Below are 57671 nucleotides of genomic sequence, written 5' to 3' on the forward strand. Positions count from 1 at the left end.
CGTACGGCGCAACGTGCCGGAGAGCCCGCGCTGGCTGTTCATCCACGGCAGGGGCGAGGAGGCCGAGCGGATCGTCGATGACATCGAGCGCGGGATCGGCAGGGACGACCTCCCGGAGCCCGAGCGGTCGATCACCGTGCACACGCGAAAGTCGATCGGGTTCGTCCGGATCGCGCACACCATGGTCGCGCTCTATCCCAAGCGGACGGTGCTGGGGCTGTCGCTGTTCGTCGGGCAGGCGTTCCTGTACAACGCGATCACCTTCGGGTACGCGCAGATCCTGTCCACGTTCTTCGGGATCGACACGTACACGGGGTACTACTTCGCGGTCATCGCGGTCGGGAACTTCCTCGGGCCCCTGCTGCTCGGCCATCTCTTCGACACCGTGGGGCGGATCCCGATGATCTCGGCCACGTACATCGGGTCCGGGGTGCTCCTCCTGGGCACGGCCTGGCTGTTCGACCAGGGCGTGCTCACCGCGGTCACGCTGACGGCGTGCTGGTCGGCGGTGCTGTTCGTGGCCTCGGCGGGGGCCAGTTCCGCGTACCTGACGGTCAGCGAGATCTTCCCCATGGAGACCAGGGCCATGGCCATCGCGTTCTTCTTCGCGATCGGCACGGCGGCCGGCGGCATCGCGGGGCCGCTGGTGTTCTCGTCGCTGGTCTCGAGCGGGGTGCCGAGGGACACGGCGCTCGCGTTCGTCATCGGCGGCCTGGTGATGATCGCCGGTGGGCTGGTGGAACTGTTCCTCGGGGTCAAGGCCGAGCGCAGGGCGCTGGAGGACATCGCGGAGCCGCTCACGGCGGCCGGGGCGACGCGGGGCGCATGACCTCCAGCGCCTGCCTGGTGTCGGACAGGTAGAGGTGCGGCACGTCCACGAACACCCGCATCGGGCCCGGCTCCGTCCCGAGCTTGGCGGCCATGGCCGCGTGCACCTCCGAGAGCGGCAGGTAGTTGAGGTAGCTGGTGAAGGCGTTCTGGGAGCGGAAGGTCGCGGTCATGGCGAGCGCGCCCTCCCTGATCCGGAACGCCAGCCCGATCAGGCACGGCACCGCGTCGTACTCCTCGCCGGGAGCGGTCAGCGAGATCCACGCGCTCTTGCTGTACGGCTTGACCCGCAGCAGGTCGGCGGCCCACCCGAGCTGGCCCGCGAGCCTGGCCCCGTAGCTGTACTTGAACGGCGGCACCACCACCTCCTCGCTGAACTTCCTGCGGTAGAGCGCCAGCCGGTCCGGGTCGCCGTACCGCGCGATGATCGGGTCGTCCCCGCTCACGCGCGCGATGTCGAACAACACCGCCGGCCCTTCGATGACCGGTCCCCGATCGTCGTCGGCGGGTTTGCCCGCCGACCAGACATGGCGCATCAACCAGATCCACGCCTCCCCACATGACGCCCAATGTGCTGGGCTGGGCATTTATCCCTCCAAATTCGGAAATTGAGTCGGGTGGTGAGGGAGTCGGCGTCGCCTGGTGACGTTGCAGCGCACGTAGTAGACGGCGTAGTGGACCAGCGCCACGAGCAGGATGCCGGTCATGAGCAGGAGCAGGTTGGGCTCCTGGCCGCTCAGGCCGGTGACGCCGACGGTCAGGTAGGTCGAGTTGACCGTCGCGAGCACCATGACGTTGATGCCCGGCCAGGCCAGCGGCGCGTACGTCTCGGGGAAGCGCGGGTCGATCGGCAGATTGGGGCTCCAGCCGAGCTCGTCCCTGAGCTTCGTGGCGTACAGGAGGCGGAAGTTGTTGATCGCGCGGGCCGTCCTGGCGTGCGCGTCGACCGCCTCGATGAGGCGTAAGAACGGCAGCACGCTGAGCAGGCCGAACGCGGTGACCAGCGCGAACAGGTACCACGGCACGTGCTGCCACCTGGTCAGGGTCTGCGGGTCCACGACCTTGGCGCCGGCCAGGGCGACGGCCGCGAGGAACGGGCCCGACAGCAGGCTCAGCGCGAGCCTGGTCATCTTCAGCCGCTCGTCCTTGGCGGCGAGGTGGACCGCGTAGATTCCGGTGAAGTCCACGGTGGCAAGCTGGAGGAACTGGCTCGGCGCCAGGTCTTCCTCCTTGGCCATGCGAGGGGGGATCTTTCGCATGAGCGGGCTCCTGGTCTGTGTACCCCAAGTATGAGTACTCTTTCCAGGTTTTGCCGCTGATTATTACCAATTGTTCCAACAAATCTCAACCGACCGCGGTCAGCGCGGTCATGCGCTCCACGTGGTCGATGTAGGCGGACGGGAGCGTGTACAGCAGGCCCGCCATCTCCTCGTCGTGGATCACCGGCAGGGCGGCCAGCGCGTCGGCGGCCAGGCCCCGGCAGTACTCGATCGTGTTGGCCGTCATCCGGCTCGCCCGCAGCCTGCGCAGCACCTCCGCCACCTGCTCGTCACCCATGTCCCGGCCCAGCAGGCCGCCGAGGTCGGCGCCCGACATGAGCAGCGGCAGGCTGTAGACGCCCTGTCGCAGGTCGTGCCCGGCCGGCTTGCCGAGCTGCGCGCTGGAGGCGGTCAGGTCGAGCAGGTCGTCGAGCACCTGGAAGATCAGCCCGAACTTCTCCCCGTACGCCGCCACGCGCGCCCTGTCCTCGGACGTGGCGCGGGCGCACACCGCCGCCACCAGGCACCCGGCCCTGAACAGGGCGGCCGTCTTGCCGGTGATGGAACGCAGCGCGCTGTCCCTCGTACGGGCGGTGTTGAACAGCTCGGCCGTCTCCAGGTACTGGCCCTCGGCCAGCTCCACCACGGCGGCCGCGAGCACCTCGGCGACCGGCCTGGACACGCTGGTGATGGCCGCCAGCCCGGCCCTGGCCAGCATGAAGTCCCCGATGACCAGCGCCTTGCCGTCGCCCAGCTCGGCGTTGAGCGTCGGGGCGCCGCGGCGCTCGGTGGCGCCGTCCATGAGGTCGTCGTGGACGAGCGAGCCCGCGTGGACGAGCTCGACGCAGGCCGCCGCGGTGATCACGCGGCGGTCGGGGGCCTTGCCCAGCGCGAGCGACGTGGCCAGCGTCATCGCGGGGCGCAGCCGCTTGCCGCCCGCCGCGACGATGCGCCCGGCGCCGGCGTTGATGGCGGGCAGCGCGGAGGAGCCGCTCAGCCGCCGGATCCTGGCCTCCACCTTGGTCAGCCCCGCAGCGATGGCGGGGTTGCGCAGCAGTTGATCCATGTCTCCAGACTGCGTCGCGCTCGCTGTGCCCGGCCTGAGAGTCCCTGAGGAGCCTCTCAGCCGCCCTGCCCGCCCTTCTCGGTCGCCGCGCCGTCGGAGAATGGCGGGGAACGTCGTCGTGTCCCTGGGAGTGGATCGCGTGAACGCATCGCCGGGTCAGACCCTCTACGTCGTCGTCTGCGCGGCCGGGGCGGCGGCCGAGGTGGGCCGGTTGATCGACCTGGCGCAGGACGACGGGTGGGTCGTGCAGGTCGTGGCGACCCCCTCCGCGCTGGACTTCATCGACGTGGCCGAGTTGGAGAGGCGGACGGGACGGCCCGTGCGCAGCCGTTACCGCAAGCCGCACGAGCCCAAACCGCCCAGGGCCGACGCCATGATCGTGGCGCCGGCCACGTACAACACGATCAACAAGTTCGCCCTGGGCATCACCGACACCTATGCCCTGGGCGTGCTCGCGGAGGCGCCGGGGCTGGGCATTCCCGTGGTCGTGCTGCCGTTCGTCAACAGCGCGCTGGCCGGGCGCACGCCGTTCGTGCGCAGCGTCGAGGACCTGCGGGCGGACGGCGTGCGCGTGGTGCTGGAGCCGGGCGACGACCCCTGGGCGCGGGCGCTGGCCGAGCTGGGCGTCAAACCTTCGCGCGTCCCCGATCAGGGGTGAGCCTCTTTCAGAGGGTGAGCAGGACGCGGCCCGTCACGGCCCGGCTCTCCAGGAGGCGGTGCGCCTCGGCGGCCTTCTCCAGGGGCAGCGTGCGGGCGACGTACGCCTCGCTCCGCCCCGACGCCAGGCGGGCCAGCATCTCCGGGTAGTGCGTGCCGAACACCTCGGCGGCCCAGGCGGGGCCGCTGCAGCCGGTGATGGTCACCCCGCGTTCCATGAGGTCGGCGGCGGTGACGGCGGCGGGCTCGCCGCTCAGCAGGCCGTAGGAGAGCATGCGGCCGGTGCCCGGGGTGAGGTGGCCGAGCACCTGAGTGGCCGAAGCGCCGCCGATGGACTCGAAGGCCACGTCCACGTCGGGCAGGTCGCCGGGCCAGCCGGGCGTGCCGTGGTCGAGCACGGTGTCGGCGCCCAGCTCGGCGGCCCGGTCCCGCTTGTCGGGCGACCCGGCGGTGGCGATCACGTGGCCGGCGCCGAACTCCTTGGCGTGCTGGACGAGGTAGGTGCCGACGGAGCTGGTGCCCGCCTCCACCAGGATCGTCTCCCCGCCCGCGAACCTGGCCCGGTGGAGCAGGCCGAGCGCGATCGCGCCGGGCGTGGCCACCGCCAGGGCCTCCTCCGGGGTCACACCGTCCGGTACGGGGCAGGTCAGGGCGGCCGGGAGGAGCACGTACTCGGCGTACGCGCCCACCCCGCCCGTCATGCCCACCAGCATGCTGCCGATCGGCCGGTCCGTCACGCCCGGGCCCGCCTCGACGACCTCGCCGACCGCCTCGGCGCCGATCACGGCCGGCAGCTCCAGCGGGAACGGCAGCGTGCCCGCGCGGATCTGGGTCTCCGCGTAGCTGACGCCGACGGCCTGGGCCCGGATGAGGACCTGCCCCTCGCCCGGTTGGGGGCGCGGCAGCTCGGCGGGCTCCAGCCGCTCGGGCCCACCCGTGGCCGCCAGGACGATCGCGCGCATGATTTCCTCCAGATATCTGAACCAGTGGTCCTGTTAATATATGGACCAGCGGTCAAGTTTGTCTATGGGAAAGAATGACCGGATGGAACGTCGAGAGCGGGCCGACGCCGCGCGCAACCGGCAGGCGATCCTGCGGGCGGCCGAGGAACTGCTGCGGCGGCACCCGCCCGAGCAGGTATCCGTCGAGCGGGTGGCCGCGGCGGCGGGCGTGGGCAAGGGGACGGTCTTCCACCGGTTCGGCAGCCGTACGGGGCTCATGCTCGCACTCATGGCCGAGCGGGCCCGCGAGCTGGAGCAGGCCGTGGCAGAGGGGCCGCCGCCGCTCGGACCCGGCGCCGGGCCCGCCGAGCGGCTGGTCGCGTTCCTCGCGGAGGTGGCCGCGCTGGCGGCGCGCAACGGCAACCTCATGGCGGCGCACGAGCACGCGATCGTCACCAGCAAGAGCGCCGCGGAACAGCCCAGGGAGGCCAACCCGATCTACGTCTCCTGGCACCGGCACGTCTCCGGGCTGATCGCCGAGGGGCGGCCGGACGTGGACGCCGAGCAGATCGCCCACATGCTGCTCGGCACGCTGCACATGGAGCCGATCGCGGGCCAGTTGCGGGCGGGGAAGCCGGAACGACTCGCCGCGGGCTTCGCCGTCCTGATCAGAGGGTTGCTCGGGGAGGGGGGCCGGTGACGGTCCGTGCGGGTCGGAGCGCCGGAGCGCCGGTCGGGAGCGCACGGCGGGGGACGGCTGTGCCGGTCAGCGCGGGAGACCGGTGACGGCGGTGCTGGTCAGAGGGGGAGGTGGGTGATGGCGGCGCGGAAGGCGGTGATGGCGGCGCCGATCGCCGGGTGCTCGCCGTTCCCCCGCCGGAAGGCCGCCAGCGTGCGGCGGCTCAGTGGCAGGCGGGTCAGGCGTAGGCCCTCCGGTGGGCCGGTGGCCGCCAGGCGGGGCACGAGCGCGACCCCCTGACCGGCCGCGGCGAGGGCCAGGACGGTGTCGAAGTCGTCGATGTGGTGCCGTACGAGGGGCTCGAAACCGGCCGCCTGGCAGGCCCGGATCGCCATCGTGTGGCAGAGGGTGCCCGGTTTGCCGGTGATCCACGGGTCGGTGCGGGCGGCGGCGACGGAGGGGCGGCCGGTCAGGTACATCGCCTCGCTGAACAGCGGCTCGGTCTCGATGGAGGCGTCGGTGACGGGCGGGACGAAGTCGTACTCGTGCACGAGCGCCACGTCCAGCTCCCCGGCCCGCAGCGCGGCCGAGACGTCGGCGGGGTCGATCTCGAAGACCATCGGCTCCAGCCCCGGATGCGCGCCGGTCAGGTCGGCGAGGGCGGGCGTCAGGAGCACGCGGGCGGCCGTCGGGAAGGCGCCCACGCGCAGCGGCCCCGAGGGCCCGCCCCGGATCGCGGCCAGCGCCGCCGACGCGCGTTCGAGCTGCTCGAGTACGGCCTGCGCGTGCTCCGCCAGCAACCGCCCGGCGGGCGTCAGCGTCACCGTGCGCCCCGTGCGCTCCAGCAGCGGCACGCCCGCCTCCCGCTCCAGTGCGCTGAGCTGCTGTGAGACTGCCGACGGCGTGAACGTGACGGCCTGCGCGACCGCGGCGATCGTGCCGCGCCGGGCGAGTTCGCGGAGCAGGTGGAGCTTGCGCGGGTCGAGCATAAGTTCAGCTTAAGCTCAAACGAAGATATCCGCGCTGGACCTAACGTGTCCAGGGGCGGCAGGATCGGAGCATGCTGAAGGGAATCCACGTACCGCTGGTCACGCCGTTCGACTCCGCGGGCGAGGTGGCCGTGGACGCGATCGAGAAGCTCGGCCGGCACGTGCTCGACAACGGCGCGGACGGACTGGTCGCGCTGGGCACGACCGGCGAGGTGGCGGTGCTCGACCCCGAGGAGCGTTCGCGGGTGATCGAGGCGTGCGTGCGGGTCTGCGCGGGGCGGGCGGTGCTGACGGTGGGCGTGACGGGCAATGACACCCGTTCGACGGCCAGGGCGCTGCGCGAGCTGCCGGAGGGGGTGCACGCCGCGCTGGTGACGGTGCCGTACTTCCTGCGGCCCGGCGAGCGCGGGGTCGTCGCCCACTTCGAGGCGCTGGCGGAGGAGGCGCCGGTGCCGCTGGTGATCTACCACGTCCCCTACCGCACCGGCCAGACCCTGAGCATCGCCACATTGCGGCGACTGGCCGCCCATCCGAGGATCGTGGGGATGAAGTACGCGGTCGGCGGGATCGATCAGGACACGGTCGAGCTGCTCGGGGAGCCGATCGACGGGTTCGACGTGGTGGGCGGCGACGACGTCCTCATCTCGCCGATGCTCGGGCTGGGGGCGACGGGCGGCATCCTGGCCTCCGCGCACCTGAAGACCGAGATGTTCGCCAACCTGGTCTACTTCTGGCGCACCGGGGACGCCGAGGGAGCCAGGCTCTCCGGTCACACGCTGGCCCGGCTCTCGGCGGCGTTGTTCGCCGAGCCCAACCCGGCCGTGCTCAAGGGCGTGCTGCACGCCCAGGGCCTGATCCCGACCCCGGACGTACGCCTGCCGCTGCTCCCCGCGAGCGCCGAAGCGGTGGCCCGAGCCGTCGCCATCCACGACGACACCTGGTGACACGGGGCCCTTGTGGCGAATGTTTTACGTGAAACCTCGTCCACCCCGGGGACGCTTGACCTCAAGCACTCTTGAGGTGCCACGCTCGAAGGCATGACGGAGACGATGAGGGCCGCGGCGTTCGCCGAGCCGGGCGGCCCCGAGGTGCTGAAGGTGATGGAGCTGCCGGCCCCGCACGCCGGCCCAGGAGAGGTACGGGTCCGGGTGCGGGCGGCCGGCGTGCAGCCGTTCGACACGGCGGTACGCACCGGTTGGCTGCCTCCCTACATGGAGGAGGTCCCTTACCCGCGCATTCCGGGCAACGAGTTCGCGGGCGTGGTCGACCAGGTGGGCGCGGGCGTGACAGGGGCGGCGGTGGGCGACGAGGTGCTCGGGTTCTCCCGGCTGTTCTCGTACGCCGAGTGCATCGTGGTGCCCGGCACCGACGTGGCGCCCAAGCCCGCGGGGGTGCCGTGGGAGGTGGCCGGCGGGCTCACCTCGGGCGTGCAGACGGCCGAGCTGGCCATCGACACCATGGGGTTGGCGTCGGGCGAGACGCTGCTCGTGCACGGCGCGGCCGGGTCCGTGGGCACGGCGGCCGTGCAGATCGCCCGGCGGCGCGGGGCCACCGTGATCGGCACGGCGCGTGAGGTGAACCACGACCACCTGCGTGAGCTGGGCGCCGTACCGGTCGCGTACGGGGAGGGGCTGATCGACCGGGTGCGCGCACTGGCGCCCGGCGGGATCGACGCCTCGCTGGACGGCGCGGGCGGGCACGCGCTGGAGGTCTCGCTCGAACTCGTCCGCGACTCGGCGCGCATCGTCACCCTGGTCGAGCACGGCAGGGCGGCCGAACTCGGCGTGAAGTTGGTGCGGGGGGAGCGCACCGCCGAGCGGCTCGGGCGCTACGCCGCCCTGTACGCCGAGGGGGCCTTCGCCTTCCCGGTGCGGCGGGCGTACCGGCTGGAGGAGGCCGCGGACGCGCACCGCGAGATCGAGACCGGGCACGGCCGGGGCAAGGTCGTCCTCACCATCTGAGCCGCATGGCCTCGGCCACCGCGAGCTGGACCTCGCTGAGTGCGAGCGCGCCGTCCGCCGCGTCCCACAGGCAGTTCTGCAGGACGCGGCCGAACGTCCACCCGGCCGCCCGCCGCCGGTCGAGGCCGAGCCCGTCGACCATGAAGTCGAAGCGCCGCAGCACGGCCCGCGGCACGTCGCCGGTCGCGACCACCTCGTCCCACCGGTTGTGCAGGGCGGGCAGCAGGTCGAACCCCGGGTCGCCGACCAGCGGCTTGGGGTCGATGGCCAGCCACGGCTCCCGGTCGGCGGCCAGCACGTTCTCGTAGTGCAGGTCCCAGTGCAGCAACCGGTCGCCGGGGTCGGGGACCAACTCGGCGACCGCCCCGGCGCACCACCGCAGCCAGTGGCGGTCGCGGTCGCGCGGCAGCCGCTGGAGCGCGCCTTCCACGTCGTCCAGCATGCCCTGGGCGAGGTCGCCGAGCCTTCTGACGTCCGCGGGCCCGGGATGGGCGACCAGGCGGCGCAGCAGCGTGGTCAGCACGTCGAGTGCGGCCATCACGTCGGGCACGGTGGCCAGCGAGCGGTCCGCCTCCAGGCGTTCGAGCAACAGGGTGCCGGTCTCGGGATCGGAGTCGAGCAGCAGCACCGAGCCGTCGCCCGCCCAGGCCCGCAGGCTCGACGCCTCCCAGGCGGTCTCGTCGGTGACCGGCTGGAGCTTGAGCGCCGCCTTCGTGCCGTCGGCGCGGACCACGGGCAGCACGAGCGCGACGACTCCGTGCCTGGACTCGCCGTCCGGCCGCAGCTCCCACTCCGCCAGGAACCGCTCGGCCAGCGCGGGCAGCCCGGCCGACCAGGCGCGTCCGGCCGCACCGTCGTACTTCACGTGAGACTCGGTCAACGCCCGCGGCACCTTGATCCTCATGGCCCCAGTCTGCCGACGGCGCAGGTGGGGTCGGACGGAGGCGTCTCCAGGGCAGGCGGCTAGAAGTGCCAGGGGAACGGGGACCAGTCGGGCGCGCGCTTCTCCAGGAACGAGTCACGCCCCTCGGCCGCCTCGTCCGTCATGTACGCCAGTCGCGTCGCCTCACCCGCGAACACCTGCTGCCCCACCAGCCCGTCATCGATGGCGTTGAAGGCGAACTTGAGCATCCGCTGCGCCGTCGGCGACTTGCCGTTGACCTTGCGGGCCCACTCCAGGGCCGTCTTCTCCAGCTCCTCGTGCGGCACCACGGCGTTGACCATGCCCATGCGGTGGGCGTCGGCGGCGCTGTAGGTGTCGCCGAGGAAGAAGATCTCGCGGGCGAACTTCTGTCCGACCTGCCGCGCCAGGTACGCCGACCCGAACCCGGCGTCGAAGCTGGCCACGTCGGCGTCGGTCTGCTTGAAGCGGGCGTGCTCGGCGCCGGCCAGGGTGAGGTCGGCCACGACGTGCAGGCTGTGCCCGCCGCCCGCGGCCCAGCCCGGCACCACGCAGATCACGATCTTGGGCATGAAGCGGATCAGCCGCTGCACCTCCAGGATGTGCAGCCGGCCGGTCGAGGGGGTGCCGTCGGCGTACTGGTAGCCGTCTTTGCCCCTGATGCGCTGGTCGCCGCCGGAGCAGAACGCCCAGCCGCCGTCCTTCGGCGAGGGGCCGTTGCCGGTCAGCAACACACAGCCGACGTCGGTGGTCTGCCGGGCGTGGTCGAGCGCACGGTAGAGCTCGTCGACGGTCTGCGGGCGGAAGGCGTTGCGTACCTCCGGGCGGTTGAAGGCGACGCGTACGGTGCCCTGGTCGACCGCCCGGTGGTAGGTGATGTCGGTGAAGTCGAATCCCTCGACCGCCTGCCACGCCTTGGGATCGAACAGTTCGGAGACCATGGCCGAGAGCCTAACGGATCAGGCTTTCGGTCCCTTCGGCCCCACCGGCCTCCGCTAGGTGACCTCGGCCCGCAGCTCCGCGAGCAGTTCGCCTTGGTCGGCCAGCATGTCGGTGAGGATGCGCCGGGCGGCGCCCAGCAGATCGGCGAGTTCGGGCGTGGCCAGGGTGTAGACCACGGTGCTGCCCTCGCGGATCGCGCTCACGATTCCCGCTCTGCGCAGGACTGCGAGCTGCTGGGAGAGGCTCGATGCCTCGATGTCGATCTGGGCCAGCAGGTCCCTGACGGGTAGCGGCCCTTCCTGGAGTAGCTCCAACACTCGGATGCGAGCGGGGTGGCCGAGCGTTCGGAAGAAGTCGGCCTTGGCCTGGTAGACCTCCACGTGCATATTGCCAGACTAATCCAGTGCAGTTGCATAATTCTTCAAGTCGTAACGTTGTTGGATAGCATGACAGCGGGGACTAGGGAGTAGCCATGGGCCGAGGAAGAGCCAAGGCGAAGCAGACGAAGGTCGCTCGCCAACTGAAGTACACCAACCACAACATCGACTACGACCGGCTCCGCGAGGAGTTGGGCGCCGACACGCGGAGCGAGGAGATCTACCCGCCCACGCCGTCCGAGCAGGAGTCCGAACGCGGGCGGTGACGCGGGTCGGTTCGCGGGGATGAGGTTGACGTCCTTCGACCGCCCGGCCTCCGGCGCCTGACCGGGCGCCGCGAGTCCCGCGCGGTCGCGGCACCTCGCGAACGATGACGCGCAGCTCAGGGAGCGCGGCTCGCGCTCCCACGCAGAAGCGCCGCCCGCCGCCGAACGGCATCCAGCCCTGCTCTGGTGCCCTTCACCACGAAACGCTCAGGACCGAACTGTCCGGGCGCGGAGAAGGCGGCGGGATCACGGTGCCCCCAGCGCCCGGGGCCACGGGAGCGATCAGGTCGCGCACGTGTCGTGCGTGGCGTCGAAGCCCTTGATCGCCTCTGTGTCGTCCGTACGCAGGGGCTTGAGGCCCTGCCAGTCGTTCCCGATCACCAGCACCAGACGGCTCGTACGCGCGCCCGCCACCGCCCGCGACGTGGCCCGCAGCACGTCGCCGGAGAGCGTGGGCACCCGGGTCTCGCCGTTGGGCCCGTACAGGATCGTGGTCTTCGCCTGCGGCTTGCGCGCCGTATCGCCGATCTTGGCGATGTGGTAGCCGCGCTGCTCAAGGAACGCCGCCGCCTCGGTGGCCAGCCCGGAACGCCAGGTGCCGTTGCGCAGCTCGACCTGGATCTTCGACCGGCCCACCTTGGCCTGGCCGCCCTTGACCCCCTCGACGCTCTGGTCCTTGGCCACGATCTGGAACAGCCGTCCCGCCTGCGGCTGCACCCACTCCACCCGGCCGGGCTGGGTGAGCGAGTAGTGCCAGGGCGTGGTGATGAAGCGGATCCTGCCCGCGTCGATCCCCTGCAGGCTGGTCGCCAGGTCCTTCATGACGCCGAAGGTCAGCTCGCGGTCGGTGGTGACCGCCTGGGTGCCCGCGTCGAGGATGCCCAGGAGCTTGGCCGGGTCGGTGAGCGTCTCACCGCTCATCACCTTCTTGACCATCGAGGCGATGAACATCTGCTGTCGCTGGATGCGCCCGATGTCGGAGCCGTCGCCCAGGCTGTAGCGGGCGCGTACGTAGCCGAGCGCCTGCTCCCCGTTGAGCGTCTGGCGGCCCGCGGACAGGTGGAGCAGGGCCTTCTTGTCGTCGATCGGCTCGGGCAGGCAGACCTCGACGCCGCCGACGGCGTTCACGATGCCCTTGAAGCCGGTGAAGTCGACCTTCACGAAGTGGTCGATGTGGATGCGGGTGAGCGACTCGACGGTCTTCCAGGTGCAGCCGATGCCGCCGGAGTTGAACGACTCGTTGATCATGCCGAGGTGCGCCTGCTGTCCGGGCAGCGCGCCGGTGGCGCGGCAGGCGGGCAACTGGACCAGCGAGTCGCGCGGGAAGCTGATCACCATCGCGTTGTCCCGCTGCGACGACACGTGCACGAGCATGATCGTGTCGGTGCGCTCGCCCGCGAACTGGCCGTACTTGGCGTTCTTGCCGTCGCGCTGGTCGGAGCCGACGACCAGGACGTTCATCGCCGTGCCCGCCACCTTGGGCGGCCGGGTGGCGCCGAGGTCGTCGGCGGTGACGTCCTGGTGCTTGACGTTGCCGGTGAGGCGGGCGACCACGCCCACGGCCGTGCCCGCGCCGAGGAGCACGACGGCCGCGGTGATCGCGACCGTCCAGCGCAGCCAGCGGCGGCGGCGCCGCGGCGACTGCGCGCCAGGCCCGTCGGTCGGTTCGGTGGTCGGCGCGTCGACAACGCTGCTCACGTGACTCCAACAGGGACGGGGCCGAGGGCCGCCGCCCTGGCCAAGAGCCTCGCCGTACAGATCTCGGCCGTTGAACGTGCCCGATGGTACTCGTTCGGGCCTGATCGCGTGCCCCGTCCCGTCAGGTCGGTCCGGAAAGGGGGAAAAGGGAGGTCAGCGGCCCGTCCTCGGGGTGACCAGCCCCGACTCGTAGGCGAAGACCACGAGCTGGGCCCTGTCGCGGGCGCGCAGCTTGGTCATCGCCCTGCTGACGTGGGTCTTGGCGGTGGTCGGGCTGATCACCATGTGCGCGGCGATCTCGTCGTTGGACATGCCGCGGGCCACCAGGGCGGTCACCTCGCGCTCCCGGTTGGTGAGCACGTCCAGCCCCGCGGGCTCCGGCTCGGGGCGGCGGGCGACGTACTCGCCGATCAGGCGGCGGGTGATCGCGGGTGAGAGCAGGGCGTCGCCGCGGGCCGCCACCCGGACACCCTGCAGCAGGTCGGCGGGCTCGGTGTCCTTGACCAGGAATCCGCCGGCCCCGGCTCGCAGGGCGTTGAAGACGTACTCGTCGAGGCCGTAGTTGGTCAGGATCACCACGTGGACGCCGCTCAGCCGCTCGTCGGCGGCGATGCGCCGGGTGGCCTCGATGCCGTCCATCACGGGCATCTGGACGTCGATGAGCGCCACGTCGGGCAGGTGTTCGAGGGCGAGGGCGATGGCCTGCTCGCCGTTCGCGGCCTCGGCCACCACCTCGATGTCGTCCTCGGCCTCCAGCAGGGCGCGGAAGCCGCCGCGGATGAGCGCCTGGTCGTCCACGAGCAGCACGCGGATCACGATCGCTCCCCCTGTGGCAGCTCGGCGGGCGAGGGTTCGTCCGGGGGGAGCCCGGCGGGCGCGGGTTCGTCCGAGGGGGGTCCGGCGGGTGCGGGTTCGTCCGGGCGGGGTTCGGCGGGTGCGGGCTCGTGCAGGGGGAGTTCGGCGCGGACGGTGAAGCCGCCCTCGGCGCGGGGTTCGGCCCGCAGCCGGCCGCCGAGCGCCGCGACGCGCTCGCGCATGCCGAGCAGGCCCACGCCGGGCACGGGAGGCGCGTCCACCTGGGCCGGGCCGTCGTCGTCGACCTGCACGACCAGCTCCTGACCCGCGTAGTCGACGCGTACGCGGGCGGCGGCCCCGCCCGCGTGCCTGGAGACGTTGGTGAGCGCCTCCTGGACGATCCGGTACGCGGCCCGGTCCACCTCGGCGGGCAGCTCACGACGCCGCCCTGAGACGGTCACCGTGGCCGAAAGACCGGTCGAGCGGGCCCGCTCCACCAGGTCGCCGAGCCGGTCGAGGCCGCTGGCCGCCGGTCCGTCGTCGTCCCGCTCGCCCGCGTCGCGCAGCACCTCCAGCGTGGTACGCAGCTCGCGCATGGCGTCGCCGCTGGCCTCCTGGATGGCCAGCAGCGCCGCGGGCACCTCGTCGCCGCGCTTGCGCGCCAGATGGACGGCCACTCCTGCCTGCACCTTGATGATCGAGATGCTGTGGGTCAGCGAGTCGTGCAGCTCCCTGGCGATGCGCAGCCGTTCCTCGCCCGCGCGGCGGCGGGCGGCCTCCTCGCGGGTGCGCTCGGCGGCCAGCGCGCGCTGCTCCGCCTGCTCCAGGTACGCCTGCCGGTGCCGGCTCACCGTCCCCGCCACCCCGGCGGCCAGGAACCAGCCGAGCAGCAGCGTCGTCGCCTGGGCGATCTCCAGTGGCGGCCGCCCGCCCGCGTTGGCCAGGTTCACCGCCAGGCTGGAGCCCAGGAACACCGCCCCGGCCAGCGCGGGCAGCAGCCGGTGGCCGACCTGGACGCAGGCGTACACGGAGATCAGCACGGGGAAGGCGGCGGACGGGCCGGGCTGGGCGTGCGCCGCGTACACGAGCATGCAGACCGTGGTCACCGCCAGCGGCACCAGCGGCGCCCGGCGCAGGGCGAAGAGCGAGGCCGAGCCGATCAGGACCGCGACGAGGTCGAGGGCTCCCGCCGCCGGGGTGGTCAGCACGGTGGCGGACAGCATGACGGCCATTACGGCGGCCAGGGCGCCGTCCATGGCGATCGGGCGCCATGGACCGCCCGAATCCGGCCATCCGCGCCACCCGTGCCATCCGTGCGACGAGCTCATTCCTGCACATTAGAGCCTGTTCCTGGACACGGTCGTCGGCGTCGGGGCGGAATTTCGCACTACTTCCGGCGTGGTACTCGGCCCGGTCCTACTGTCCTGGTCGTAGCGGCAGGATTCGCCCGGCGCACGACGACCGGCGGCCGGTCCGGGGAGGACGATCCCAACATGCACACGATCCGTACGTCGGGAGACTCCTCATGACCGCGCAACACACGCTCGCCACCCGCCCCGCGCAGGCGTCCTGGACCATGCAGGCGCTCAGGGCCGTGGCCGTCCTGCACGTCGTCGCGCTGCTGTTCCAGGCGGTGACGGCGGGCATGCTGCTCTCCTCGCCGGGTGGACGGGCGCTGCACGCCACCTCCGGGATGGCCCTGGCCGTCATCGGGCTCCTGCACGTGGTCACGGCGATCCTGGTGCGGTGGCCGGGCGGCGGGTCCGCCAGGTTCATCGGCCCGGCGGCGGGGCTGCTGGTGTTCACGGTGGTGGCGATGGTTCTCGGCATGGCGCATGTGAAGGTCGTTCACCTGCCGCTCGGGGTCCTGCTGTTCGGCGGCGGTGTCGCCCAGCTCATCCGGGTCATGGCCCGGCCTGGAAAGGTATGAGCCCGACCCGGCGCGACGTGCTGCGGCTGCTCGGGCTCGGCGCCGTGGCGGCGGCCGGGGCGCAGGGGTGCTCGCTGATCGCCGGCACCCCGCAGCCGCAGCTCCTGACCAGCGCGGCACCGCTGCCCAAGCCGTACGCGGTGCCGCTGCCGGTCCCCGAGGTGGCCCAGCCGGTCCGCGACGCGGGCGGCGTGGACTACTACGAGCTGACCGAGCGGGTGGCGCAGGCGGAGCTGCTGCCGGGGCTGCGCACCCCGATCTGGGGGTACGGCGGCACCTTCCCCGGCCCCACCATCCGGGCCCGCAGCGGCCGGCGTACGGTCGTGAAGCTCGTCAACCAGCTCGGCGAGCCGACCGTGCTGCACCTGCACGGCGGGCACACCCCGCCCGAGTCCGACGGCTTCCCCACGGACCTGGTGGCCCCCGGGGCCTCTCGCGAGTACGCGTTCCCGCTGGAGCAGCGGGCCGCCACCCTCTGGTACCACGATCACCGCATGGACTACACGGGGCCGCAGGTGTGGCGGGGGCTGGCGGGGATGTTCCTGATCGGCGACGCCGAGGAGGAGGCGCTGCCGCTGCCGTCAGGGGAACGCGACCTGCCGCTGCTGATCTGCGACCGGTCGTTCGCGGCCGACGGCACCCTGTTGTACCCGGCGCTGGAGGGGCGGCCGGGGGTGCGGGAGGCGTACATGGGGGGTGTGCTGGGCGATGTGATCCTGGTGAACGGGGCGCCATGGCCGGAGCTGCGGGTGGCCAGGGCGCGTTACCGGCTGCGGTTGTGCAACGCGTCCAACGCGCGGGCGTACGAGCTGTCGACCGGTGGGCCGATGATCCGGATCGGGGGCGACGGCGGGCTGCTGGCCGCGCCGCGTACCGTGCGGCAGGTCAGGCTCGCGCCGGGCGAGCGGGCCGACGTGGTCGTGGACTTCTCGGCGTACCGGGTGGGGCAGCACGTCGAGCTGCGGAACCTGGCGGGGGAGGGCGCGCAGGCGCGGGTGATGCGGTTCGCGGTGGACCGCGACGAGGCCGACGACTCGGCCGTGCCGCAGCGGTTGTCCACGGTCGAGGCGCTCGACCCGGCCAAGGCGGTGGTGACGCGGGACTTCGAGTTCGCCAGTGGGAGCATGCACGGGGGCACCGGCTGGCTGGTCAACGGCCGGCCGTTCGACCCGAAGCGGATGGAGGCCAGACCCAAGCTCGGCGACATCGAGATCTGGCGGCTGACCAGCGACGTCGCCCATCCGGTGCACCTGCACCTCGACCACTTCCAGGTGCTGTCGGTCAACGGGGAGCGGCCGGAGGGGCCGCCGGAGTGGAAGGACACGGTCGAGCTGCGCGAGGCCCAGACCGTCGAGATCGTCACCCGCTTCACCGACTACCGGGGGCGTTACGTCCTGCACTGTCACAACCTCGAACATGAGGACATGGCGATGATGGCCGCCTTCGAGGTGGTCTGAGCCTCCCGGCCGGGCCTTCCCGCAGCCGCCCGGCTCCGGGTAGGCGCCTCTCCCTTATCCGCCCGGCTCCGGGTAGGTGCCTTCTCCCTCACCCGCCCGTCCGCGGGGGCGCGGGCGAGGGGTGGTCAGCCAGGCAGGCGGTCGGAGCGGGGCCAGACGTAGTCGAGGTCGTCCGGCTCGTCACCGAAGATCGGGCGGTAGTGGCCGGGGTCCTTGCGCAGCAGTGCCGAGCGGTGGCTGAGGTGCAGCTTCTCGTCGCCGAGCCAGGGCGGCAGCTCGCCGGCCGCCGCCAGCTCCGGTTGCGCGCGTACGCCCGGCGTGCCGCGGTGCCGGGCCAGCTCGCCGGTCATCGTGCCGGCGCAGGTGTCGGACCTGCCGATGGCGCACCAGCGGTGGCACACCTCCAGGCCATACCGTACGAGCGCCTCCTCGTACCCGGCCCACATCTTCACGACGGGGTGGTGGCGCCAGCCGTACCCGGGGACGGTGAGGGCGCGCAGGATCTGGAGGGTCTCGACGCGCTGCTTGCCCAGCCGCAGCGGGTCAAGGACCGCAGCCGTCGCGGTGAAGTCCGGATATGGCAGGAATGTTTGCATCGGTACCCCCGCTGACGTGCCCCTTCCCGCGGATCGTATAGACCGTCCGGCAGGCGGCGCTCACAATCAGGCCATGGGAGACGCCTATGTCGGCGCACGGACGCCGCGACGGGAAGACGCCAGGCTGCTGACCGGAAAGGGCAGGTACGTCGGCGGCGTGAGCCTGCCGGGCATGACCCACGCGTACGTGGTGCGCAGCCCCATCGCCCACGGCCACCTGCTGGGCTGCGACGCCAAGGCGGCCGAAGCCGTCGAAGGCGTCCTCGACGTCATCACCCACGCCGAGGCGGCCGGCCTCGCCCTGCCGTGCGTGAGCATGATGCCGGGCCAGCGGCTCACCTCCTACCCCGTGCTGGACGACACGATCCGGTACGCGGGCCAGCCGCTCGCCGTCGTCGTCGCCCGCACCGCCGCGACCGCCAGGGACGCCGCCGACCTGCTCGACCTCCAGCTCGACGAACTGCCCGCGGTGGTGGGGGCCGAGCGCGCGCTGACGGCCGACGCCCCGCTGCTCTATCCCGAGCTGGGCGGCAACGTGATCTCCGACTTCTCGATGGGGGACGACGACTGCCTGGCCGCCGTCGAAGGGGCCGAGCACCTGGTCGAGATGACGTTCAGGACGGGCCGGGTCTCGCCGTACCCGCTGGAGCCGCGCGGCGTGGTGGCGTCGTACGCCGACGAGGAGCTGACCGTGCACATCTCCTCCCAGGCGCCGCACCACGTGCGTGAGCACCTCGCGAACGTGTTCGGGCTCGTCCACGGCCGCGTACGCGTCATCAGCCGCGACACCGGCGGCGGGTTCGGCGGCAAGGAGCACGTCTACCCCGACGAGGCGCTCGTCTGCCTGGCCGCGATGCGCGCCGGGCGGCCGGTGTGCTGGTCGGAGTCGCCGGGCGACCGGGTGTTCGCCACACTGCCGGCGCGGCAGGCCGTGCACAGGGGGCGGCTGGCGCTGGACGGCGACGGACGGTTCGTGGCGATGTACGTGGACGTGCTCGGCGACCTCGGTGCCCATCCGTCGAACGTGGGCGGCTCGACGTTCGGGGTCACGGCCACACTGCTGCCGGGGCCGTATCGGTTCGAGCGGTTCGCCGCCCGGGTGCGCGGAGTCGTCACCACGACCACGCCCACCGGCTCCTACCGTGGCTTCGGCCAGCCCGAGGCCGCCCTGACCAGGGAGCGGCTGATCGACGAGGCGGCACGCAGGCTCGGCCTCGACCGGGTCGAGCTGCGGCTGCGTAACATGATCCGGCCCGAGGAACTGCCGTGCACGACGCGGGCGTTCCAGACGTACGACTCGGGGGACTACCCGAGGGCCCTGCGTACCGTGTGCGACCTGGCGCGGCCGGTCGCGAAGGACGACGGGCGCAGGCGCGGCGTGGGCTACTCCTGTCACGTCGAGAGCACCGGGCTGGGGCCCTCGATGGATCTCAAGGCGATCGGGATGCTGGTGGGCGGTTACGAGGCGGTGGTGCTGCGCATGGACCAGGACGCGTCCGTGGTGGTGTCCTCGGGTGTGGTCTCGATCGGGCAGGGCATCGAGACCGCGCTGGCCCAGCTCGCGGCCGACCGGGTGGGCGTGCCCATCGAGCGGGTACGGGTGGTGCTGGGTGACACGGCGGCGACGCCGTACTCGTCGGTCGGGTCGATCGCGAGCCGGTCGCTGGTGGTGGGCGGCGGGGCGCTCACCCGGGCGGCCGAGCGGCTGCGCGGCAAGCTTCTCGCCATCGCCGCGCACCGGCTGGAGGCGGCGGCGGACGACCTGGAACTCGCCGACGGCGCGGTACGGGTGAAGGGCGACCCGCGGGCGTTAGTGACCCTGCAGGAGCTGGCCATCTCGGCCTGGCGCGGCTGGGACCTGCCCGAGGGCATGGAGCCTGGCCTGGAGGAGCGGGTCAGCTACGACCCGAAGGGGTACACGTTCGCGTACGGGGCGCACGCGGCGGCCGTGGCCGTGGACACCGAGACCGGGGCCGTCGAGGTGGAGGGCTACTGGGTGGTCAACGACGCCGGAGTGCTGGTCAACCCCGCCGTGGTGGAGGGGCAGATCCGGGGCGGCGTGGCCCAGGGCATCGGCGAGGCGCTGACCGAGGAGATCGTATACACCGACGACGGCCAGCCGATCACCGACTACCTGCTGCCGACCACGCGGGAGGTGCCGGACATCGAGGTCGTGATGCTGGAGACGCCCTCGCCGCTCACACCCGGCGGCATGAAGGGCGCAGGAGAGGCGGGTACGATCGGCCCGCCCGCCGCCGTCGCCAACGCGGTCGCCGCAGCCCTGCCGGAGATCGCCGACCGGATCACCGACGTGCCGCTGACCCCGGCCGCGTTGTGGTCGCTGCTGCGCGACGGCGGGCTGTCGGCCACGTGACAGGCGCGGGCATCGGCCGCTCCTGACCTGCGCGGCCGGACATTGCGATCGGCGACGGTCCGGCCGCGGGGTTCAGGCCGCCCCTGGTCCGCGCGGCCGGGTGAGGTCTTCGAGGTCCTTGCCCGCCTCCAGCAGCGCCTGCTCCAGCGCCTTGCGCCCGGCGGGCTTGGGCTCCTGCGGCCGGGGCTCGTGCGGTCTGGGCTCGTGTGGTCTGGGGTCGTGCGGCCTGGGCTCCGCGGGCCGTCGCGGTCGCTCGCCCGGCAGGCCGGTCTTGCGCGCGGGCTTCTGGAGCGGCTCGGCGTCGGTCTTGGGTGCGTTCTCAGGACTGCTCATGCGGGTGTCCGTACCCGGCCTCGCCGTGGCCGTTTCGAGCGCCGGGCAAAACAATGGCGATTTCTCCCCGAAGTTTCCCCCGAAAGGCGTCCCCAGACCTACATGTTTCGAACAGCCGTGTACGTCGCCCGTGGGGCCGATCAGGGCGGGCGTATCACTTTTGTCGCCACCGTCCTCTACGCTCCCGGATCAATCGATCAAGCCAGGCGGATCTGGGAGAAACGCGGACATGACCTACCTCGAGCTGTCTGAGGACGGCGGCGGATCGCACAAGTTCTACGAGGTGACCGTGGCGGGCACGCAGGTCACGATCACGTACGGGCGCATCGGCGAGGCCGGCCAGACCAAGGTCACCGCCTTCCCCACGGAGGCCAAGGCCCAGACCGCGGCGGCCAAGAAGCTCGCGGAGAAGGCCCGCAAGGGCTACGCGCCCGCCGTGCGCGGCGTGCGTCAGCGCCGGGCCGTCACCCGCCGGGCCATCGCCAGCACCCGCTCGACCGCGCAGCAGGCGCCGGTCCTGTGGCGGTTCGACAGCGGCGCGTCGGCGTTCGGCATCTTCGTGGACGAGGAGCGCTGCTGGGTCGGCAACCAGCGCGGCGACGTCTACACCCTCGGCCACTCCGGCACCGTGACCGGCCGCTTCCGCCTGCCGGACGGCGTGAAGTGCATCGTGGCCGACGACTTCTGGATCTACGCCGGGTGCGACGACGGCCGCGTGTACGACCTGAGCGGCAAGGTCCCGAGGGCCGCGTACGAGATCGCCCACGACGTGGACATCTACTGGCTCGACATCCACGACGGCGTGCTCGGCGTCTCCGACCGGGCCGGGCGGGTCACCGCGATCGACTACGAGGACGAGTTCCAGTGGGCGCGCACCGCGGGCGGCGACTCGGCGTGGATGGTCAGGTGCGACCAGGACTCGGTCTACTTCGGCCACTCGGGCGGGGTGGCCCGCTACGACATCGCCGACGGCACGCCCGTATGGGAGACGAAGACGGTCGACCACGTGCTGTTCGGCTGGCAGGAGGAGCACTCGGTGTACGCGGGCACCGGCCGCCGCACCGTGCACCGGCTGGCCAAGGACGACGGCCGCGTCGAGGCCGTCTACCGGTGCGACGGCGCGGTCTACTCCTGCGCCACCTCGCCGGGCGGCCGCCACGTCTTCGCCGGTGACAACCACTCCTCCGTCTACTGCTTCGACGCCACCGGCCGTCGACTGTGGAAGCTCGGCACCGGCTGCGGTTCGGCGTTCTCCATGCAGTACCTGGACGAACGGCTCTACATCGTCACCACCGACGGCACCCTGGCCTGCATCGACGCCAGTGAGGCGGCGATCGCGGCGGCCCAGTCCGGCGACGTGCCGCAGCCGGTGGACGTCAAGGCGGCGGCCTCACTGGCGGTCGTCGAGCCCTCGGTCGTGCTGGAGACGACGAGCGAGGTGGGCGACGGCGTGGTGGTGGAGTGCGTCAGCGAGGGCGAGCGGCTGCGCGTGCGCGTGGTGACCCCGGGCTACGAGTCGTGGAACGTGCAGTTCCCGAAGGAGATCCGCGAGGCCGGGGCCCGCTACCTGGTCGACGGTGTGCGGTCGGCCGGTCGCGGCGGGTTCTACCGGGCCTACGGCGACATCCGGCGCCTGCTCTGACCGGCCCTCGCCGACGCCTACGGGGTGCGTGCCGCGCGCGCGACCGGCACGACGGCGACCAGGACGAGCACGCCCGCCGCGACGCCGATGACCCCGCCGGCCCGGTAGACGCCGTTGAGCGCGGCGTACCCGGTCTCGTCGCCCTGGTAGAGGAGGCCGAGCACGGCGACGCCCAGCGCGTAGCCGAGTTGCCGGACCGTGTTGACCGTCCCCGCGGCCATGCCGGCCCGCTCGTGCGGCGCGTACGCCATGGCGGCCGAGTTGAGCGCGGGCACGGCCAGCCCCACCCCGAGGCCGCTGACGACCAGCCCGGCCGTCAGCGCGGTCCAGCCGGAGTGCGCGTCCAGCAGCCCTTGCAGGAACGCGCCCGCCCCGATCAGCAGCAGCCCGCCGCCGAGCGCGGCGCGCGGCGACAGCCCGGGGAACAGCCGGGCCGACGCCACGGAGACCACCAGTGAGGTGGCGGCCATCGGCGACAGCGCCAGCCCCGCCATCACCGGCCCGAGCCCCAGGTCCCGCTGCAACCACAGCGAGGTGAAGGCCAGGCAGGCGAACGCGGCGGGCATCAGCAGCCCGGCCCCCGCCATGATGCCGCCGAACGACCGCCCGGCGAACAGCCGCAGGTCCAGCATGGGATTCGCGCCGCGCGTCTCCGCCACGAGAAACACGCAGAACGCCACCACCGCCACGGCCAGCGGCACCAGCGTGCGCGCCGCCGCCCAGCCGTGCTGTCCCGACTCGATGAGCCCGTACGTGAGCGCGCCCGCCGCCACCGTGAACGTGAGCATCCCGGCCCAGTCGAGCCGGGCTCCGCCGGGCAGGCGCGACTCCTCGACGTTCCGCAGCGTGAGCCAGGCGGCGACCAGGCTGATGGGCAGGTTCACCAGGAAGATGGCCCGCCAGTGCAGGTGCTCGGTGAGCAGGCCGCCCAGCACGGGCGCGATGGCCGCGGCCGCCCCGTTGACCCCGCCCCACACGCCGAACGCGATGCCGCGCCGCCTGCCTTGGTAGGTCGCGCTGAGCAGGGCGAGCGTGGTGGCCATCATGGCGGCGGCGGCCACGCCCTGGAGCACGCGGGCTCCCACCAGCAGCCCGCCGCTGGGCGCGAGCCCGCACGCCAGTGAGGCCAGGGCGAAGGCCGCCAGCCCCCACAGGTACACCTTGCGCCGCCCGGCGTGGTCGGCGAACGAGCCGGCGGCCAGCAGCAGGGCGGCCAGGGCCAGCGCGTAGCCGTCCAGCAGCCACTGCGCGCCGGTGAAGGACAGGGCCAGGTCCTCGGTGAGGTCCGGGAGGGCGACCATGACGATGGTGACGTCCACCAGGAGCATGAAGGCGCCCAGGCAGACGGCCACCAGGGGTGACCAGGAGAGGGTGGCCGTCTCGGGCGCTCGGGTTTGCGTCATGGCGACAACGGTGACGCCGGATGCGGGTTCTCGCCAGTTGGAGCGATAGTTCTGGCGGTTTTCCGTGCCGGTTAGCCTGTGGTGGTGAAAACCATCGAGCTGGACGACGTGGATCGCGGGCTGCTGCATGCGCTGCAGGTGGACGGGCGGGCCTCGTTCAGCCGCATCGGCGAGGTGCTCGGCGTGTCCGACCAGCGGGTGGCCCGCCGTTACCGGCGGCTGCGCTCCACCGGCCTGCTCCGGGTGGCCGGCGTGATCGACGGCAGGCGCCTCGGCTACGAGTCGTGGGCGATCAGGCTGCGCAGCACGCCCGACGCGGCGGTCGCGATCGCCGAGGCTCTGGGGAGGCGCTCCGACACGTTCTGGGTGCACCTGCTCTCGGGCGGCACGGAGATCTCCTGCGGCACGATGCAGCGTACGGCGCAGGAACGCGAGTCGCTGCTGCTGCACAAGCTCGCGCGCACCAACCGCGTGCTGTCGTTGTCCGCGCACCGGACGCTGCACCTGTTCGCGGGCGGGCGGCTCGGCTGGTCCGGGCTGGCCGTGCTCTCGTCCGAGCAGGTGGCCCACCTTGAGGCGGGACGGATCCCGCGCGCGCACGACACCGGCGAACCGATCACGCTGGGCCCCGGCGACCAGGCGCTGCTGGACCTGCTCTCCCGTGACGGCCGCGTCGGCTACGCGGAGATGGCGGCGGCGACGGGCTGGTCGGAGTCGACCGCCAGACGCCGGATGGAGCAGCTCTGCGCGGCAGGCGCGCTCTTCTTCGACACCGACGTGCTGCCCTGGCTGATCGGCTACCAGATCGAGGCACAGCTCTGGATGTCGGTGCCACCGGCCGAGCTGGACGCGACCGGTCGGGCGCTGATCCGGCACACGGAGGTGGCGTTCGCCGGAGCGACGACCGGGCCGACCAACCTGAGCGCCACCATCGTGTGCCGCGACGACGCCGCGCTCTACCGCTTCCTGACCGAGAGCGTGGGCGCGCTGCCCGCGATCAGGCACATCGAGACCGCGCCGATCATCAGGACCGTCAAGCGGGCGGGAGCCGCACTGTCACTCTGACCCCCGGCACAGTGCTGTAGCCCGTTCCGCCGCGGGCGTGATCGGCCCGTGGGGGTCTCGCGTGATAATCGAGGCGTGTCGTGGCCATCCAGGCGATTATTCCTCCGGCTCGGCGGCGCCGCCGTGGCCGGGACCGTGGGGGCGGTCGTGCCGATGGGGGTGGCGCACACGCCTGACGACACGTTCGTCCGGCTGCGCCGCCGCTGGCGGGAGGTGACCGCGGGACCGGTGTCCGGCCAGGGGCGGGATCCGGCGGCGGGACCGGCCGGGGCGCTGGGCCAGGCCGCCGCCCGCCACCACGCCACGATGGCGCCCGGCCCCTCCTCGCTCTGGCCCGACCAGCCCTTCCCGTCCTTCATGGCCACGCCGCGGCGGCTGCGTACGATGGCGCAGGCGTACGTGGTGGAGGGCACCGGGCTGACCGGCGACCCGGCGCTCGCCCGGGCCGTCGCCGAGGGCGTCGGCCACTACCGCCGCCACGTGTACGCCACGGGCGCGCAGGCGAGCGGCAACTGGTGGCACTGGGCGATCGGCGTGCCGAAGGCGCTGCTCGACGCGGCCGTGCTGACCGACATGCACACCCCGGCCCTGGCCGCCGCGGTCGACCACTTCGTGCCACCGAGCCGGCTCGCCCGCTACAGCGGCACCAGCACCGCCGCCAACCGGGTGGACCTGTGCCTGGTGACGCTGCTGCGGGCCATGCTCGACGACGACCACGGCCGCGCCGAACTGGCCGTCTCGGCGCTGTCGCCGGTGTTCCGCACGGTGTCCGAGGGCGACGGCTTCTACCGGGACGGCTCGTTCATCCAGCACTCGTACGTGCCCTACCAGGGCGCTTACGGGGTGACGCTGCTGTCCGGCCTGGCCACCCTGTACGCCGTGCTGCGCGGCTCGCCCTGGGAGATCGCCGACCGGAGCCTGTTCGCCATGGTCGAGCGCTCGTACGCCCCCTTCGTCCGCGACGGCGCCTGCATGGACCTCGTACGCGGCAGGGGAGTCGGCAGGAGGCCGTTCGGCGACCATGAGCGCGGGCGGGAGATCGCCGCCGCGGTGCTGCTGCTGGGCGAGAGCGCGCCGGCCGGGCAGCGGGCGCGCTGGCAGGCCATGGTCAAGGGGTGGGCCGAGCGCGAGACGTACCGGCCGATGCTGGAGCACGCCGAGCCCGCCTTCCACGCCCGCCTGTCGGCGGTCATGGCCGACGACGCCGTTCCCGCGGCGCCAGAGCCGGTCGGGCACCGGCTGCTGCCGATGAGCGCCCGGGCCGTGCACCGCGGGCCGGGCTGGTGCGCGGCGCTCAGCATGGCCTCGTACCGGATCGGTCACTACGAGCACGGCAACGGCGAGAACCAGCGCGGCTGGCACACCGGCTCCGGCCTGCTCTACTGGTGGGCCGAGGGGCACGGCGACCAGTACTCCGACTCGTTCTGGCCGACCGTCGACCCCTACCGGCTGCCGGGCACCACGGTCTCCACCCGGCGGCTGCCGGACGGGGCGGGCGCGGGCTGGGGCGACACGCGTACGCCGTGGCGGTGGGTGGGCGGCGCGACCGACGGCACGTACGCGGCCGTCGGCCAGCACCTCAGCGGGCTGGAGAGCACGATGGAGGCGTTCAAGTCGTGGTTCTTCCTCGACGACGCGGTCGTCTGCCTGGGCGCGGGCATCACCGGCCAGGACGGCACCCCCGTCGAGACCGTCGTGGACAACCGCAGGACCGCCGCCCGGCTGACCACCGGCGGCGACTGGGCGCACCTCGACGGGCACGGCGGCTACCTCGTGCCCGGCGGCCAGGCCCTGCGCACGCTGCGGGAGCGCCGCTCCGGCGACGAAGTGAGCCGCGACTACGTGACGCTCTGGCTGGACCACGGCGTCGATCCGCGCTCGGCCGCCTACGTCTACGCGCTCCTGCCCGGCGCGAGCCGGGAGCGGACGCGGGCCCGCGCCGCCGACCGAGGGTGGCTGCGGGTGCTCGCCAACACCGCGCGCCTACAGGCCGTTCACGTGCCCGCGCTGGGTCTCACGGCGGCCTGCTTCTGGAACGCCGGTACCGCCGGCGACCTGACGGCCTCCGCGCCGTGCGCGGTCCTGGTGCGCGGGCGGCCGGACGGGAGCGCCACGGTGAGCGTCGCCGACCCGCGGCGCGACCTGGACGAGCTGTCCCTGACCTGGGACCGGCCGGTGGCCGAGGTGCTGCACGGTGACGCGGTCCTGGCCGGTGGCGGGCTCGTGTTCGACCGGCTCGGCGTTCTGGAGGGGGCCTCGGTGACGGTCACCGTACGGTTCGGGCGGGAGTGACGGCTGCGACCGTCTCGCTGGTGTGTGGCTTTGCCCGAGAATGAGACCGGAGGATGAGATGGGCGTGGCCGGGTGTTGCCACACGTGAGACGCGTGCATGGAGGTGCGGGGATGAGTGGGAGCAGGCGGGCGCTGGTGCTGGGCGGCGGGGGAGTCGCCGGGATCGCGTGGGAGACGGGCGTGCTGGCCGCCCTCGCCGACGGCGGGGTCGACGTCACGACCGCGGACCGGATCGTCGGCACCTCCGCGGGCTCCACCGTGGCCGCCCAGGTGACGAGCGGGCTGCCGCTGCCCGACCTGCTGGCCCGCCAGGCCGATCCCGCGCTGCAGACGCCCGAGCTGGACAGCGGGGTGTCGCTGGAGGATCTGTGGGCCGAGTTCCAGCAGATCGCTGAGGGGGCGGCCGATCCCGTCGCGCAGCGGCGCGCGGTCGGCGCGATGGCGCTGGCCGCCGCCACGGTCGGCGAGGCCGAACGGCGCGCGGTGATCGAGGCCCGGCTGCCCGTGCACGAATGGCCGGAGCGCGACCTGGTGATCGTCACCGTGGACGCCGTCACGGGTGAGCCCCGCCTGTTCGGGCCGGGCTCCGGAGTGGAGATGGTGGACGCGGTGGCGGCGAGCTGCGCGGTGCCCGGCGTGTGGCCGTGCGTGACCATCGACGGGGCGCGCTACATGGACGGCGGCGTACGCACGGGCGCGAACGCCGACTACGCGGCCGGATTCGATCGCGTACTCGTGCTCGCGCCCATGGCCGAGCCGGAGGAGCCGTCGTGGGCGCGGCTGGCGGGCCCGGTCGAGGTGATCGAGCCGGACGCGGCCTCGCTGGCCGCCTTCGGCGTCAACCCGCTCTCCCCGGCGGTACGCACGCCGAGCGCCGAGGCCGGTTACGCCCAGGGCCGCGCCCTGGTCTCCAGCGTGGCCGCGATGTGGCACTAGCATCCCGTGACGACCCCTTCAGCGCTCGTGCGTGCCTGAGAACCTCGGCGCCGGTGGTGTTCAGTCCTCCAAAGTGAAGATCACCCACGACTGGCCCTGGGCCAGCCCGGCCAGCTCCCGTCCGCACTCGCGCAACACCTGCGGGCCCGACGTGATGTGCTGCGTGCCCGCGTGCACGTCCCTGAACAGCCGCTGCACCAGGCCGTCGCGCAGCGTCGAGGTGCCGCCCGACGCGTAGACGAACCTGGCCACCCCGGCCAGCGTCGAGGTGATGTGGTTGAGCGCGAGCCGCACCATCGTCTCCTGCCGCACGTCGAGCGTCCGGCCCGAGTCGAGGGTGCGTTCCACGTCGTCCCACGTCTCGCGCACCAGGGCCGCCGCCGCGCGGAACCCGGCCTCGGCGCGGGCGAAGTCGGCGTGGAAGGCGTCGCTGCCGGCGATCTGGCCCGGCCGTCCTGCGCGCGCGCCCGCGTGGCGGCTCAGCTCGTCGAGCAGCCGGCGGCCGACGCCGAGCGCCCACCCCGTGTGGCAGATCAGCGCCTGGTCCAGCAGGCCCAGGCGGTAGATCGCGCCGCCGCGCAGCGGCTCGTTCAGGTCGAAGACGTGCGACTGCGACGCCGGTACGAACGCGCCCTCGATGGCGTAGTCGATGCTGCCCGTCGCGCGCAGCCCCAGGACGTCCCAGTTGCCGAGCGGCTTGACGTCCTCGATCGGGGTGATGAAGATCCGTTCCTCGCCGGTGCCCTCGATGGCGCCGAGGCTGTGGGCGTACTGGGAGTGCAGCATGCCCGAGGCGAAGCTCCACCGGCCGCTGAGACGGAAACCCCCGTTCTCCGGCACGGCCACGCCTGGCCGCGTGCCCTGCCCCGCGATCAGCGGCATCCGGGGGCCGGTGAAGATGCGTTCGACGGCGTCGTCGCCCAGGTACGCGCCGGCCGTGCCGTTCTCCAGCGTGGTGGCCATGACCACCCAGCCCGTCGAGGGGTCGGCGTACGACAGCTCAGCGAAGACGTCGAGCAGCTCCCTCGGGGACGATTCGGCTCCCCCGAGCGGCTCCGGCACCCAGACGCCGAAGAGCCCGGCCTCGTGCAGGGCGTCCACCACGGGCGTGGTGAGCATGCCCTGCGCCTCGGCGGCGCCCGCCTCGCGCTCGATCAGCGGGCGCAGGTCGCGGGCGCGCTCAAGCAGCGTCGTACCGGCGGTGTGCAGTCGCGGCGATTCGCTCATGTCCCGGTGCTCCTGTTCCTGATCGTGGGCGCTCACTCCTCCGTCAGATCACGTCGGCGGCGCATTGTCCAGAGCCCGTCAAGGAAACCGCCCCGACGGGTCTCCGACGCGCCAAGGAGTGGGAAAGGTTGTCACACGAAGACCCGGCGGATGGCATCGGCGGCGGCGGGCCGGGCACGGTGACCGGGGTACGCAGCGCGACCGTCGGCGAGTCGCCGGCGGCGAGGACCTTGGGGGGACTCATGAACGTCGGCCTCGGCCTGCCCATCAGCGACCCTGTGGCCTTGCTGGAGTGGGCACGGCGCGCGGACGAGGGCCCGTTCAGCACGCTCGGCCTGCTGGACCGGCTCGTCTATGACAATCCAGAACCGCTGATCACCCTGGCCATGCTGGCGGGCGCGACCTCCAGGATCCGCCTGCAGACCGAGGTGCTGCTCGCCCCGCTCCGCGACCCGGCGCTGCTGGCCAAGCAGACCGCCACCCTGGACCGCATGTCGGGAGGACGCTTCACGCTCGGCATCGGGCTGGGCGCGCGCAGCGACGACTACGCGGCCGCGGGCGTCGACGTGCACACGCGCGGGGCGCGGATGGAAGAGACGATGACGGTGCTGCGCCGCCTGTGGTCGGGCGAGCCGTACGGTGACGGGGTCGGCCCGATCGGCCCGCACCCCGCGCGCAGGGGCGGTCCCGAGGTGCTGTTCGGCGCCTTCAGCCCGGTCGCGATCCGCCGTGCGGCCCGCCTGGGCGACGGCTTCCTGTGCTCGACCCACATCGCCGACACCGACACCCTGTTCCGGGCCATCGAGACGGAGTGGCGGGCGCAGGGCCGCGCGGGCCGTCCCCGGCTGGTCGCGCAGTTCAACGCCGCCCTGGGGCCGGACTACCTGATCAAGGAGGCCCACGACCGGCTGTACGAGTACTACAGCGCGCCCACCTTCATGAACATGCCCGCCGGGTTCGCCGAGGCCGCGGTGGCGAACATGCTCACCACGCCCGCCCAGATCCACGAGGCGACGGCCCGGATGACGGACCTCGGCGCGGACGAGGTCATGTTCTACTGCTGGGCCTCGGACGTGAGCCAGGTCGAGCAGTTCGCCGGGGCGCTCGCCGCCGCCTGAGGCACCCGCTCACGGGACGACTTCGAGGTTGCCCATCATGCCGCCGTCCTCGTGGCTGAGGATGTGGCAGTGGAAGGGGTACTTCCCGGTGAAGTTGCGGAACCGCATGCGGATGACGACCTCGCCCCGGGTGGGCAGCTGGACGGTGTCCTGCCACCCACGGAACGGGTACGGCCGGCCGTTGACGCTCATCACCTGGAAGTCGTTGACGTGCGCGTGGAAGGTGTGCTGCTCGTCGGAGGCGTTGCGGACGAGCCATTCCTCGGTGGTGTTGAGCTTGGCCCGCACGTCGATGCGGTTGGCGTCGAAGAGCTTGCCGTTGATGAAGAACTGGTTGGCCCCGCTGTTCTCGGAGAAGGTGATGGTACGTCGCTGGGCCAGCGGGTCGTGGCTCAGGTCGTCGATCGCGGCGAAGTCGGCGGGGATGGCGGCCGGACGCATGGGGGTGCCCGAGGAGATCAGGGTGGCGAGCGTCTTCTCCGGGTAGGAGTCGCCGGCCGGGCCGGTGGAGTAGGGCGTGGTGACCAGGTTGGTCCGGCCTTCTGGAGGGCCCTGCACGAGCACGTCGTAGCGGGCGCCCGGCGGCAGGAGCAGGGCTTCGGCGCTCCACGTGCGGTCGACGGGGTTGGCGTCCTGGGCCAGCACGGTGAAGCGGGTGCCCTTGAGTTGCACGTTGTAGGCGATGTTGGCGCCGATGTTGGCCAGCCGCCAGAGTTGGGTCTCGCCGGGGCGGATGCTGATGACGGGGTTGATGAGTCCGTTCACGGTCCGGTTGGTGGGGGCGTTGCTGTCGATTTTGGTGGTGGGGATGGCGCCGTTCCTGACCTGGAAGTCCTTGAGCGCGATCAGGCGCTCGGTGATGCCGCGCAGCTCCGGTGGGAGATAGCGGTCGAGGCCGTCGACGATGATCGCGCCCGACAGCCCGGAGAACACCTGCGCCTCCGTGTACCCGTGCGCGTGCGAGTGGTACCAGTAGGTGCCGGGGGCGAAGTCCTTGCCCAGGTGATAGCTGTGGTGGAAGCTCTCTCCCGGCTTGATGTGCAGGTAGATGTTGTCGGAGTTGCCGCTCGGGGAGACGTGCCAGCCGTGGGTGTGCAGGTTGGTGTCGTTGCCCAGCCGGTTGACCAGGGTCAGGTCCAGCCGGTCGCCGGGGCGCAGGCGGAGGGTCGGCGGCATGTAGTGGCCGTTGTACGTCATCGCCCGCACGTTCTGGCCCGCCAGCCGTACGGTGCGCTGCTCCACCAGCAGCCGCACGCGCAGCAGACCGTCGCTGCTCCTCAGCTCCGGCGGCTGGTGGAACGACGGCAGGGTCTCGGCGGTGGGGGAGGCCGGGCGGGCGGGGACGGCCCGCCTGGTCGTGCTGCCGCCGCAGCCGGTCGCCAACACCAGGGCCAGTCCCGATGCGGCGGCGAGGCGTGACAGGGACATGGCTCTCCTCGGGCATGAGGTGGGACGCCCGCCTCAATGCCCGCCTGCCCTCGACCAATACCGCCTCTGACGTGCATTTTCCGGAAGATTGACCGGGTACGGGGACGGTCGGCCAGGTTCTGAGGCCGGCCGTCCCCGGTTGAGTGGTGACCCTCGATCAGACGGCCCGGTACGTGAGGATGAGGCCCACGTTCACGAGTGCCGTACGGTCGCCGTCGGCCACCAGCGTCAACGGCGTGACGCCCACGCTCAGACCCGGCGTCCGCACCACCGTGCCCTGCTCCAGGGCCAGTCGCCGGTCACCGTTGAGCAGGAGGCGCGCGGCCCCCGGCCGGTCGGCCTCGTACGTGGCGTAGATGCCGGTGACCTGCCGCCCGTTCATGCGGGGGAACATCTCCGGGACGAGCGGCAGCGCGAGCACGCCGTCCTCGCCCTCCTGGAACTGTCGCCACTGCTCGGGGAACTCGCCGGCGACGTCGATGTAGCGGCCCGCCGGGTAGGGCTTGAGCATCCCCTTCACCGCGTTGGCGAAGACCGCGCCGCCCTGCTCGGCCGCGTACTTGACGGTGACGACCACGTCGAACAGCTCGGCCGGCGGCGGCCCGTTGGTTTCGAGCCGCCAGGTGGAGACCGCCCCGGTGCCCTCGAACGGCAGGTATCTGTCGTCGTCGAAACGCAGCTCGAACAGGCCGTTGTTATCGCGGCCCGGCTCCGGGTCGGACAGCGCGATCTGCTGGCCGGGCCGCCAGTCGGAGCGTACGGAGTCGGGTGGCGAGCCCTTGGCCTCCAGCAGGAACCGCACGGCCCGAGGGTCGGCGGACAGCACGGTCTTGTGCCCGAGCTGGGTGAGCGTGGCGTTGATCCCGATCTGGTCCTCGCCGCCCACGAAGGTGACCGACAGCGTCCTGATCCGGCGCCGGTAGTGGCCGGGGAAGTCGCGGTCGAACAGCGCCTCGGTCAGCGCGAACTCGCAGCGGCCCGTGCTCTTCAGCTTGAGCACGGCCAGCGGGTCGAGCTGCAGCAGCGACACCCGCTTGACGATCTCCAGGCCGCGCGCGTCGCCGTCCAGGTACGCCTTGCCGAGCCGGTCCAGGTCGACGGCGAGGGTCTCGCCGGCCAGCAGGCCCTTTCGCCGGCTCTCCCAGTAGACCGGCTGCAGGATCGTCTCGTCGACGCCGCGTTCGTACTGGTAGGCGCGTTCGGCGGCCTTGGCCGTCTCCAGGGCCAGGTGGTAGCTCTGGAAGTACAGGGCCGCCAGCCGCGCCGACATCCACTGGTACAGCTCGGCGCTGGTGAACTTCCCGGTGAGGAACGTGACGACCGCCTCCGCGTGGGCGATCTCCTGGTTGGTCAGCTCCAGCTCCCGCCGGGCGATGGCGAGCTGGAACCCGGCCCCCGCGACCTGGTGGCCGAGCTGGACGATGTCGGACCTGGCCGTCATCGACTGCAAGCGCCATTCCTCCATCTGGCGCTCCTGCTCGGCCCGCACGCCGAGCAGCTCGCCCATCACGCTGAGCGCCTCGCCCAGGGTCTCGGCCGTCTCGGCGCCCTTGTCGATCACCTGGCCGAGGTGCTGCCCGCCGTACTCGGTGCCCAGGATGAACGGGCCGAGGTACGTCTCAGGCACCGCGTACGCGATGGCCGAGGCGATCTTGAGCCCGCCCGAGTAGAAGTGGGCGGCGACGGCGCCCGACATCATGGTGATCTGCGCCAGTTGCAGAGGGCTGAGCCCGGAGCTGATCAGGTGGTCGTACCAGTCGCGGCGCTCGATCGCGGCGGCGAGCGAGGACTCCGCCTCCCGCAGGCCCTCGGTGGCCGCCTTGACCTGCGCCTCCTTGATCGCACGGGTCATGCTCAGGATCGTGCTCTCCTGACGCGACTGCAGCAGCGTCAGCTCCTCGCCGTCCCGCTTCTCCAGCGCGGCCAGCAGGTCGCCGCCGAACTGGCGCAGCCGGTCCACCAGCTCCTGCGCCTTGCGGAAGGTGGCGGCGAACCTCTGGTGCGGCACCCTGGCGGCCGGCCGGGCGGCCGACTGGTCCGGCGAGAGCCCGGCGGCGGCACCCCGTACCAGCGCCATCACGTCGACCGGCGGCTCGAACAGCGGCAGCGGGCGGCTGACGCCCATGAGGTCGAGCGAGGCCCTGATCTTGCGCAGCCGGTCCTCGACCCTGGTCCAGTAGTCGCCGAGGTTTGTGTTCCCCGGGATGAAGAAGTACGTGTCGGCGACGCTCTTGTGGACGACGCCCAGGCCGTCGAGCAGCGTGCCGCCCGCGGTCAGCCGCTCCGCGTACGGATCCGCCTCCCTCGCCGGCTCCAGCGCGCGGAGCTGGTCGTAGGTCCTGGCGGGGTCGAGCGTACGGGTGCCGACGCCTTCAGGACGGCGGCCCAGCAGGTCGTAGGCGAGGATGTAGAGCATCCGCGCCTCGTCGACGCTCTCCATCGTGTGCTGCCCGAACAGCAGGTCACCCCAGTCGAGCAGGTTGTCGACGTAGGCCATGACCACCGCCCTGCGGTAGGCGGACGGCCGTAGCTCGGCGATCGCGTGCGGGTCGAACGGGTCGTCCCGGTACGCCTTGAGCAGCGCCCGGTGGTCGCCCATCAGCTCGTACTGGCGGCGGAGCCGGGCGAGCAGGCCCACCCTCTCCCGCAGGGAGCGTGCGGTGTCGCCGGAGAGCCCGGAGAGCCCGTCGAGGATCGGCGGCAGCTTGCCGGTGGCGAGTGAGGTCAGCCAGGTCAGCTCGTCCTGGGTGGCTTCGCGGGCCTGCTCGAAGGCCGGGATCAGGTCCGCCACCCTGCCCAGGATCTCCCTGAGCGGCGTCTCCACGTCGGCGGGCTTGAGCGCGTCGAGGTCGGCCAGGCAGCCGTCCACCAGCGCCCGCAGGTCGACGGCGAGGAACGGCAGGAACCGCCAGTAGGTCTCCTCCGTGGGGTCGAAGACGTACTCGTACCAGCGCCTGGCGTCCTCGAAGCGCTGGGCGGCATTGAGCGCCTGCGCGATGAGCAGCGGCGCGTGGAAGAAGATCTCCCAGTAGTAGCGGCCGTTGGCGCTCTGGAAGTCCAGGTGCGAGCTGGCGGGGGTGCCCGCGACGTCGGACGTGACCTTGATCGTGGTAGGCCCCGACCCGGTCGTGCTGAACGCCGGCAGCTCGTCGGTCTCCTGGGTCTCCGGTGCCAGCAGTCCGGGCACCCCGCCGACCAGCAGCCGCCGGTTCAGCTCGAACGCCGTGCTCGACGTCAGCCGGATGATCTCGTGGGGCAGCGCCGCGAACTCGTACGGCCGCAGCAGCGTCGCGCCCTTGGGATAGGCGATGTACTCGGAACCGAGGAAGAGGAACAGCTTGTCGGCGGTGTCCATGGCCCCGGTGAAGACGTCGAGGAAGCCGGGCGGCAGCGAGCGCCAGCTCCCCTCGATGCCGTGGAACTCCTCGCGGCGCAGGTCGGCCAGTTCCTGCCCGTCCTGGAGCACGGCGTAGACGCGGTCGCCGAACACGTAGTGGCGCTCGCCGCGCGGGAAGACGGCCCGGACGCGGGTGGGGAGCGCCTTCGGGTAGCCGGGGTCGATGAGGTCGGGGACGGCCCCGTCCTTGATCGTGTAGCGGACGTACTCCTCGCCGCTGGTCAGGTAGAGGTGGTCGCCGTCCAGGTAGGCGGCGTCGACCCGGCCGGAGCGGGGGATCAGCGTGGGCACCCGCCCGAGGCCGGACGTCTGGTGGCCGGCCCCGATCTGGCCCTTGTTGCCGTGCACGACGTACGTGTGCGCGGTGTTGTCGAAGAAGTAGGACAGGTCCCCGTGGCGGTAGGCCGCGTGCACGTTCCCCGAGCGCGGCAGGTTGTCGTTGCCGCTGTCGGAGAGCGGCTTGGGAGCCTCGTCCGGCTGCTCGGCGCCGTCGGTGTAGCGGGCGTAGCGCTTGCCGGCGATGACGAACAGGACGTTCCTGTCGCGGCCGTCCTTGCGCAGCAGCAGCGCGTCGAGCTGCGGCACCTTGGGCAGCGGCTGCCTGTCCCGGTCCTTGTCCTTGTTGTCCTTCGGGGGCGACAGCCAGCTCAGGTCGATGCCAGGCGACCAGGAGGCAGCCGTGCCCTTGAGCACGTTCGAGCTGGTGAAGCCGTGTTCGGTGGAGTAGAAGTACTCGACGTCGGCGGCGGTGTACGCGGCGTCGATCCGCGACCACCTCGGCAGGGTGTCGTCGTTGGTCGCGATGGGCTTCGGGTAGCCGGGCGCCATCAGGCCGAAGGGCGCGCCCTCGTAGCAGTAGTAGTCGGCGCCGGAGAACACGTACGTGCGGTCGCCGCGGACCAGCATCGCGTCCACGGTGCCCGACTCGGTCAGCGGGCTGCGGGCGAAGCCCCACCGGTCCACGATCTTGTCGTTGGTGACGCGTAGCTTGCCCACCTGCTTGACCGGCAGGTACTCGTCCTGGGTGAAGAAGTACCGGGTGTCGCCCAGCTCGAAGCCCGCGTGTATCGCCGTCCAGGCGGGCAGCCGGTCGCCGTTGCCGGCCACCTCGCCCGGCCGCGGGTCGCCCTTGGGGTCGGGGATCATCGGACGGCACAGGAAGCTGCCGCCCTTGTGGTCCACGCTGAACCACGGGCCGTCCTGCGACCCGGCCGCGCTGTTGACCTGGACCACGCTCGCCGGGTCGATCGCCCCGGGCTCGGCGAAGATCTTCGACAGCTCCACGAGCCTGACCGGCTCGGCCGGGGTCGCGACCGGCACCGCGTACAGCTCGGGGGTGAGCGCGTACGCCATCGACAGCGGCACCTTCCTGGGCGGCCTGCCGGGCAGGTCGGGCACGGTGACGTGGTACGAGCACGACACGACGATCGAGTCGTGCTCGCCCGGGTCGCCGCCCGGCAGGACGGCCGACGCCTGGACGGACAGGCGGACGTCGCTGATCGGGAGGTTCACCGGCGGGCCGGGCGGCAGCTCCTGGGGGGTCACCCATTCCTGGTTGAGATTGCAGAACGAGTAGGAGATCCGCACCCGGTACGTGGGCGGCGGCGGCTCCACGTTCTGCTTGTCGCCGTCGCGGCGGGTGACGATCGTGGTCGTGCCGGACGTCTCCGGCGCCACGGTCTCCACGACCGGCCAGAACACGAAGACCCGGCCGAACGCGTGCACCGGGTCGACCCGGTCGCTGTCGATCTGGGCGTCGACCTTCAGCCACGGCTCCCAGGTGGCCGACAGCCTCTCGCCGTCGCGGAACTCGGCGGCGCGGTAGTAGTAGCGGCGCGGCTCGGTCCTGGTGCGGCCGAACAGCACCAGCCGGCGCACCCCCTCCTCCGCCCCGTCCTCGCGGTAGACGTACGCCCCGGCGATGGACAGCCGGGAGACCTCGGTGTACTCGTCGAGGTAGCGCTTGTAGGCGCGCTGCACGTTCTCGGTGGTGATCTCGCCCTGCAGCAGGTCGTTCTCCAGCTCGCGGAACGCCGGGGTCTTGGTGTCGCGCAGCTCGGGCCGCAGGTAGTTCTCCGGGTAGAGGAAGACCTTCCTGTTGGCCTCCCAGATCCGGTAGTTCTTCAGCCACGACCACCAGACCTTGACCCTGCGCCGCAGCTCCTCGTCGTCCGGGAGGACCTTCTCCAGGTCGAGCAGGTAGCGGTGCACGTAGAGCTGGACCGCCGCGATCGCCTCGCGCACGCGTGAGGTGTCGCCCTCCGCGCCCATCTCGACGTCTACGAGCAGGCGCTCGTAGAGCGCGCGCACGCCGTCGATGTCGGGGTGGAGGTGCAGCGCGGCGGGCACGAGAGCGTCCCGCCTGAGCACGTTGAGCTCGTTGCGCACGGTACGGGAGACGGCCTCCCACTCCTGCTCGCCGACCTTGCGGCGCAGCAGCAGGGCGAGGGCGGCGGCCGGGTCGGGCTTGGTCCAGACGTCCAGGTAGAGCCGCGAGGGCCCGGTGCCCGCCCGGTCGGCCAGCGCGAACACCTCGACGAGCTTGAGCACGAACTCGATCTCGAAGCGCTCCTCCTCCACCGGCAACTCGGTGATCAGCCCGGCGTTGCGCTTGAGCCAGCGCAGCTCGTCGGCGTCCCAGCCGAACAGCCCGGCCAGCCGCTCGTACGGATCGGCCGCGCCCATCCCGAGCAGTTCGGCGAGCCCGGGACGGGCATGGGCCAGCTCGGCGAAGCGGGTGATGGTGTGCACGTCGGTGAGCCGGTAGTCGGCCGTGTCGGACCACCGGTGCCGGATCGGCTGCGCGAAGGTCCAGTCGGGCTCGTCGTAGCGGCCCTGGTACCGCATGTACTGGTCGTTCTTGATCAGGTACGTGACGTCCTTCAGGACGCACGCGCCGGTGATCCCGGTTTCGAGGGACTCGGGCAGGTTGCCCCAGTCGTCGCGGATCGTCCGGGGAAAGCCCTCGTCCACGACGTCGAGGGCGGCCGAGTAACGCACGTACTGCTCGCCGCGGAACGCGTACAGCTCTCCGCCGGGGGCGACGAACGCGGCGTCGATGACGGGGCTGGCGGCGAACTGGTTGAGCACCTTGCCCCACCGCTCGGCGACGGGCCTGACCACGCCGTCGACCAGGAACCGCGTGCCCTTGAACAGGTAGACGCGGCGGTCGTGGGCGCGGAAGGCGGCGTCCACGCCGTCCTCGAACTCGGCCGGCAACGACCGCAGCTCCAGCTCGCGCTCCAGCGACCCGGCGATCGTGCGCGGGTAGCCGTCGTCGGCGTATTCGTAGTCGCCGCCGGTGTAGCGGACGTACTGGTCGCCGCAGAACAGGAACGTCTCCTGCTCGCGGACCAGCGCCGCGTCCACCCGCTGCCGTTCGGCGATGGTGTTGCGGACCCGTCCGAGCAGCCCGATCTCGTACGTGGCGGCCGGGGCGCGCGAGACGACGTGCAGGGCGCCGCCCACGACCAGGTAGGCGCTGCGGCCATTGGCCACCGCCGCGTCGATCCGCCGCCCCGCCACCGCGTCCTCGAACGACTCGGGCAGGCCGGCGAACTCCGGTTCGGCCCGCAGGTTGACCGCGACGGCCTTCGGGTAGCCGGGGTCTACGTAGCGGTACTCGGCGCCGGTGTAGCGGACGTACTGGGCGCCGGAGAACAGGAACGTCGCGTCGTCGCCGAACACGATCGCCGCGTCCACGGACCCGCCCTCGTCGGGCACGAACGGGTTGGCCGTCTTCCCCCAGCGCTCGCGGATCGGCCGCAGCGGGGAGAAGGCGCGGTCGGCGTAGCGGGTGTAGTGCTCGGTGAAGAAGAAGTAGGTCGAGCCGTCGGCGGCGGTGAACGCGGCGCGCAGCGTGTCGCCCGGCTCCACGCCGCGCCCGAAACCGCGCCAGATGCGCTCGATCGGCCTCGGGTAGGACCACTGGCCGCTCTCGTCGTTGAACGGTACGTACCGCTCACCGGCCAGCAGCAGCATGGTGTCGTTCTCGAACAGCACGGCCTGCGGCGTGGGGAAGAGGTCGGGGACCTTCCAGAAGGACTCGTCGGCCGACGCCGGATAGCCCTCGTCGGGCTCCCCGTAGGGCCCGCGCTCACCGGTGTAGACGACGTGCCGCATCGCGCCGGTCTCGTCGGGGTGCTCGAAGAGGTGGGTGACCCCGTGCCGGACGTAGGCGAGGGCGACGCTGGTCAGCCCGCCCCAGTGCGCGGCGATCGGCCTGGGGTCGCCCTCGATCGTGTCCAGCGACTCGCCGTACACCACGAACTGGTCGCCGCGGAACAGGTACGTCCTGCCGTCCCGGCCGACGAACGCCGCATCCACCGCGTTGTCCTGATAAATCGTGTTACGCGGGCGGCCCCACTCCTCGGCCAGCGGGTAGTCCCGGTTGACCGCCGTGTTGTGACAGGTGGCGCCCTTGAACAGGTACGTCGTGCCGTCACGGCCGGTCAGCACCGCGTCGAGTCCCGTACGGTACTCCGCGGGCACCGTACGCAGCGTGAGCGGCCTGGTCGGCACGCTCGACTCCGGCCCCTCCAGCGCCGCGTGCCGCCGCCACTCGCCCTCCCGCTCCACGAAGACCGCGCCGTGGTCCACGAACGCGCACGAGAGCCCGGTCAGGTGGAGGTCGTCGTACTTCCGGTAGACGGTGTCGGACACCACGTGCCACTCGCCGTCGCGGAACAGGTGGACGTTGCGCCGGTCGGCGAACGCCGCGTCCACACCGCTCAGCCGGACGCCGAGATTCGCCAGCCGGGGCTCCTCCGACAGGGCGGAGATCGCCCGCGGATACCCGTCCTGGACGGCCGAGTAGTCGTGGTCGCGGTAGCGGACGTACTGGTCGCCGGAGAACAGGTAGGTGTAGGTACGCGTCACCTCGACGCCGTCGACCTGCTCGACGGCGTCGAGGACGAGCGTGGCGTCGACCCGCCCGGTACGCGCGACGTTGTTGACCACCTTGCCCCAGAACCCGCTCACGCCTGCCGGGAACCGGTCGTCCACCTGGCTGAGGTCGGCCGTGGAATAGCGCACGTAGAGGTCGTCGGAGAAGACGTACGTCCGGCCGTCCTTGCCGACGAACGCGGCGTCGACATGGTCGAACGGCAGCAGGCTGTCCCACCGCTCGCGCAGCGTGCGGGGCTCCGACCACCAGCGGTGCCGGGCGTCGAAGACGACGAACCGGTCACCGGAGAACAGGTACGTCTGGTTGTCCTGGCCGGTGAACACGGCGTCGACGCGCGCGAAGCCGGGGTCGGCGGCCAGCGTCACCGGCAGGTTCCACCAGTTGTCGGCCAGCGGCCGCGGGTATCCGGCGTCGGGGACCGTGTAGTCCCTGGTCGAGTAGCGGACGTAGAAGGTCGTGTCGTCGCCGTACACCTTGATCCGCTCACCGGCGCGGCGGATCGTCAGGCGGATCCCGCCCTCGGCGGCGACGCTCCACTCCGGCGCCGCGCCGGTGACCCGCGCGTCGTCGGGCAGGGTGACGTGGTGCTCCTGCAGGCGGCGGCGCAGCGCCGGGGAGAGCCGCCCCGAGGCCAGCTCGGCCTCGTAGTCGGCCGGCAGGTCGAGTATCTGGCCGACCGGGCCGAACAGGTGGGTCGCGCCGTCCATGACGAACGCCGCGTCCACGCGGTCGAGGCCGCCCCAGTCGCCCGCGACGGCGCGCGGGTAGCCGAGATCGGCGAGCGAGTAGTCGGCCGTCGAGTACCGCACGTAGCGGTCGCCGCTGAACAGGTACGTCTTGCCGTCCAGCCCGACGAACGCCGCGTCCACCCGGCCGTCGCGCAGCACGGGCCGCATCAGCCCCCAGCGCTCCACGGTCGGCGTGACCGGGCCCGCGCCGGTACGGCCGAGCGCGACGGTCCTGCCGTCCCTGAACAGGTGGACCGTCCCCGTACCGTCCTGGAAGGCCGCCTCGACCGCGCCCTCGAACTCGGCGGGGACGTCCGCGCGCCACGACTCGATCCGGCGCGGGTAACCGTCGGCCACCCGCACGCCCTCGTTCTCCAGGCTGTCGGTGTAGCGCACCACCTGGTTGCCGGCGAACAGCAGGCAGCCCTCGCCGTCGGCGTACGCCGCGTCGATCCGCTCGGCGGCGGCGAACGTGTTGCGCACCCGGCCCCAGCGCTCGGCGAGCGGCGCCTCGGTGACGCCGTCGAACCACCGGTCGCCGCTGAAGACGTGGGTGCGCCCGTCATGCCCACGGAAGGCCGCGTCGACCGCGAAGCGGAACGCCTCGGGCAGCGGCGTGTCACGCCCCTCGCCCTCCCACCACTCGCCGATCGAGCGCGGGTAGCCCTCGTCGGCGTGGGTGTAGTCGTCGGTGGAGTAGCGCACGTACTGGTCGCCGCTGAAGACGTACGTCCGGCCGTCGCCGTCGGCGAACACGTTGTCGATCCGCTTGGGGTCGGTGAAGTTGTTCCTGACCTTGCCCCAGACCTGGTCCTTGGGGGCCCAGCGGGAGCCGCCGGGGTCGCGGGTGAAGGCGTGCGAGAGGCCGTCGACGCCCCGGCCGACGATCCATTCCACGCCGTCGGGCCGTACGAAGGCGGCGTCCACCCCGGCCAGGGCGGTGAAGTGCGCGGACAGCTCGCTCAGCGGCTTGGGCCGCGGATCGGTGAGCGCATGGGTGGCCGCCGAGTAGATCCAGTAGTCCGTGGCCTTGAACAGGTAGATCCTGCCGTCGCCGCCGGTGAGCAGCGCGTCGAAGCGGTCGATGCCGGGCGGCAGGGCGAGCGGCTCGGGGAACTTGCCGGCCAGGTCCTGATCGTGGAAGGCGACCGCGACCTCGGTGGCGTCCAGGCCGAGCTTGGCGGCCAGCCGGGCGAACCGCCGGATCCTGCGGTAGGTGCGCAGGAAGTGCGGATCGACGGTGATGTCGCTGCTGTCGCCGGCCAGCGCGGGCGTGACGAGGACGTCGGACGCGTCCGGGGTGACCGCCGCGCTGATGGCCTCGATCACCGGTGCGGCCACGCCGAAGGCGTCCTGCAACACGGCGGGCAACGCCTCGTACTGCGCCACGGCCAGCTCGTCGAGTTGCCCGGCCACCTCGTCCACGGCCGCCATGATCGCGGTGGCGACCGGGTGCAGCAGGAAGAAGACGTCCCTGCTGTAGTCCTCCGCGCCGGGCAGGGTGAAGTCCAGCGCGTTGGTGACCGTGCCGAAGTAGGCCAGCCGGTCCCACGGCACGCCCAGCGCGACGTCGAGGTGCCCGGCCTGGACGAGCAGCTCGACGAGCTGGGACCGTTCGTCCCCGTCGAAGCCCAGCTCGGCCACCGCGTCCAGGTCGAGCCGGTACGGCCGCCCCGCCGCCAGGATCGCCGCGATCCGCTGATGGACCAGGGCGCCGTCAGCGGCGGTGAACCCGGGTCCGAGATCCACCGCGCCCGCGGGGTCGTCGAAGAGCGCGCGGGCGGCCTCGCGTACGCGTCCTTCCTCGGTGATCCCGCCGTCGAGCCGGTCCGCGACCCGCCGCCCGATCGCCTGCTCGGCGACCGGCGCGAAGTCATCGGGCGTGAAGGTGTACAGCTCGGTCCGTACGGCGGCGATCTGGCCGCGCATCGCCTCCAGGACGGCGCGTCGGATCGGATAGAACTCCAGCATGAGCCCGAGGTCGTCGGGCAGCGCCTTGTCGACGTAGGCGTCGTGCGCGTCGATGACGCCGTTGAAGCGCAGGCTCTCCACCAGCGCCGCCGACTGCGTCTCGGTCAGCCGGAAGGCGGCGAAGACGCCGGGGTCGAGCGTGATCGTGGCCCGGCGGAACCGGTCGATCCGCGCGGTCAGCGCGGCGAAGACCCCCTCGGCCACGTCGCCGAGGTCCGCCGACGCGGTGAACGGCACGGCGCTCGCCGGGTCGGTGAATAGGCCGGGGTCGACGACCTGGCCCGTCTCGTCGAGGTAGCCGTTGTGGACGAGGTTGTCGTACAGCTCCTCGTGCTCGCTCGCGGTCAGCTCGGGGAAGCGCCCGGCCAGGTCGGAGGGGTAGAAGGCGCCGTCAAGACTCGCGATGGCGGTGAACAGGTCGTGGGCCAGCTCCTCGTAGTCGCCGGCCAGGATCGGCCGCGCGGGCAGGTCCTCGCTGGTGAGCCGGCCGTCGGGCTGCAGCACGCCGGACAGGACGAGGTTGGTGAAGATCTTCGTGATCAGCCGGTCGGCCAGGCCGAGGCCGTGGAAGTCCGCGCCGGTCAGCACGGCCAGACCGGTGACGGCGTCGTACGCGGCGAGCGGCATCACGTCCGGGTCGATGCGCAGCAGCCGCGGATCGCGCGGCGAGACCACGCCGTCCGCGTACGCGGTGAGCGTGCCGTGCACGACCCTGGCCGCCCGCTCGTCGAACCGGTCGGAGACGAATCGCCCGGCGTCGAGCGCGACGGTCTCGAATCTGTCCTTGATCGCGGCGAGCACCGCCTGCTGCTCCTCCTCCGACTCCGGCGTGGCCGGCTCGCCGAGGATCTCGGCCAGGTCCCGCGCGCCGAACCCGTGGTCGCGCATCCAGGCGGTGAGGGCCAGCAGCGTCTGGGTCAGCCACAGGCTCGACGGCGCGTTCGTGCCTTCGAGGATGCGGTAGCAGTCGGTCGTGCTCGGTTCGAGCACCGGCAGGACGGGGAAGGTGCTGTGGCGGCGCAGCGCCGGGTCGGCCTCCAGCGCCGACAGGAGCGTGAACAGCTCCTCCACCGACACGCCGAGCGCGGAGACCAGCCGCGCCACGCGGTGCAGCAGCGACAGCGCGGCCGTCCCGATCCCGCGGTCGAACGGGCCCGCCTCGGCCGGGGTGGCGTAGCGGTCGCGGAACCGCTGGACGACCGTCACGATGTCGGCCTCGGCCAGGTCGATGGAACGTGCCAAGTGCAGGCGGTAGTCACGGTTCTGCGGCGCGAGGAGGTCGCCCGGCGGCACCGGCACGTCGTCCACGGTGTCCGGCAGGGTCCGGCTCGTCAGCCCCGCGATCACGTCGTACGCGAGGTCGTACGTGCGGTGGAGGTGGACGGCGGCCGCCAGGATGCTCAGCGTGCGCAGGTCGATCACCCCCGAGCAGCACGAGCTGACCACGACGTCCAGCTCGGTGATCGGCAGGCCGGTGCGCCGCGAGAGCCGGACGAACCGGTTGACCCGGTCGAGCCAGCCGAGCGAGACCTGCCTGAGGGTCCTGTCGTCCGGCGCGACCGAGACGATGCCCTCGTTGTAGCCGCTTTCGAGTAGTTCGCCCAGCTCCGCGCCCGTCATCGAGGTGGCGGCCAGGAACGCCTCGACGTCCGACAGCTCGGACGACGGCCTGCCGTAGCGCTCGGCCACGCCGGCTTCGTCCGTGCGGACGACGGTGACGGCGTCGACGTCGTCGGTCGACAGGCCGAGGTACTCGCGGGCGACCCGGTCGCGGTCCAACCGGGAGGCGAACAGGCGGTAGAACTCGGCCGGGTCGATGCCGAGGTGGCGCAGGTGGACGCGGACCCGGGCGTCCGTGAACGAGAACGGCAGGGCGAAGGGGTGCTGGAGGTCGCGCAGTTTCGCGTAGGGGTTCGGGCCGACCAGCGTCTCCAGCACCTCGTTGACGATGTCGAGGTAGGGCGTGGGCGTGAAGGTGTGTTCCTCGTCGAGCGGGATGCCGCCGAGATCCGGCCTGCGCCGCTGAACGGCCGTCTCGTCGAATGATCCGCGCAGTAAATTCAGCAGATCAACTAAATAGGCGGCCGGCGAATAAACCGACCGGGCCTCGTCGCCCGCCCGTAGATCGAGGTCGCCGAAAAGAAGCTCATAACTGGGCAATGACGCATCGTCGCGCACGTGAAATTTCCCCCTCATGAATGCCCGAGCGACCCCCCGAATCGGGCCGCCTCATGCTCGCCCATCCCGTCGGCCACGGCTACCCACTGGCGAGGTGACACTCGTGTAGTCGGCCGTGGCCGGACGATCAGCCGAGACCGATGAGGCGGATGTCACCGAGGAAATAGGCGGCCCGGAATTTGTCCGGTCCGACTATTTCCAGAATTTCGGCGGCCGGGCCGGACGGCCGCGCCCGCGCCGGCGGCTCACCGGCCTCGCCGACGAGCGCCTGCCGGACGGCGGGGTGCGCGGCGGCCAGACCGTACGCGCCGGCCAGCGCCTCGGCGGTGAGCAACTCGGTGAAGCCCTCGGTGAGGACCAGCGGACGCGTGACGCCCCTGGCCGCGTCGACGAACGCGGGGTGCGCGAGCCGGTGCAGCAACTCGTGGATCACCACACGCACCAGCTCCCACCGCCACTCGCCGGGTGGCCCGGCGGGGACGTCGGTGGGCAGGTACACCTCGTCGAAGCGGACGCGGCGGCGGTAGCGGCCCGCCCCCTCCGCGGTGTCGGGCAGGCCGTGCAACGGCGTGAGCTTGATGAGGCGGGCGACCTCGGCGGCCGCCTCGGGGTCGTCCTCCAGCCATTCGCGCAGGCCCTGCCGCAGCTCGTCGGGGTCGCCCGGCCACTCCTGGGCGCGGGCCTCGTCGTAGAGGTAGGACACCTGCGCGTCGAGGTCGTCGGGCCGCTCCACCGAGCTGTGCACGTGGTCGGCGTAGTGGAACTCCTCGTTCAGCGGGCCGTCGAACCGCGCGCGCACGTACGGGGAGAAGGTGTCCACGACGACGGCCTCGACCTGCGCGGCCATGGCCGTGAGCCGCTGGAGGTCGTCGGACTCCAGCCCGCCTGCCCCGGGCGGGGCCCAGCGGGCCGCCCGCTCGGCCAGGGTCTGTGCCAGCGCGTCGCGGAGCCGGTCGGCCTTCCCGTCGGCCTTCTCGTCGAGGGCCGCGTCCGCGGGCGAGTTGTATACGGCCCGCAACCGCGCCTGCTCCTCCTGGACCGGGGCGGCCAGCCGCGCCCCGAGCACGGCGCCCGCCCAGCCGCTGACCGTCAGCACCTCCCGCTCGAACGAGCCGTCGTCGGCGTCGGGATCGCTGCCGCGCACGCGGGCCCAGCGCGCGAGCCGTGCGAGGGCCCCCTGGCGGCCGAAGTCTTCGGGAGCCGCCTCGTCGTTGAGCGTCAGCAGGTGCACCGCGCGCAGGAACCAGCGCCGATCGGCGTCGTCGAGCGCGGCCACGTCGGGCCACATCGACGGGAACCCCTCGGGCACCGTGCCGAGCAGGGCCTCCGCCTTCTCGAAGAAGCCCTGCTCGCCCGCGCTCAGCAGGGCCGCCAGGTCCTCGTGGCCGGTGACCACGAGCTGGGAGACGGGCCCCAGCCGCAGACCGGAATCGGCCGCGTTGATGTCATTGACGTCGCCGGATCGCTTGGTCTTGGCGAGTCCGCCGTCTGTCCGCCGGTTCTCGATCACGGCGATCACTTGAGCCCGGCGTGCTGGGTGGAGCCCAGGAAGAAGGCCGCGTACGCGCGGTCCTGGCCGACCACCTTCGTGATCTTGTCTGCCCCCTGGCCGGCCTCGCCGTACTGGGTTTTGAGCTGCCAGGTGGGTGGCGGGAGGATCGGACCCTGGAGGGGAAGGAAGCGCCCGGTCAGGTCGGGCTTCTTGGTGATCTCACCGACGAGCTGCCGGAAAACGATGGCCGTGATCATGTCAACGAACCCCTCATCGATGATCTGCCCGTGCCCGATCTTCTGGGCCTTCGCGTTGAAGCCCGGATGCGAGAGGTGGTGCAGGAACTCGTGGATCATCGTACGCAACATGTCCCACCGCCAGGTGTTCGTGCTCTGCGACGTGCTGGGAGGGATCACGGGGTTCAGGCGGATCGTGCCGTCGCCCGAGTGCGAACCCGTGAGCTGGATGCAGCGCCCCACCTTGCCGCGTATCCCGGGCCTGCCGAGGAACTGTTGCATCAGGTCGTACAGCGCGGAATCGTCGCGCGTGCCGTCGAAGTTGCTGCGGGTGAACAACTCGTTGTGCTCGGGCCCGTAGCCGACCCCGATCGCCCGGTTCATCACGTAGCTCATCAGGAAGTCGTCGGTGATCTGAACCGATTCGGTGCTCTCGATGCGCTTGGACAGGTCGTATCCGGTGAAGAGCGGGCTGTCGGGGTTGCCCATGGGAAAGGAGCCGCACTGGAACTTCATGTAGTCCTGCACGACGGTGGCCAGTTGCCTGAGCGAGTCCATCGGCACCCGCTGCAGCTTCTGCCCCTTGCCCGGCTGGAAGTAGTCGAGCTGCCCGTCGATGACCTGCTCGAGACCGCTGAACAGATCGGCCCGCAGTAAGTCGATCTTGAGCGGGGGGACCGTCCGCACGGTGCCGGTGCCCGTGGAGACCCGCGCGGGGTTGTAGATCTTGCCGACCTCCAGCACGTCCTTGCTGGACAGCGGTCGCAGGCCGTCGAGGAGCAGCACCTTCACCAGGCCGCTCACCGACAGCGCCTCCCGCTCGAACCGCTGGTCGGGATCGCCGGGTAACGCCTTCGACTTGAGGGTCCACCGCAGAAGCCGCTTGACGGCCTGCGCGTTGTCGAAGCCCGGCGGCAGGAGCCCGAGGTTGCGGTCGAAGAGCGTCAGCGCGAAGAGCAACCGGGTTTGGGCGTCGTCGTCGAGGTGGAGAAGGTCGGGGGCGATGTTCAGCCCAGGGGCCAGTTTGTCGCAGGTCTTCTTGGCGTGCGTCACGCCCTGTTCCTTGGACACGCCGGAGATCGGCGTGTAGTCGACCTTGAGCGGGCGATTCACACTGCTCAGTACGACGTCGCGCTGCGGGCCCACGGGTGCCGAGAGCCGCCGTGGCCGTGTCTCCGTCGTGGTCCGGACCGGTGAGGTCTGGCCTTCTGACTTGACCGTCGACGTCGAGAAGCGCCTGGTCCTGACCAACGGCTTCGTGACGGTCGTGTCCGTTTCCTGATCAGTCGTGGTGGCCGGGAACTGAATCACCGTGGACATGCCGCGCGTACGCGGGTGCCGGGTCAGCGAACTTCCGGTTTTCACTCCCTGGCTCGCGGTGTAACGACTGCCGATACGAGCTCCGCTTAACATTCATCAACCCCCCAGCTATGAGCCCCGGCTCATGGTTCCTCATCCGCCCCGCACCCCGAACTAACCGGAAAGCCACGCTCTGCTGTCACCGTTTTCCGGCGCAGGCCCGCGCGGAATGGTGACCGGTTTTTGACGCCCGTCATCGGGCGGCTCGCTCGACGCGTACGGCGTTTCATGCTGGTTCGGTCGTCCGCGTACGGCGGTTCGGGCCGGTTCTGGCGGGCGCGTGCGGTGGTTCAGGTCGGCTCGGTGACGCCGAGTTCGGCGAAGAGGGTCGCGGCCGCTCGCCGGTGCGGCCCGGCGGCCTCGCCGCCGTGCAGGGCGGACACCGCCTCGCCCAGGAGCCGCAGGGTGCGGGCCTCACCCAGGCGGTGGCCGGTCTCGCGATGGACGTTCAGCGCCGACTCCGCCCGACCGGCCGCCTCGGCGGGGTCACCGGCCCGGAGCGCGAGGTCGGCAAGCGCGGTCATCGCGAGCCCTTCCAGCAGCCGGAAGGACCGTTCGCGGGCGATCCGGAGTGCGCGCTCGGCGAGGGGCACGGCTTGGGCGTGCTCGGTGACCACGGCGGCCAGGCCGATGAGCCCGGCGGTCTCGGGGAAGAGATTGTCGTCGCCGGCCAGGTCCACGGCTCGCCGGTGCTGGTGCTCCGCCAGCGCGCGGCGGCCGGTCCGCGCGTAGGCCCGGCCGAGCGCGTTGAGCGCCAGCGACTCGGCGTGCTGGTCCTCGACGTCACGGCTGCGCGCCAGGGCCTGCTCGCCGAGGGCCACCGCCTCGTCGTACCGGCCGAGGTCGCAGTGGAGATCCGACAGCAGGACGAGGCAGTACGGTTCGACGGCGTGGTTCCCGCTCTCGCGCAGGATCGACCTGGCCGAGGTGAGGTGCCGCAGCGCCTGGTCGAAGTGCCCCTGCAGCAGTCGCACCTCGCCGAGATTGCATTCGACGAACCCGGACGGGCCGAACTCCAGCGCCACGGTGAGATGGCCCAGTGCCGATTCCAGGCGGCCGAGCTGTGTGTACACGGCGGCGAGGTTGTTGTGCTTCGAGCTCAACGCGCCTGCCCGGCCGAGTTGCCGGTCCAGCCGCATGGCCTCTTCGAGCGACTCGGCCGCGTCCGCCAGCCGGCCCAGACGCCAGTAGGTGTTGGCGCGGTTGCTCAGGATGCCGCTCTTGCCATGGAACCATCCGGCCTGGTCGGCGAAGGAGAGAGCGCGCGCGTACAGGGCGATGGCGTGATGTTGTTCCTGGTGCGAGTAGGCGTCCGCCAGGCCGCGCAGGGCCGCGGCGGTGGCCGCCGCGTCGCCTTCCTCCTCGGCGACGGCCACGGCCGCCTGCGCGCAGGAGAGCCAGTCGTTCATGCGCCGACCCGTCCAGAAATGGCAGCGCATCGCGTCGCCGAGCAGCCACACCGACTGTCTCGGGCCGGTCGAGACCGCCTGGTGGATGGCCGCGACCAGGTTGGCGTGCTCGACGGCCAGCCAGGTTCGCGCCGACGTGACGTCCTCGAAGGCGGCCGGGGTGACCGCGGTGAGCCCTTGTGGCACGGGCAGCATGGACCAGTACGGCTCGACGAGATCGGTGGCGGCCCGGACGCTCAGCAGGTACCAGTCGTAGAGGCGTTGCCTGGCCTCCCGCACGCTCTCGGGGCTCTCCTGCGCGTGGACGCGTTCGGTGGCGTACAGGCGCAGCAGGTCGTGGAAGCGGTAGCGGCCTGGGGCGTACTGGTCGATCAGGTGCGCCGTGGTCAGCCGGGTCAGCTCCTGCCGGGTCGCGGGCAGCGGAGAGCCGGTCAGGGCGGCGGCGGCCTCAGGCGTGAAGTCCGGCCCCGGCACCAGGCCGAGCAGCCGGAAGACCGCCCTGGTCCGTGGCGGCAGGGCGGCGTACGACAGGTCCAGCGTGCCGCGGATGGCGCTCTGCTGGTCGCCGTCGATCTGCAGAGCGCCCAGCCGGTCGTCCCCGCGCAGGTCGTCGACGTACTCGGACACGCTCCTGTAGCCGTCGATCGTGAGGTTGGCCACGGCGATGCGCAGCGCCAGCGGCAGGTGGGCGCACAGTTGTCCCAGCTCGGCGGTGGCGTGCGGCTCGGCCCGCGTACGGCCGGCCCCGAGGAGCGAGGTGAGCAGGGCCGCGGACTCCTCCGGCGCGAAGACGTTGAGGTCGACATGGCGGGTGTCGCCGTGCACCGACAGGCCGCGTAGCCGGTCGCGGCTGGTGACCAGCACCACGCAGGCCGAGCCGGGCAGCAAGGGCAGCACCTGCGCCACCGTACGCGCGTTGTCCAGCAGCAGGAGCACCCGGCGGTCCGACAGCACGCTGCGGAAGAGAGCCGAACGCGCGTCGAGGTCGGCGGGAATGCGCTGGGCGGGCACGGACAGGCCCTGGAGGAGCTGTTCCAGCGCCGTGGCGGGGTCCATCGGCTCGTCCGGCCCGAAACCGCGCAGGTTCACGTAGAGCTGCCCGTCGGGGAAGTGCTGCTGCACGTGGTGCGCCCAGTGGACGGCCAGCGCGGACTTGCCGACGCCCGCCGTACCGGTGATGGCGGCGATCCTGACCGGCCGCGGGCTCCCGCCGCCGACCGGCTCCCGCAGGGCGTCCAGGACCCGCAGGTGGTCGGCGCGTCCGGTGAAGGCGACCGTGTCGGAAGGAAGCTGCGACGGAGGTACGTCGCCCGCGTCGCCCCGGCGGGTCACGGACGCGGCGGACGGCTCCGTCGCGGGAAGCAGCAGGCCGGGGTCGGCGACCAGGATGGACTGGTGCAACTGCCGCAGGTCGGCACCCGGATCGATGCCGAGCTCCTCTCTCAGCAGGCCGGCGACGGTGCCGTAGGCCCGCAGCGCCTCCGCCTGACGGCCGGACCGGTAGAGGGCGAGCATCAGGTGGGCCCACAGGCGCTCCCGCAGCGGGTGCGCGGTCGTCACGCTCTTCAGTTCGGGCACGACCTGCTCGTGCCGCCCGGACAGGAGGGCCAGCTCCAGCGAGCGTTCGAGTGCCCTCAGCCGTTCCTCGTCCAGCCGGCCCGCATGGTCCTGGTGCAGCGCCTGCGACGGCATGTCGGCCAGGGCGGGTCCACGCCACAACGCCAGCGCCTCGCGCAGCGGCGCCTCCTGCGCGTCGGCCTCCCCGGCCTGGTCGGCGCGGCGGACCAGCCCACGGAACAGCGCGACGTCGATGTCGGCGCCGTCGGCGCGGAGCAGGTAACCGTGCTCTCTGGTGTGAATCAGCCGGTCGCCGTCGCGCCCGTCATCCAGGACCTGGCGCAACCGGGCGATGTGCGTGCGCAGGGCCGCCCGCGCGTCGTTCGGGCTGCGGCCGTCCCACAGGTACTCGATCAGTTGGTCGTTGGAGACGTAGCGGTTGGCGTGGAGCAGGAGGGTGGCCAGCGCCACCCGCTGCTTGGCCGCGGGGACCACGATCCGCCGACCGGCCCTCAGCGCTTCCAGCGGACCCAGGATCCCGAACGACGACGAAGCCGGTCGTCGGGCTGACGGAGGGGCCGATGGTACCCGCTGTAGGATCAAGCCTCACCCCGCGTGTGGACGGCGATCGGGTCGGCTCGCGGGCCGGCACGATCACGTTGCCTCGTTGCCTCCAGCTCTATGGTGCACGAGAATGCACTATTCGATGCAGTGGTTCAAGAGGTGACAATGACGAGCCTGCAGGACATCACCGGCGTGATCGCGTCCAACGTACGTGCCGCCCGCCAGGCCCGCCGCTGGACCCTGGACGAGATGGCCAGTCGCAGCGGCCTGAGCCGGCGGGTCATCGTCCAGATCGAGCAGGCCCAGTCCAACCCGAACATCGCCACCCTGTTGCGGATCTCCGACGCCCTCGGCGTGGGACTGCCCAAGCTCGTGGCACTCCCCGACACGCCCAGGGCGCGCGTGGTGCGCGCCGGTCAGGGCCCCCGGCTGTGGCAGGGCGCCCACGGAGGGCACGCCGTCCTGGTGGCCGGGGGCGACCCGCCCGACGTGCTGGAGCTGTGGGACTGGACGATGTTCCCCGGGGAGTCGTACGCCAGCGAGGCGCACACCGCGGGCACCGTCGAGCACCTTCTCGTGATCAGCGGAGAGGTCCACCTGCGGATCGGGAACGAGGAGGTGGACCTGCGGCCCGGAGACTCGGTGAGCTTCACCGGCGACCAGCCGCACACCTACGCGAACACGACCGGGACCGCGAACGCGAACACGACCGGGACCGCGACCGCCAATGCATCAGGCGGTGGCCCGGCCCGGTTCGCGCTCAGCGTGATGCAGCCCGGCGTGGGCGTCTGACCGCCCGTCCCCGGCGACCGGGCTCGACCCCGCGCGACAGGGCGAAGAGCCGGTCGGGTTCGGCCCCGGAGACAGGGCGAAGACAGGCGGAAGACAAGCGATTGCCCGATGATGCAACATCGAGGGCAATCGTGCCGAGAAGGTCTTCTCCCCTCGGCGATCGCTCGCACCGTGCCGGGAGTCGCCGAGGAGGGAAATGACCGATCAACGGCTGGAAGAGACCGGACGGGGGAGCCCGGCCGACCGCGTCGCCCGTCTCGTGACGGAGGTGTTCGCCCCCCAGTACGTCGGGATCGCCCTGCCGCCGCTCGTGGGCGCGCTGGCCGAGGGGTGGCCGGGCCTGGCGTGGGGCCTGCTCGCCGGGCTGTTGTGCGCGGGCGTGCCCGCGGCGGTGATCGCGCTCGGCGTACGGCGCGGGCGCCTGGACTCCGTGCACCTCGTCGCGCGTGACAGCAGGAAGGGCCCCATTCTGGTCGGCCTGGCTGCGGTGCTGGTCGGCCTGCTCGTGCTGGTGTCGGCGGACGCGCCGGTGGCGGTGGTGGCGTCCGTGGCCGTGCTGCTCGGCTGGGCGCTGGTCCTGGGGTCGATCACCCTGGCCTGGAAGATCTCGTTTCACACGGCGGTGTCGGCGGGCGTGGTGGTGGTCCTGGCGTTCCTGCTGCCCGCGCCGCCGGTGCTGCTCGCCGGATCGCCGCTGGTGGTGTTGATCGGCTGGGCGCGGGTCCGGGTGACGCACCACACCGTGGCGCAGGTGGTCGCCGGGGCGCTCGCGGGCGGCGGTGTGGCGCTCGCGGTGTTCGGCGGGTTCCGGTAGCTCGTTCGCCTGGAGGGGGCGCCAGGGGCTCACGCCGGTGGGTGAGCCCCTGGACGCTCAATTGCTGGTCCTTCGTCCTCATGTCGGTACCCTCCCTTCCGCTCATCGATCGGCCGGTTCGCGCCCGCGCAGGATCGCCGCCCACGCCCAGGCCGGGTACGCGCCCGCCACGATGCCGGCCAGCCCGGCCAGCGCGATGGTCAGGGCGGGGCTCGTCCAGGTGGCCACCAGGCCGCCCACCAGGATGCCCAGCCCCTGCACGGTGATGAGGACCGAGGACAGCACACCCATCCCCTGGGCACGGGAGTGATCGGGGAGAATCCGTACGAACAGCGCGCCCACCTGCATCTGGCAGCAGATCGAGAACGCGCCCGACAGCACGAACAACACCGCGGACCCGACCAGGCCAGGATGGAACGCGCACAACGGCAAGGGCACCCCGGTCAGCAGGGCCAGTGCCCCGACCGCCCTGTTGCGCGCGTCCTCCGGCACGAAGCGGCCGAAGACGAACGCCCCGATCACGCAACCGACCGGGTCCGCGGCCATGATCACGCCGACGGCCACCGCCGAGGTCTCGTTCAGCGCGTCCGCGTACGGGGCGGCCAGCCCTTCCGGCACGATGTAGAACCCGGCCAGCCAGCTCAGCGCCCCGAGCGACCGCAACCTCGGATCACGCCACACCGCCCTGAGCCCGAAACCCCCCGCCAGCACCGACGGCGCCCTGCCCCCACCTGAGCCACCGTTCGGCGCCGGTCGTCGCCGCAGGCAGAGGCGCACCAGCACGGCGGACACCCCGAACGTGGCGGCGTCGATGACCAGCCCGATGCCCGGACTCAGCCCTTGGGACAGCAGGCCGCCGCCGAGGAAACCGGCGATCTGGGCGGACTGCATGGTCATCTGCCGGATGGACAGGCCCAGCACGTACTGCTCGCCCTTGAGCACGTCGGCCAGCAGGGCGAGCTGGGCGGCCTTGAACGGCCCGCTCAGCGCCGTCATGGCGGCCAGCAGAACGCCCAGCACCGGCAGCGGCGCCCCCGGCACGGCCATCAGCCCGACGAGCGCGGCCGGGTCAGATCGACGACGAAGATGACCTCGCGGCGCGGATAACGGTCGCCGATCCAGCTCAACGTGAGCCCGCCGACCAGCGACGGCAGGTAGGTGAGCGCGTACGCCAGCCCGGTCAGCGCCGCGGAGCCGGTCCGGTCGTAGACCAGCACCGCGATCGCGACCCTGGCGACCTGGTCCCCCACCTGGGAGAACAGCTCCGCCAGCCATAACGCCCTGAACTCGCCGACCGCCAGCACGGCGGCGAACGTCGCCGTGCGCCGCTGCGCGGGCGCCTTCATCGCACCTCCCACGAACGCCGCGGGCCGGTTCCACCGATCTTCGACACCCACAGTCCTTACCGAGCCGTACACGAGGAAGCCGAAAACCAGTCTGCTCGGCCGCCCTGTCTTGACCGTGTCGCATCCCTGTCACCGCACTGTCGCGGCGGCGCGGACCCCGGCAGGCGGGCCGCCCAGGGGGCGGTACGGGCTCTCGTCCGGCGCCGGGGCTTTCGTGAGCTCAGTGGGCACAGGACCGCGCTGGGGGAACTTCGGTCCCAGGCGTGAACTCTTCGGCGGGGCAGCGGTAAGTACATGCGAATCTGCCCGCGTGCCGCACCGCGGCATCGTGCGAAGGAGCACCGTGTGAAGGAGCTTACGTGATCATGGTCGGACCGGCGGTAGCCGAGGCCACCGACGCCGACCTGATCCGCCGGTCGGTACGGGAGCCGGAGACGTTCGCCACGGTGTTCGACCGGCACGCGCCCGCCCTGCACCGCTACGCGGCCCGCAGGCTCGGCCCGGACTCGGCCGAGGACGTGGTGTCGGAGACGTTCCTGGCCGCGTTCGAGCACCGGCGCCGCTACCGGCTCGGCCAGGCCGACGCCCGGCCCTGGCTGTACGGCATCGCCTCGAACGTGATCGGCAAACGCCGGCGCCGCGAGGTGGCCCGCTACCGCGCGTACGTGCGCGGCGGCGTGGACCCGGCGGAGATCACCGGCGGGCCGGTGGAGGACGGAGTGGGCACGCTCGCGGTCAACGGGCCGCTGGTGGCGGCGCTGGCCGGGTTACGCGCGGGGGACCGGGACACGCTGCTGCTGGTGGCGTGGGCGGAGCTGACGTACGAGGAGACGGCCGAGGCGCTGAAGGTGCCGGTCGGGACCGTGCGATCCCGGCTCAACCGGGCGCGCAGGAAGGTCCGCCAAGCGCTGGAAGGGACAGACCATGAATGACCTGGAGGAGGTCGGCCGACTGTGGGCCGACACGCCCGAGGCGACCGTACGCGACCTGGCGGGCTCGCGTGCCGCCCTGGTGGCCCGGTTCGATCGTCCGCGTCGCGGGTGGAGTGCCGCGCTCAGGTGGCGTGCCGCGCTGTCGGCCCGGCGCGTCGCCCTGGTCGGGGCCATGGCGGTGACGCTCACCGCCGGAGTCCTCGTCGCCGAGGTGGGTTTGGGCGGCTCCGCCGAGGACAGCCCCGGTCACCTGATCGCCGCCCCTCCGGCCGACGCCAAGACGCTGCTCGTTCTGGCCGCGCGGGCCGCCTCCGCCCAGTCCGACCTGGTGCCCGCCCACGGCCAGTACGTCCACACCAAGCGCCTGGCCCAGAACAGCCTGTACACCAAGAGTGCGTCAGGCGAGACGCAGTACACCGAGGTGCTGGTCAACGAGGAACGCTGGGAGGCGGCCGACGTGGGCAAGCCCTGGCTGAGCCGGGTGGAGAGCCTGTCGGCCACAGGACCGGCGCCACGGAAGTATTGGGACCGCGGCCTCGAGGACATCCTGTACGAGTCGGCGAGCTGCCCCGGCCGGCCGGCCTACGCGCGGCTGGGCGCCTGGCCGACGGACCCCGCCCAGGTGCGCGCGAAGATCGTGGCCGACACGGGCGAGGAACCGCTGCGCATCTGGACTTCCCTCCAGGGCCTGGTACGGGAGTCCGTGGTACGGCCCAGCCTGGGCGCCGCCCTGTACCAGGTCGCCGCCGGGCTGGACGGCATCATGCTCGTCCCCGACGCGGTGGACGTCGCCGGGCGTCCCGGCCTGGCCGTCGCCATGGACGGGGGCGACGGCACCCGTTCCGAGCTGATCTTCGACCGGCAGACCTACCACTACCTGGGCGAGCGCACGGTGCAGCTCGTGGACGAGAAGGTGGATGTGCCGGGCGACGCCGACTACGTCGCGAGAAAGGGCGATGCGAGCGGTACCGCGGTGCTCGCCGTCGAGGTCGTCCCCGGCCTGCCCGAGGTGTCGCCGAAGGCGTCCCGCATGAAGATCCCCTGCTGAGACCTTCCCGTTGATCCGGCCCTTTCGGCCGGGAGTTCCGTTTCGCATGCCCTCATACCGGTCGGCATGCCCTCATGGATGAAGGAGAACCACCATGTTCATCGCCAAGGCCGTTGCGGCCACCCTGCTCGTGGGCTCGTTCGGCGGGCTCACCTCGTCCCCGTCGGGGGACGCCGCCGCGTACGAGAAGCAGACCGCGATGGAGGACAAGCGCGTCGCCTGTATGACGGAGCGGGGCTTCACGTACCTGCCCGCGCCGGAGCCCAGGTACAAGTGGCAGCCGGGGGAGCGGGAGCGGCTCGCGGGCGACGTCGCGGCGCTGCGGGCGTACCGGGCCAAGTACGGCTTCGGCGTCTGGTCCCCGAACGTCTATCCGAAGGACGAGCTGGTCAACCCGACCATGGCCGACAACCCGAACAACAAGCTGCTGATGTCGCTCTCGGCCGACAAGCTGAAGAAGTGGCGGGCCGCCGACGACGCCTGCTTCTCCGCGGCGGTCAAGGCGGTGCTGGGCAGGACCGTCACCTCCCAGGAGGACTACGGCGACCAGCTCGCGGCGTCGGTGCGGAAGTCGCTGAGCGTGCTCGACCAGGACGAGCGGCTCGCGCGGCTGGGCCGGGAGTTCGGCAAGTGCCTGGGGGTCAGTGAGGTCAAGCCCACCGCACTCGACGGTCTGAGCCACGTGAAGGTCGTGCTGGAGGCGTCGGACGTCGCCGAGCAGACCTCGAAGAGCGACGCGCCCAAGGGCAGGAAGGTCATCCACGTGCCGAACCTGAAGCCGGGGGAGGCGAAGCCGTACCTGGACAAGGAGATCAAGGCGGCGCTGAAGGACCTGGAGTGCGGCAAGTCCTTCTACCCCGCCTACTCCCCGAAGGCCATGGAGGTCACGTCCCGGGTCTACCAGGAGTTCGGCAGAGAGGGGGCGGCGCAGGCGATCAGGAGCCGCATCTACCAGAAGGCTCTGTGACTCGGTAGGTCCGCTGACAGAGCGCCCTTGGCGGCGCTCTGTCAGCGCTGCCGGCGCCCGCAGGAGGCAGGACACGTGCTCACGCGGTCTTCGGCTCCATCTCGAAGTCGTCCGCGTTCACGAAGTACCACATCCGCACCAGCAGCCGCCAGGTGATCGGCATGGGGCCCGGCCGCCGTCCCTCGTGCGCGGTGATCAACCGGTCGGCCACCCGCCGGGCGATGGGGTTCCGGGTGCCCCGGCCCCGCAGGCTCCCGAGGACGGCCAGCGCCGTGGCGGCCCGGCCCTCGCTGAACAGGCACCTCGCGGCGTAGCACCGTACGAGCGGATCGGCCCGGGCGTCCTCGGCCACCCGGACCAGCGCCTCGGCCACGCCGGGTACGGCGGCCCGTACGTGCGTCGTCGCCATCGTCGCCACGCAGAGCAGCCGAATCCGGCGATCGGCCGCCCCACGGTCGCGGGACAGCCGTTCCAGGACGGCCAGCGACTCGACGCCGGGGATCCCATCCAGCACCTCCACCATGTCGAGGTCACCCGGGCGCCAGAGGATGAGCTTGTGCCGGGGGACCCGGACCACGAACCAGGCGGGGTCGTTCTCCCCCTTGGCCCGGGACAGGGCCACCAGCTCCCCTCTGATCTCGTTGCCGACGGACTCGGCGACCTCCCTCAGCACCGCGACTCCCGGCGCCCCGTACGCCGTCAGCGAGACCGCCGCCTGATGCCGTACGTGGTCCTTCACCCGCGCGTCGGACACGACCTCCCGCAGCACCGCGAGGCCCGCCGGGTCTCCGTGGACCTGCATGGTGTCGCCGATG

The 57671-nt window shown here is 72.0% G+C and carries 42 protein-coding genes (2 of these 42 cut by a window edge); 19 read left to right on the forward strand and 23 right to left on the reverse strand.

The annotated features are described in order from the left end of the window. Positions 1-829, forward strand: partial view of an MFS transporter gene (locus ABD844_RS19170; protein ID WP_344879143.1) — the 3' portion only. 614 nt of this gene lie to the left of the window's left edge; only the last 829 of its 1443 coding nucleotides appear in the window; its start codon lies beyond the left edge, outside the window; its stop codon occupies positions 827-829. Here the strand turns inward: ABD844_RS19170 and ABD844_RS19175 are convergent. The 3 genes from ABD844_RS19175 to ABD844_RS19185 form a co-directional block, all read right to left on the reverse strand. Continuing rightward, on the reverse strand, positions 798-1364 hold the full coding sequence (locus ABD844_RS19175; RefSeq protein ID WP_344879146.1) for a thymidylate synthase family protein: 567 nt from the start codon (positions 1362-1364) through the stop codon (positions 798-800). The two genes, ABD844_RS19170 and ABD844_RS19175, sit on opposite strands and share 32 nt — an antisense overlap. A gap of 51 nt (positions 1365-1415) precedes the next feature. Next, positions 1416-2087 (reverse strand): hypothetical protein, encoded by a 672-nt coding sequence (locus tag ABD844_RS19180; protein ID WP_344879150.1) that lies wholly within the window; start codon positions 2085-2087, stop codon positions 1416-1418. Between the two features lie 85 nt (positions 2088-2172). Beyond that, positions 2173-3153 carry a polyprenyl synthetase family protein gene (locus tag ABD844_RS19185; protein WP_344879153.1) on the reverse strand — a complete coding sequence of 327 codons (981 nt, stop codon included), beginning with the start codon at positions 3151-3153 and terminating at the stop codon, positions 2173-2175. Positions 3154-3292: 139 nt separating this feature from the next. On the opposite strand from ABD844_RS19185, the gene ABD844_RS19190 reads away from it, so the two are divergent. Continuing rightward, on the forward strand, positions 3293-3811 hold the full coding sequence (locus ABD844_RS19190; protein WP_344879156.1) for a flavoprotein: 519 nt from the start codon (positions 3293-3295) through the stop codon (positions 3809-3811). 7 nt (positions 3812-3818) lie between these two features. Here ABD844_RS19190 and ABD844_RS19195 read toward each other — a convergent pair whose 3' ends face one another. Beyond that, positions 3819-4772 (reverse strand): quinone oxidoreductase family protein, encoded by a 954-nt coding sequence (locus ABD844_RS19195; RefSeq protein WP_344879158.1) that lies wholly within the window; start codon positions 4770-4772, stop codon positions 3819-3821. Positions 4773-4854: 82 nt separating this feature from the next. On the opposite strand from ABD844_RS19195, the gene ABD844_RS19200 reads away from it, so the two are divergent. Beyond that, on the forward strand, positions 4855-5451 hold the full coding sequence (locus ABD844_RS19200) for a TetR/AcrR family transcriptional regulator (protein ID WP_344879161.1): 597 nt from the start codon (positions 4855-4857) through the stop codon (positions 5449-5451). 98 nt (positions 5452-5549) lie between these two features. Here ABD844_RS19200 and ABD844_RS19205 read toward each other — a convergent pair whose 3' ends face one another. Next, entirely contained in the window at positions 5550-6419 is an 870-nt protein-coding gene (locus ABD844_RS19205; protein ID WP_344879164.1) for a LysR family transcriptional regulator, read from the reverse strand. 71 nt (positions 6420-6490) lie between these two features. On the opposite strand from ABD844_RS19205, the gene dapA reads away from it, so the two are divergent. Next, positions 6491-7363 (forward strand): 4-hydroxy-tetrahydrodipicolinate synthase, encoded by an 873-nt coding sequence (gene dapA / locus ABD844_RS19210; protein ID WP_344879167.1) that lies wholly within the window; start codon positions 6491-6493, stop codon positions 7361-7363. A gap of 105 nt (positions 7364-7468) precedes the next feature. Continuing rightward, positions 7469-8380: an NADP-dependent oxidoreductase gene (locus tag ABD844_RS19215; RefSeq protein ID WP_425568613.1), complete on the forward strand. Its 912-nt coding sequence runs from the start codon at positions 7469-7471 to the stop codon at positions 8378-8380. Here the strand turns inward: ABD844_RS19215 and ABD844_RS19220 are convergent. Genes ABD844_RS19220 through ABD844_RS19230 form a run of 3 tightly spaced genes read right to left on the reverse strand, consistent with a single transcriptional unit; the run spans position 8370 to position 10609 of the window. Next, complete coding sequence (locus ABD844_RS19220; RefSeq protein WP_344879173.1) at positions 8370-9284, reverse strand: aminoglycoside phosphotransferase family protein; 915 nt, start codon at positions 9282-9284, stop codon at positions 8370-8372. The genes ABD844_RS19215 and ABD844_RS19220 overlap by 11 nt on opposite strands. 59 nt (positions 9285-9343) lie before the next feature. Continuing rightward, entirely contained in the window at positions 9344-10222 is an 879-nt protein-coding gene (locus tag ABD844_RS19225; RefSeq protein ID WP_344879176.1) for a 1,4-dihydroxy-2-naphthoyl-CoA synthase, read from the reverse strand. Between the two features lie 54 nt (positions 10223-10276). Next, positions 10277-10609: an ArsR/SmtB family transcription factor gene (locus tag ABD844_RS19230; protein WP_043615149.1), complete on the reverse strand. Its 333-nt coding sequence runs from the start codon at positions 10607-10609 to the stop codon at positions 10277-10279. An 86-nt stretch (positions 10610-10695) separates the two neighbouring features. On the opposite strand from ABD844_RS19230, the gene ABD844_RS19235 reads away from it, so the two are divergent. Further along, positions 10696-10866, forward strand: a complete 171-nt coding sequence (locus ABD844_RS19235) for a DUF3073 domain-containing protein (RefSeq protein WP_344879181.1) — start codon at positions 10696-10698, stop codon at positions 10864-10866. A 282-nt stretch (positions 10867-11148) separates the two neighbouring features. Here ABD844_RS19235 and ABD844_RS19240 read toward each other — a convergent pair whose 3' ends face one another. The 3 genes from ABD844_RS19240 to ABD844_RS19250 form a co-directional block, all read right to left on the reverse strand. Further along, on the reverse strand, positions 11149-12564 hold the full coding sequence (locus tag ABD844_RS19240; RefSeq protein ID WP_344879183.1) for an LCP family protein: 1416 nt from the start codon (positions 12562-12564) through the stop codon (positions 11149-11151). 153 nt (positions 12565-12717) lie between these two features. After that, entirely contained in the window at positions 12718-13380 is a 663-nt protein-coding gene (locus ABD844_RS19245; RefSeq protein WP_344879186.1) for a response regulator, read from the reverse strand. Further along, positions 13377-14615: a sensor histidine kinase gene (locus tag ABD844_RS19250; RefSeq protein WP_344879188.1), complete on the reverse strand. Its 1239-nt coding sequence runs from the start codon at positions 14613-14615 to the stop codon at positions 13377-13379. Before ABD844_RS19250 ends, ABD844_RS19245 begins: the two co-directional genes overlap by 4 nt. 269 nt (positions 14616-14884) lie before the next feature. On the opposite strand from ABD844_RS19250, the gene ABD844_RS19255 reads away from it, so the two are divergent. After that, on the forward strand, positions 14885-15289 hold the full coding sequence (locus ABD844_RS19255; RefSeq protein WP_344879191.1) for a hypothetical protein: 405 nt from the start codon (positions 14885-14887) through the stop codon (positions 15287-15289). Continuing rightward, positions 15286-16746, forward strand: a complete 1461-nt coding sequence (locus ABD844_RS19260) for a multicopper oxidase family protein (RefSeq protein WP_344879194.1) — start codon at positions 15286-15288, stop codon at positions 16744-16746. Before ABD844_RS19255 ends, ABD844_RS19260 begins: the two co-directional genes overlap by 4 nt. A gap of 125 nt (positions 16747-16871) precedes the next feature. On the opposite strand, the gene ABD844_RS19265 is transcribed toward ABD844_RS19260, so the two are convergent. After that, positions 16872-17342, reverse strand: coding sequence for an MSMEG_6728 family protein (locus ABD844_RS19265; protein ID WP_344879197.1), 471 nt, complete (start codon positions 17340-17342; stop codon positions 16872-16874). Between the two features lie 73 nt (positions 17343-17415). Here ABD844_RS19265 and ABD844_RS19270 point away from each other — a divergent pair, with 73 nt between their 5' ends. Beyond that, positions 17416-19716 (forward strand): xanthine dehydrogenase family protein molybdopterin-binding subunit, encoded by a 2301-nt coding sequence (locus ABD844_RS19270; RefSeq protein ID WP_344879200.1) that lies wholly within the window; start codon positions 17416-17418, stop codon positions 19714-19716. Between the two features lie 72 nt (positions 19717-19788). Here the strand turns inward: ABD844_RS19270 and ABD844_RS19275 are convergent, their stop codons facing one another. Further along, entirely contained in the window at positions 19789-20049 is a 261-nt protein-coding gene (locus ABD844_RS19275; RefSeq protein ID WP_344879203.1) for a hypothetical protein, read from the reverse strand. Between the two features lie 229 nt (positions 20050-20278). On the opposite strand from ABD844_RS19275, the gene ABD844_RS19280 reads away from it, so the two are divergent. Next, complete coding sequence (locus ABD844_RS19280) at positions 20279-21691, forward strand: WGR domain-containing protein (RefSeq protein WP_344879206.1); 1413 nt, start codon at positions 20279-20281, stop codon at positions 21689-21691. 17 nt (positions 21692-21708) lie between these two features. Here the strand turns inward: ABD844_RS19280 and ABD844_RS19285 are convergent, their stop codons facing one another. Next, positions 21709-23094, reverse strand: coding sequence for a DHA2 family efflux MFS transporter permease subunit (locus tag ABD844_RS19285; RefSeq protein ID WP_344879209.1), 1386 nt, complete (start codon positions 23092-23094; stop codon positions 21709-21711). Positions 23095-23178: 84 nt separating this feature from the next. On the opposite strand from ABD844_RS19285, the gene ABD844_RS19290 reads away from it, so the two are divergent. The 3 genes from ABD844_RS19290 to ABD844_RS19300 all read left to right on the forward strand — a co-directional run bounded on the left by ABD844_RS19290 (position 23179) and on the right by ABD844_RS19300 (position 27387). Continuing rightward, entirely contained in the window at positions 23179-24159 is a 981-nt protein-coding gene (locus ABD844_RS19290) for an Lrp/AsnC family transcriptional regulator (protein WP_344879212.1), read from the forward strand. A gap of 123 nt (positions 24160-24282) precedes the next feature. After that, positions 24283-26451 (forward strand): polysaccharide lyase 8 family protein, encoded by a 2169-nt coding sequence (locus ABD844_RS19295; protein ID WP_344879215.1) that lies wholly within the window; start codon positions 24283-24285, stop codon positions 26449-26451. Positions 26452-26562: 111 nt separating this feature from the next. Then, positions 26563-27387, forward strand: coding sequence for a patatin-like phospholipase family protein (locus tag ABD844_RS19300; protein ID WP_344879218.1), 825 nt, complete (start codon positions 26563-26565; stop codon positions 27385-27387). Between the two features lie 60 nt (positions 27388-27447). On the opposite strand, the gene ABD844_RS19305 is transcribed toward ABD844_RS19300, so the two are convergent. Next, a complete protein-coding gene (locus ABD844_RS19305) occupies positions 27448-28614 on the reverse strand; it encodes an acyl-CoA dehydrogenase family protein (RefSeq protein WP_344879222.1) in 1167 nt (388 codons plus the stop codon). Positions 28615-28742: 128 nt separating this feature from the next. Here ABD844_RS19305 and ABD844_RS19310 point away from each other — a divergent pair, with 128 nt between their 5' ends. After that, the gene (locus ABD844_RS19310; protein ID WP_344879225.1) at positions 28743-29732 is read left to right on the forward strand and encodes an LLM class flavin-dependent oxidoreductase; all 990 of its coding nucleotides are present in this window, start codon (positions 28743-28745) and stop codon (positions 29730-29732) included. A 9-nt stretch (positions 29733-29741) separates the two neighbouring features. Here ABD844_RS19310 and ABD844_RS19315 read toward each other — a convergent pair whose 3' ends face one another. The 5 genes from ABD844_RS19315 to ABD844_RS19335 form a co-directional block, all read right to left on the reverse strand. Then, on the reverse strand, positions 29742-31160 hold the full coding sequence (locus ABD844_RS19315) for a multicopper oxidase family protein (protein WP_344879230.1): 1419 nt from the start codon (positions 31158-31160) through the stop codon (positions 29742-29744). A gap of 157 nt (positions 31161-31317) precedes the next feature. After that, on the reverse strand, positions 31318-44322 hold the full coding sequence (locus ABD844_RS19320) for a Tc toxin subunit A-related protein (protein WP_344879233.1): 13005 nt from the start codon (positions 44320-44322) through the stop codon (positions 31318-31320). 145 nt (positions 44323-44467) lie between these two features. Next, complete coding sequence (locus ABD844_RS19325) at positions 44468-45850, reverse strand: hypothetical protein (RefSeq protein ID WP_344879236.1); 1383 nt, start codon at positions 45848-45850, stop codon at positions 44468-44470. 5 nt (positions 45851-45855) lie between these two features. Further along, complete coding sequence (locus ABD844_RS19330) at positions 45856-47181, reverse strand: hypothetical protein (protein WP_344879239.1); 1326 nt, start codon at positions 47179-47181, stop codon at positions 45856-45858. A gap of 536 nt (positions 47182-47717) precedes the next feature. Beyond that, the gene (locus ABD844_RS19335; RefSeq protein ID WP_344879242.1) at positions 47718-50888 is read right to left on the reverse strand and encodes an AfsR/SARP family transcriptional regulator; all 3171 of its coding nucleotides are present in this window, start codon (positions 50886-50888) and stop codon (positions 47718-47720) included. 234 nt (positions 50889-51122) lie between these two features. On the opposite strand from ABD844_RS19335, the gene ABD844_RS19340 reads away from it, so the two are divergent. After that, positions 51123-51749, forward strand: a complete 627-nt coding sequence (locus tag ABD844_RS19340; RefSeq protein WP_344879245.1) for a helix-turn-helix domain-containing protein — start codon at positions 51123-51125, stop codon at positions 51747-51749. A gap of 196 nt (positions 51750-51945) precedes the next feature. Continuing rightward, positions 51946-52563, forward strand: a complete 618-nt coding sequence (locus tag ABD844_RS19345; protein WP_344879248.1) for a hypothetical protein — start codon at positions 51946-51948, stop codon at positions 52561-52563. A 102-nt stretch (positions 52564-52665) separates the two neighbouring features. Here the strand turns inward: ABD844_RS19345 and ABD844_RS19350 are convergent, their stop codons facing one another. Together ABD844_RS19350 and ABD844_RS19355 are read right to left on the reverse strand one after the other, a co-directional pair. Then, complete coding sequence (locus ABD844_RS19350) at positions 52666-53610, reverse strand: MFS transporter (RefSeq protein WP_344879251.1); 945 nt, start codon at positions 53608-53610, stop codon at positions 52666-52668. After that, positions 53610-53909, reverse strand: a complete 300-nt coding sequence (locus ABD844_RS19355) for an MFS transporter (RefSeq protein WP_344879255.1) — start codon at positions 53907-53909, stop codon at positions 53610-53612. The genes ABD844_RS19350 and ABD844_RS19355 overlap by 1 nt, the downstream gene beginning before the upstream one ends. 365 nt (positions 53910-54274) lie before the next feature. On the opposite strand from ABD844_RS19355, the gene ABD844_RS19360 reads away from it, so the two are divergent. From ABD844_RS19360 to ABD844_RS19370, 3 genes are all read left to right on the forward strand, one after another. Further along, positions 54275-54841 (forward strand): RNA polymerase sigma factor, encoded by a 567-nt coding sequence (locus ABD844_RS19360; RefSeq protein WP_344879379.1) that lies wholly within the window; start codon positions 54275-54277, stop codon positions 54839-54841. Beyond that, a complete protein-coding gene (locus ABD844_RS19365; protein ID WP_344879257.1) occupies positions 54834-55889 on the forward strand; it encodes a CU044_5270 family protein in 1056 nt (351 codons plus the stop codon). Before ABD844_RS19360 ends, ABD844_RS19365 begins: the two co-directional genes overlap by 8 nt. A gap of 94 nt (positions 55890-55983) precedes the next feature. Then, positions 55984-56856 carry a hypothetical protein gene (locus ABD844_RS19370; RefSeq protein ID WP_344879260.1) on the forward strand — a complete coding sequence of 291 codons (873 nt, stop codon included), beginning with the start codon at positions 55984-55986 and terminating at the stop codon, positions 56854-56856. A gap of 79 nt (positions 56857-56935) precedes the next feature. Here the strand turns inward: ABD844_RS19370 and ABD844_RS19375 are convergent, their stop codons facing one another. Next, positions 56936-57671, reverse strand: the final stretch of a protein-coding gene (locus ABD844_RS19375; RefSeq protein WP_344879262.1) for a HEAT repeat domain-containing protein. The gene runs 3008 nt beyond the window's last position; the window shows 736 of its 3744 coding nt (coding positions 3009-3744); the start codon falls outside the window, past its right edge; it ends in the stop codon at positions 56936-56938.

Source organism: Nonomuraea antimicrobica (genome assembly GCF_039536965.1).
GTDB classification, from domain to species: domain Bacteria; phylum Actinomycetota; class Actinomycetes; order Streptosporangiales; family Streptosporangiaceae; genus Nonomuraea; species Nonomuraea antimicrobica.

Coding starts and splice junctions, on each gene's coding strand:
- ABD844_RS19175 (WP_344879146.1), bottom strand. CDS start 1,364: ATGCGCCATGTCTGGTCGGCGGGCAAACCCGCCGACGACGATCGGGGA.
- ABD844_RS19180 (WP_344879150.1), bottom strand. CDS start 2,087: ATGCGAAAGATCCCCCCTCGCATGGCCAAGGAGGAAGACCTGGCGCCG.
- ABD844_RS19185 (WP_344879153.1), bottom strand. CDS start 3,153: ATGGATCAACTGCTGCGCAACCCCGCCATCGCTGCGGGGCTGACCAAG.
- ABD844_RS19195 (WP_344879158.1), bottom strand. CDS start 4,772: ATGCGCGCGATCGTCCTGGCGGCCACGGGTGGGCCCGAGCGGCTGGAG.
- ABD844_RS19200 (WP_344879161.1), top strand. CDS start 4,855: ATGGAACGTCGAGAGCGGGCCGACGCCGCGCGCAACCGGCAGGCGATC.
- ABD844_RS19205 (WP_344879164.1), bottom strand. CDS start 6,419: ATGCTCGACCCGCGCAAGCTCCACCTGCTCCGCGAACTCGCCCGGCGC.
- dapA (WP_344879167.1), top strand. CDS start 6,491: ATGCTGAAGGGAATCCACGTACCGCTGGTCACGCCGTTCGACTCCGCG.
- ABD844_RS19215 (WP_425568613.1), top strand. CDS start 7,469: ATGAGGGCCGCGGCGTTCGCCGAGCCGGGCGGCCCCGAGGTGCTGAAG.
- ABD844_RS19220 (WP_344879173.1), bottom strand. CDS start 9,284: ATGAGGATCAAGGTGCCGCGGGCGTTGACCGAGTCTCACGTGAAGTAC.
- ABD844_RS19225 (WP_344879176.1), bottom strand. CDS start 10,222: ATGGTCTCCGAACTGTTCGATCCCAAGGCGTGGCAGGCGGTCGAGGGA.
- ABD844_RS19230 (WP_043615149.1), bottom strand. CDS start 10,609: ATGCACGTGGAGGTCTACCAGGCCAAGGCCGACTTCTTCCGAACGCTC.
- ABD844_RS19235 (WP_344879181.1), top strand. CDS start 10,696: ATGGGCCGAGGAAGAGCCAAGGCGAAGCAGACGAAGGTCGCTCGCCAA.
- ABD844_RS19250 (WP_344879188.1), bottom strand. CDS start 14,615: ATGGACGGCGCCCTGGCCGCCGTAATGGCCGTCATGCTGTCCGCCACC.
- ABD844_RS19255 (WP_344879191.1), top strand. CDS start 14,885: ATGACCGCGCAACACACGCTCGCCACCCGCCCCGCGCAGGCGTCCTGG.
- ABD844_RS19260 (WP_344879194.1), top strand. CDS start 15,286: ATGAGCCCGACCCGGCGCGACGTGCTGCGGCTGCTCGGGCTCGGCGCC.
- ABD844_RS19265 (WP_344879197.1), bottom strand. CDS start 17,342: ATGCAAACATTCCTGCCATATCCGGACTTCACCGCGACGGCTGCGGTC.
- ABD844_RS19270 (WP_344879200.1), top strand. CDS start 17,416: ATGGGAGACGCCTATGTCGGCGCACGGACGCCGCGACGGGAAGACGCC.
- ABD844_RS19275 (WP_344879203.1), bottom strand. CDS start 20,049: ATGAGCAGTCCTGAGAACGCACCCAAGACCGACGCCGAGCCGCTCCAG.
- ABD844_RS19280 (WP_344879206.1), top strand. CDS start 20,279: ATGACCTACCTCGAGCTGTCTGAGGACGGCGGCGGATCGCACAAGTTC.
- ABD844_RS19285 (WP_344879209.1), bottom strand. CDS start 23,094: ATGACGCAAACCCGAGCGCCCGAGACGGCCACCCTCTCCTGGTCACCC.
- ABD844_RS19300 (WP_344879218.1), top strand. CDS start 26,563: ATGAGTGGGAGCAGGCGGGCGCTGGTGCTGGGCGGCGGGGGAGTCGCC.
- ABD844_RS19305 (WP_344879222.1), bottom strand. CDS start 28,614: ATGAGCGAATCGCCGCGACTGCACACCGCCGGTACGACGCTGCTTGAG.
- ABD844_RS19315 (WP_344879230.1), bottom strand. CDS start 31,160: ATGTCCCTGTCACGCCTCGCCGCCGCATCGGGACTGGCCCTGGTGTTG.
- ABD844_RS19340 (WP_344879245.1), top strand. CDS start 51,123: ATGACGAGCCTGCAGGACATCACCGGCGTGATCGCGTCCAACGTACGT.
- ABD844_RS19345 (WP_344879248.1), top strand. CDS start 51,946: ATGACCGATCAACGGCTGGAAGAGACCGGACGGGGGAGCCCGGCCGAC.
- ABD844_RS19350 (WP_344879251.1), bottom strand. CDS start 53,610: ATGGCCGTGCCGGGGGCGCCGCTGCCGGTGCTGGGCGTTCTGCTGGCC.
- ABD844_RS19355 (WP_344879255.1), bottom strand. CDS start 53,909: ATGAAGGCGCCCGCGCAGCGGCGCACGGCGACGTTCGCCGCCGTGCTG.
- ABD844_RS19360 (WP_344879379.1), top strand. CDS start 54,275: ATGGTCGGACCGGCGGTAGCCGAGGCCACCGACGCCGACCTGATCCGC.
- ABD844_RS19365 (WP_344879257.1), top strand. CDS start 54,834: ATGAATGACCTGGAGGAGGTCGGCCGACTGTGGGCCGACACGCCCGAG.
- ABD844_RS19370 (WP_344879260.1), top strand. CDS start 55,984: ATGTTCATCGCCAAGGCCGTTGCGGCCACCCTGCTCGTGGGCTCGTTC.